We start from the raw sequence: 43,391 nt of genomic DNA on the forward strand, positions 1-43,391 counted from the left end.
CAGCCTTGCGGATCGAGTGAGCGCTCAAAACCCTGCCGGCCCGCACGGACGGCCCCTCTCCCATTCATGGGAGAGGGCTGGGGAGAGGGAGCTTGGGTTCGTTCCACACTGAAACTTCTTCGTTCACACTGATTCCGTCCCTCACCCTAACCCTCTCCCGGAGGGAGAGGGGACTGGTGCGGTGAGCGCCGATCGGGTAGCCCGGGTGCAATCCGGGAAACGTCAATGCCGCCTACGCCCGCCACCCGGGAAAAAGCCCCTCGAAGCCCCGGTTTGTGCAGCATTCCGGGGCGTTTTGTTTCGTATTCAGAACAGCAGGCGACCGACTGCGCGAAGCGGGTAATTTTTGATTGATCTCGGGGTTCCGTGGTCCTAAAGTTCGCGCCCGAACGTCCATGCTGGAAACGATCCATCCGGCTCAAGTACTGACGACGAGAGGTTATCCCCCGGTGCGGGTAATCCTCGGCGACATGCCTTGGGAAGTAGGCGAACCAAAGTGGGGAAACTGATCAGGCGTTCGCGGTTTCATATGTCATGAAACCACTCCACCTTCCTAGAAAATGTTCAGCCATCTGGAGTCCCGCGCATGTCGATCAAGGTCGAGGATTATTTCGCACCCGCCACGTTCCAACGCATGAAGGCGTTCGCCGATCAGCACGAAACCCCGTTCGTGGTGATCGACCTGAAGACCATTTCCGATGCCTACGACCAGCTCGGCAAATGCTTCCCCTTCGCCAAGGTGTATTACGCGGTCAAGGCCAACCCGGCGCTCGAGATCACCGAGCTGCTGCGTGACAAGGGCTCCAACTTCGACATCGCCTCGATCTACGAGCTGGACAAGGTGATGAGCACCGGTGTCGGCCCGGAGCGCATCAGCTACGGCAACACCATCAAGAAAGCCCGTGATATCCGCTACTTCTACGAGAAGGGCGTGCGCCTGTTCGCCACCGATTCCGAGGCCGACCTGCGCAACATCGCCAAGGCCGCCCCGGGTTCGAAGATCTACGTGCGCATCCTCACCGAGGGTTCGACCTCGGCTGACTGGCCGCTGAGCCGCAAGTTCGGCTGCAACCCGGACATGGCGCTGGACCTGCTGATCCTCGCCAAGCAGCTCGGCCTGGTGCCCTATGGCGTGTCCTTCCACGTCGGCTCGCAGCAGCGCGACATCGACGTCTGGGACGCCGCCATCGCCAAGGTCAAGGTGATCTTCGAGCGTCTGAAGAGCGAAGACGGCATCACCCTGCAGATGATCAATATGGGCGGCGGCTTCCCGGCCAACTACATCCAGCGCACCAACGACCTGGAGACCTACGCCGAGGAGATCACCCGTTTCCTCAAGGAAGACTTCGGCGACGATCTGCCGGAAATAATCCTCGAGCCGGGCCGTTCGCTGATCGCCAACGCCGGCGTCCTGGTCAGCGAGGTGGTGCTGGTCGCCCGCAAGTCGCGCACCGCCGTCGAGCGCTGGGTGTACACCGACGTGGGCAAGTTCTCCGGGCTGATCGAAACCATGGATGAAGCCATCAAGTTCCCGATCTGGACCGAGAAGAAGGGCGAGATGGAAGAGGTGGTGATCGCCGGTCCGACCTGCGACAGCGCCGACATCATGTACGAGAACTACAAGTACGGCCTGCCACTCAACCTGGCCAGCGGCGACCGCCTCTACTGGCTGTCCACCGGCGCCTACACCACCAGCTACAGCGCGGTGGAGTTCAACGGCTTCCCGCCGCTGAAGGCCTACTACCTGTAAGCCTTTCCTGCTGACGGCCAACGCCCACCTCGTGTGGGCGTTCGTTTATCTGGCGTCAATATTTCCCCTTGCAAGGCCCGAAAACCGGCCCTTGAGCCCCGCCTGTCGGTGAAAGTTCCCTTGAGAAATATTCTTGTTACAAAAAAACTTCTGTAAGTGATATGTAAAGATTGATTGCGAGTAATTAGCAATTAATATCGCGCCCCGGTCCCAAACAGGAGTGATTCTCGTGAGCAAGAACGATAATAAGCGTGCACCTATCTCACAGCGCCATCTGATCGCTTCGGCGGTGAGCCTGGCCCTGGCGTCCTGGACGAGCGTTGGCATCGCCGCCGAGGCGAGCGACAGCAACAAGAGCTCTGTCCAACTGGGCAACATCTCGGTGAAAGGGCAGGCGGACAGCTACAAGGTCGACCACACGTCCTCGCCGAAGAACACCGCACCGCTGCTGGATACCCCGCAGACCATCAACGTTATCCCCGAAAAGCTCTACAGGGAGCAGGGCGCGCGCAACCTCACCGACGTATTGAAGAACACTCCCGGGATCAGCTTCGAGGCTGGCGAGAACGGTTTCTCCACCAACTCCAACAACTTCAGCCTGCGTGGTTTCGATACCAGCGGCAACATCTTCGTCGACGGCTCCCGTGACAACGGCAGCTACAGCCGCGACGTGTTCAACACCGAGCAGGTCGAAGTGGTCAAGGGCCCGGCCGCCGACAATGGCCGTGGCGGCGCCGGCGGCTACATCAACCTGGTGACCAAGACCCCGGGCCTGAGCGAGTTCGTCAGCGGCGGCGTCAGCTATGGCTTCGACGACTACAATTCCGAGCCCCGCAAGCGCGGCACCCTGGACACCAACCAGGTGCTCAACGAGAGCACCGCGGTGCGTTTCAACCTGATGCTGGAAAACAGCGGCGTGGCCGGTCGCGAGGAAGCCGAGAAGGACAGTTGGGGCCTGGCGCCGTCGGTGGCCTTCGGCCTGAATACGGACACCCGGGCGATCTTCGCCTACGAACACCTGGAGCAGAACGACCGTCCGGACTGGGGCGTGCCTGCCGCCATGGTCCACGGCATGAAGGGCAACAGCCCCTATAGCCCGACCACCTCCGGCGCTGACCGCGACAATTTCTTCGGCCTGACCTCCGACTACGACGACACCACCGCCGATTCCTTCCTGGCGCGCTTCGAGCACGACCTCTCCGATGGCCTGACCATCAGTAACCAGACGCGCTGGTCCCGCGTCGACCGCCAGGCGCGCTTCACCGTGCCGACCGGCTATACCCCGGCCACCCAACTGGTGAATACCCAGACCCAGTTCTACGACCGGGTCAACACCACCCTGACCAACATGACCAACCTCTCCGCCCAGTTCGCCACTGGCTCGATCAAGCACAGCCTGGCGACCGGCCTGGAACTGACCCGCGAGAAGTCGGAGTCCGATCGCTTCGGCACCCAGAACCGCACGCCGACCAGCATCTTCGACCCCAATGAGGATCGCGACGGCCCGATCAACCTGCCGGCCACCCAGACCAGCGACGTCAAGGTCGATACCGTGGCGCTCTACGTCTACGACACCCTGGAGTTCAACGAGCAGTGGCAGCTCACCGGCGGCCTGCGCCTGGAGAACTACAAGGTGCAGATCGACAGCGAGACCGCTGCCGGCGCGCCGATCGACGTCGACGGCTACGACGACACCGAGTTCACCGTGGGCGGCAAGCTGGGCCTGGTCTACAAGCCGGCGAAGAACGGCAGCATCTACGCGGCCTATGGCGTTTCCACCCAGCCGCCGGGTTCCTATCTGTCCGGTTCGGACATCTCGCGTACCGGCGAGAACGCCTTCCCGGGCTTCGTCGAGGGCGCCGATCCGGTGGAGATCCACGGCTACGAGCTCGGCACCAAGTGGGACTTCTTCGACAACCGCCTGTCCACTGCGGCTGCGCTGTTCTACACCGAGAAAAAGGATGTGCCGATCACCGGGGCTGATACTGTCGGCGGGCCGGTCAGCCTGAAAGGCCACGGCAAGCAGATCGTCAAGGGGCTCGAGCTGAGCGCCTCGGGCAAGATCACCGATGCCTGGGATGTCTACGGCGGCATCGTGTTCATGGACAGCGAGCGCAAGCACAGCGCCTACCTGGACCAGGTGCGCAAGAATGCCAACCCGGCCGATTATGGCGATGTCGACCGCACCAGCGGCGACGAGCTGGCCTTCACGCCGAAGATGACCGCCAGCCTGTGGACCACCTACCGCCTGCCGGTCGGCCTGACCCTGGGCGGCGGCCTGCAACACAGCGACTCGTCCTACCTGGGCCGTCCGGACAATGCCAACCGCATCATTCCCAACGGCAAGTACGGCAAGCTGCCCAGCTACACCATCTTCAACGCCATGGCTTCCTACGCGGTCACGGAGAACGTCGACGTGCGCCTGAACATCGAGAACCTGACCGACGAGGAATACGCCACTTCCTCGAACTGGGCGGGCACTCGCGTGTTCCTGGGCAACCCGCGTACCTACCTGGTCAGCGCCGACTTCCGGTTCTGACCGGCGGTCGCTGTCCCAACGCCCCGGCCGCTTCCAGCGGCCGGGGCGTTTTACGCTCTTGTAGGGTGCACACGGCGCACCCTACAAGAGCGTGTGGTCCGGTTTCGGCGATCTTTCCCTGGCCTGGATCAATTCGAACGGGACGCGGCGCTGTCATAGTCCAGCAGCCCTATTTAGAATCATTTGCGACTGACTGGCGGTTCGCCATGGCCACGGAGACGAACGACGATGCTGCTGACAATCCCCGACGTGCTGCCGCCCGAGCAACTGCGCCAATGTCGCGCGGCGCTGGAGCAGGCGGACTGGCAGGATGGCCGGCAGACTGCCGGCCATATCGCGGTGGCCGCCAAGGCCAACCAGCAGCTTGCCCAGAACGACCCGCTGGTCCAGCAGATCGGTGATTTCATCCTCGAATGCCTGGGCCAGTGCCCACGCTTCATCGCCGCGGCCCTGCCGCTCAAGGTGCTGCCGCCGCGCTTCAACCGCTATGCGGAGGGCGGCACCTATGGCAACCATATCGACAATGCCATCTTCAGCGTGCCGGGGACGCCGCACCGGATTCGCGCGGACCTGTCCGCCACCCTGTTCTTCAGCGAGCCGGACGAGTACGAAGGCGGCGAACTGGTGATCGAGGACAGTTACGGCAGCCACCGCGTCAAGCTGCCGGCCGGGCACCTGGTGCTCTACCCGAGCGGCAGCCTGCACCGGGTCGAGCCGGTCACCCGTGGCGCGCGCCTGGCGGCCTTTTTCTGGATACAGAGCCTGGTGCGCGAGGACAACCAGCGCGCCATGCTGCTCGAGCTGGACGACGCCATCCAGGCGCTGACCCGCGAAGTGCCGGACAGCCCCGAGCTGGTCCGCCTGACCGGGGTCTACCACAACCTGCTGCGGCATTGGTCGCATACCTGAGAGCACGCCTCATGCACCAACCCCTGCCCAAGTTGCAGCAGATTCCGCCGTCCATCGCCGCGGTCGCCGACTACGAACCCTTTGCCCGCGAACGCATGAGCGAGCAGGCCTGGGCCTATATCGCCGGCGGTTCGGCGGACGAGTTGACCCTGCGCGACAACTGCGCCGCATTCCAGCGCCTGCGCCTGCGCAGTCGCGTGCTGCGCGACCTGCGTGGCGGCCACACCCGCGTGCGACTGCTCGGCCAGGAGTTCGAACACCCGATCCTCCTGGCCCCGGTGGCCTACCAGAAGCTCGCCCACCCAGAGGGCGAGCTGGCCAGCGCCTTGGGCGCCTCGGCGTTGGGCGCCGGCATGGTGGTCAGTACCCAGGCCAGCGTCGACCTGGAAGAGATCGCCCGGCAGGTGCAGGCGCCGCTGTGGTTCCAGTTGTATATCCAGCCCGATCGCGAATTCACCGCGTCACTGGTGCGGCGTGTCGAAGCCGCTGGCTACCGGGCGCTGGTGCTGACCGTGGACGCAGCGGTCAGCGGCATCCGCAATCGCGAGCAACGCGCCGGCTTCGCCCTGCCCGAGGGCGTCGAGGCGGTCAACCTGCGTGGCATGCGCCAGCTTGCTGGCCAGGCGGATGGCCGCATCCTGCTCGGCACGCCGCTGCTGGAGACGGCACCGACCTGGGAAGACCTGCAATGGCTGCGTTCGCTGACCCGCCTGCCCGTGCTGGTCAAGGGTGTGATGTGCGCCGAGGATGCCCGGCGAGCGGTCGCCGAGGGCGTCGACGGGATCATCGTCTCCAACCACGGCGGTCGTACCCTGGACGGACAGCCGGCGACCATCGAAGTGCTGGCGGAAATCGCCGAGGCGGTGGAGGGGAGGGTGCCGCTGCTCATGGATGGCGGCATCCGCCGTGGCGGCGACATCCTCAAGGCCCTGGCCCTGGGGGCCAGCGCGGTGCTGGTGGGGCGGCCCTACGTGTTCGGCCTGGCCGCCGCCGGCGCGGTAGGAGTGGCCCATGTGCTGCAGATCCTGCGCGCCGAACTGGAAGTGGCAATGGCGCTGACCGGCTGCCGCACCCTGGCGGATATCGAGGCTTCCCTGATCTATCGCGGGATCGCCCCGTAGGAGCGCGCCATGCGCGCGAATCGCGGCCATGGGCCGCTCCTACGAGAGGGGCCCAGGCCGCCGTACCCTGGCGGACATCGAGGCTTCCCTGATCTATCGCGGGATCGCCCCGTAGGAGCGCGCCATGCGCGCGAATCGCGGCCATGGGCCGCTCCTACGAGAGGGACCCAGGCTGCCGTGCCAGCAGCGCCTGGTAACTCTCGTGGTCACTCCCATCCCCCAACTCCGCCGCGCGCCGGTGATAGGCGAGGGCAAGATCGTCCAGGCCCGGCAGGGCCAGCAGCCGGTCGCGACTGGCTCGCAGGAAGTTGAGGTTGCCGCCCGCCAGTGCACGCTCCAGCCAATGGCGGGCCTGCTCCGCTCGGTCTTGCTCGAGCAGGCGTAGGGCATAGCTGAACTGGCCGCGAAAATCGCCCCCTTCCGCCGAGCGCCGGAACCATTCCAGCGCCGCCTGCGGCTCGGGTTCGGCGAGCACCCCCTCATGCAGGTAGCGACCGACCAGGTTCATGGATTTCGCATGACCCAGCTCGGCCGCGCGCAGGTACAGCGCGAACGCCTGGCGATGGTCCTGTGCCACGCCGCGACCGGTGGCCAGCAGGTTGGCCAGGTTGTACATGCCCCAGTCCAGGCCACGTTCGGCGGCCTGCTGGAAGCAGCGCGCCGCCGCTTCCAGGTCGGGTGGGCAGCCCCAACCGTGCTCGTGGCAGCGGCCGAGCATGTTCAGCGCCATCGCATGGCCCTGGCGGGCGGCGATGCCGAACCAGGTGAAGGCCAGGGCCGCGTCCCGGCTGATGCCCTGGCCGTCGAGCAGGATCTGGCCGAGCAGTGCCTGGGCATCGACCTCCCCCTGCCCGGCGGCCTCCAGCAGGAGGCGGGCGATGGTGCGTGGATCGGTATCGGAAAGTGTGGTCATGGATGAGCTTTTGGGACGAGCGTTCAACAGATGCGTTTGAGAATTTTTATCATTTGTATTGCAAATAATAAATTGTTGCAAATAAGATTGCCCGCCATTTTCATTGGGGGGACTGCATGATGCAAAACCAATCCATGGGCCCGAGCGGGCTTTCTCAGAAACAACTCCTTGCTTCCGCCATCGGCCTGGCTCTGGCCGGCCAGGGCGGTTTCGCGCTGGCGGCAGAGACCGGCAACGGTCAACTGGAGCTGGGCAATATCTCGGTGAAGGGCCAGGCGGACGCCGGCTACAAGACCGAGAAGTCGGCCTCGGCCAAGTACTCCGAGCCGCTGCTCGACGTGCCGCAGACCATCACCGTGGTGCCGCCCAAGGTGATCCAGGAGCAGCAGGCACTGAGCCTGCGCCAGGTGCTGTCCAACGTCTCCGGCATCACCTTCAACGCCGGCGAGGGCGGTGGCGGCTCCGGCGACAGCATCAACATCCGTGGCTTCTCCGCCAACAGCAACATCCAGATCGATGGCCTTCGCGACAGCGCGCAGACCAACCGTACCGATACCTTCAACGTCGAGCAGGTGGAGGTCATCAAGGGGCCGAACTCGGTGTTCGGCGGGGCGGGCACCACCGGCGGCAGCATCAACATCATCAGCAAGCAGCCGCAGGACGAGGCCTTCACCCGCCTTGGCGGCAGCATCGGCACCGACAACTACTACCGCCTGACCCTGGACGCCAACCAGCCGCTGGAAGGCGTGGGCGAGAACAGCGCGTTCCGCATCAACCTGATGGGCCACCAGAACGACGTGCCTGACCGCGAAGAGATCGATCGCGAGCGCTGGGGCATCGCACCCTCGCTGCGCCTGGGCTTCAGCGAGTCCACCCGTCTTACGCTGAGCGCCTTCCACCAGACCGACGACAACATGCCGGACTACGGCGTTCCGGCCCGGGATGGCAAGAAGCTCTCCGGCGTCGACCGCGATGCCTACTTCGGCTGGAAGAACCTCGACAAGGAGGAGATCGAGCAGAACTCCTTCACCGCCAACTTCGAGCACGACTTCAACGACAACCTGCGCTTGCAGAACCTGACGCGCTACAGCCACATCTCGCGCGACACCACCATCTCCGCTTCCCACGTCAACGTCGATGGCGTGCCGCCCGGCCGCTATCGTCCGGCGGGGCCGCAGGGCTATGGCCGCGACGCGACCACCGAGATGTGGATCAACCAGACCAACCTGATCAGCAACTTCGAGATCGCCGGGATGCGCCACGACCTGGTGGCGGGCGCGGAAATCTCCCGGGAAACCCTCGACCTGAAGACCTACAACCACGGTCTGGGCAACGCGCTGTATCCGTCCGACGGCTACGACCTGGGCAACCCGCCCGGCTACTGGAGCGGCCCGGTCAACAAGGCGACCAGCGGCTACACCGAGACCGAGCTGACCGACAAGGCGCTGTACCTGTTCGACACCATCGCCCTGCACGAGCAATGGGACCTCAACCTGGGCCTGCGCTACGACAAGTTCGAGGGTGAAGCCGACGGCTATTCGGCGGCCCACGTGAAGACTTCCGACCTGTCGTCCACCGACGAGAAGCTGAGTGGCCGCGTCGGCCTGGTCTACAAGCCGGCGCCGAACGGTCGCATCTACGTGGCCTGGGGCAACTCCTTCAACCCCTCCGCCGAAAGCCTGGCGTCCACTGGCAGCGGCCTGAGCGCGGCGACCGCGGACCTCGACCCGGAGAAGAACGAGACCTGGGAACTGGGCACCAAGTGGGAACTGTTCGGCGGCCGCCTGGAGCTGGATGGCGCCCTGTTCCGTGTCGAGAAGACCGACGCGCGGGAAACCATGGCCGACGGCTCAACCCAACTGGCCGGCAAGCAGCGCGTGCAGGGCGTGGAGCTCGGCGTGACCGGCCACATCACCGAGCAGTGGGACGTGTTCGCCAACTACACCTTCCTCGACAGCGAGACCCTGGAGGCGGCCGACACCCCGGCGGGCATCGCTCGCGAAGGCCAGGCGCTGGGCAATACCCCGCCACGCTCGCTGAACCTGTGGACCACCTACGAACTGCCGGCCGGCTGGACCATCGGCTACGGCGCCCGCTACGTCAGCGAGCGTAACGTGAGCTCCAGCACCCAGGCCAAGCTGGACGACTACTGGCTGCACAACGCGATGGTCGCCTACCGGGTCAACGAGAACCTCGACCTGCAACTCAACGTGAACAACCTGTTCGACAAGGACTACGTCGAGCGGGTGCGCCAGCAGGTCGGCACCGACGCACGTTCCTCGGCCATCGAGTACGGCGACGCGCGTTCGGCGATCCTCTCGGCCACCTACAGCTTCTGATCGTTGCAGCGCTTCACGAACCTCGCCCACCCGGGCGAGGTTTTCGTTTGTGGGGCGGGTAAAGGAAAGGTAAATGGCCATTACCCGGCTACTGGTGAAATTGATTCTCAACTAGAATCCGCCACCTTCCTGTTTCGATATACAAGGCTGGCCTCTGGCAGGCGCTGGCCGTGCAAGGTGGATATCCGTGTTCAAGAAAACCCTGTTCCAGTTGCACTGGTTCTTCGGCATCACGGCCGGCCTAGTGCTCGCCATCATGGGCGTGACCGGCGCGCTCTACAGTTTCGAAGGCGAAATCATGCGCGTGCTGAACCCGGACACCCTGCGCGTGCAGGTGCGCGAGGGCGGCATGCTGGCGCCGGCCGAACTGGTGGCGAAGCTCGAAGCGGCGGCCGACGACAAGGTTTCCGGCCTGTGGGTCGATGGCCGCGGCGACAGCGCCGCGCGGGTGTTCTTCACCCCGCCGCCGGGCGAACGGCGCGGGCCGGTGCGTTTCTTCGATCCCTACACCGGCGAGATGCTCGGCCAGCCCGTTGGCCAGGGCTTCTTCCATTTCGTCCTGCAACTGCACCGCTGGCTGGCCATGGGCGATGTCGGCAAGCAGATCACCGCCGCCAGCACCCTGGCGCTGATCTTCTTCTGCCTGTCCGGGTTGTACCTGCGCTGGCCGCGCAAGGCGCTTAGCTGGCGCACCTGGCTGACCCTCGACTGGGCCAAGAAGGGCCGCAGCTTCAACTGGGACCTGCACGCGGTGGCCGGCACCTGGGCCCTGCTGTTCTACCTCTGCGCGGCGCTGACCGGGTTGTTCTGGTCCTACGACTGGTATCGCGAAGGGCTCAACAAGCTGCTCGCCGATGCGCCGGCCGGCCAGGAGCAGGGCAAGCGTGGCGAAGGCCGCCAGGGCGGGCGCGGCCCGCAGGCGGCGGAAGGACCGCCGCTGGTGGTCGACTACGGCGCCGTGTGGCAGAGCATCCAGCAGACTGCCGGACCGGAGCTGGTCGCCTGGAACCTGCGCCTGCCGCCAGCCGGTGGCCAGCCGGCGACGGTCTTCTACCTGCTCGCCGATGCCGAGCACCCGCGCGCCCTCAATCAGATCCAGCTCGACCCGGTCAGCGGCCAGGTCGTCCGTCACGAGCGCTATGCCGACAAGAGCTTCAAGGCGCAACTGCTGGCCAGCGTCTACGCCCTGCACGTCGGCGAGTACTTCGGTCTGCCGGGGCGCATCCTGATGATGCTGGCCAGCGCCGCGATGCCGCTGTTCTTCATCACCGGCTGGCTGCTCTACCTCGACCGCCGGCGCAAGAAGCGCGCGGCCAGGGCGGCGCGCGGCACCCTCGGCGACAGCGCCGGTGAGGACGCCTGGCTGATCGGCTTCGCCAGCCAGAGCGGCTTTGCCGAGCAACTGGCCTGGCAGACCGCCGGCCAGTTGCAGGCCGCCGGCCTGGCGGTGCGCGTACAGCCCCTGGCTCGACTGGACGAGCAGGGCCTGCGTCAGGCGCAGCGTGCCCTGTTCGTGGTCAGCACCTTCGGCGATGGCGAGGCGCCGGACAGCGCGCGTGGATTCGAGCGCAAGCTGCTCGGCCAGTCGCTCGGCCTGGATCAGCTCAGCTACGCGGTGCTGGCCCTCGGCGATCGCCAGTACGAGCAGTTCTGCGGTTTCGCCCGGCGCCTGCACGACTGGCTCGCCGGCCAGGGCGCGCACAGCCTGTTCGCCCCGGTCGAGGTGGACGGCAGCGATGCCCAGGCCCTGGGCCGCTGGCAGCAGCAACTGGCCGAGCTGACCGGCGCGCAACCGCTGGCGCTGCAAGAGGTGCCGTTCGAGGGCTGGACGCTGGAGCGCCGCGAACTGCTCAACCCGGGCAGCCAGGGCGCGCCGACCTTCCTGCTTGGCCTGACTCCGCTGGAGCCGCGCACCTGGGAGGCTGGCGATATCCTCGAAGTGCTGCCGCGCCACCCGGAAGCGCGAGTTCGCGCCTGGCTGGAGCACCTTGGCCTGGATGAGGCCGAAGCGGTGACGCTCGGTTCCTTGTCCCTGCCGTTGCACGAAGCGCTGGCCGGCCGCCAGTTGCCGGACAGCACGGCCCATCTGGTCGGCCTGCATGCCCAGGCGCTGGTGGACGCCCTGGTGCCCCTGGAGTCGCGCGAATACTCCATCGCCTCGCTGCCCAGCGATGGCGTGCTGGAACTGATCGTGCGCCAGGAGCGGCGTGCCGACGGCAACCTCGGCCTGGGCTCCGGCTGGCTGACCGAATATGCCCGCACGGGCGCCACGCTGGTGGCCCGGCTGCGTCGCAACAGCGGCTTCCACGTGCCGGAGGACGACTGCCCGCTGATCCTGATCGGCAACGGAACCGGCCTCGCCGGCCTGCGCGCACTGCTCAAGGCGCGCATCGTCGCCGGCCAGCAGCGCAACTGGCTGCTGTTCGGCGAGCGCAACCTGGAACACGACTTCTACTGTCGCGCCGAGCTGGAAGCGGCGCTGGCCAGCGGCGACCTCCAGCGTCTGGACGTGGCCTTCTCCCGCGACCAGGCACAGAAGATCTACGTGCAAGACCGCCTCCGCGAGCGGGGCGAGGAACTGCGCCAGTGGATAGCCGAAGACGCGGCCGTCTACGTCTGCGGCAGCCTGGAAGGCATGGCCGGCGGCGTCGATGCGGCGCTGCGCGAACTGCTCGGCGATACCGCCGTGGAACAGTTGACCGAGGAAGGCCGCTACCGGCGCGACGTGTATTGATCCACCAAGGAAGCTCGCCCCACTTGGTGTGGGGCGTTTCTGTAGGGTGCGCCGTGCGCACCGTTTACCTGGCATATACCCTTGGCGTTCTGCTGAAAGCGATGGTATTGGCGGCCGGTTGGTGCGCACGGCGCACCCTACAAAAGCTTTCGCACCTACGTTCCAGCCTGGTTTATGGCCATAATCCTTCCCATGACTAAACGCATTCTTCTCAACTGCGACATGGGCGAGAGTTTCGGCGCCTGGCGGATGGGCGACGACGAGCACGCCATGCCGCTGGTCGACCAGGCCAACCTGGCCTGCGGTTTCCACGCCGCCGATCCGCTGACCATGCAGCGCACCGTCGCCCTGGCGGTGCGGCACGGCGTGAGCATCGGCGCGCACCCGTCCTATCCCGATCTGGCCGGTTTCGGCCGCCGCCACCTGGCCTGCTCGCCGGAGGAGGTCGAGGCCCTGGTGCTCTATCAGCTCGGCGCGCTGGAAGCCTTCTGCCGGGCTGCCGGCAGCCAACTGGCCTACGTCAAGCCGCATGGCGCGCTATACAACGACCTGGTACGCGACGATGCGTTGTTCGACGCGGTGCTGCGAGCCTGCGCCGGCTTCCGCGCCGGTCTGCCGCTGATGGTCCTGGCGCTGGCCGACAACACCCGCGAGCGGCGTCTGGCGGAGAGCGTCGGTGTGCCGCTGCTGTTCGAGGCCTTCGCCGACCGCGCCTACCTCTCCGATGGCCAGTTGGCGCCGCGTCGGCTGGCCGGCGCGGTGCACCACGAGCCGCAGCGCATCCTCGAGCAGGCCCTGGCCATCGCCCGTGGCGAGCCGTTCGCCGATCTCGACGGCCAGCCCCTGCGCCTCGAGGCCGACAGCCTCTGCGTGCATGGCGACAACCCGGAATCCCTGGCCGTGCTGCGTCGCTTGCGGGCCATGCTGGACGCCGCGTGATCGAGATACGTCCCGCTGGCGCCGAGGCGCTGCTGCTGGTCCTGGCCGAGTGTCCCGAGCCGGGGCTGCCGGCGCGTATCGCCGCACTGGCCGATACCTTGCGCCAGCGGTTCGGTGCGCAACTGATCGATCCGGTGCCAGGCTGGAACAGCCTGCTGCTGCACTACGACCTGCTGCGTACCGACCATCACCAACTTGCCGGACAACTGCGTCCGCTGCTCGATGCCTGGCAGCGGCAGCCGGTCGTGGACAATGGCGGGCGTCTGCACGAAATCCCCATCTGGTACGCCGGCGAGGACCTGCCTGAAGTCGCGGCCGCCTGCGGGCTTGGCATCGACGAGGTGATCGCCCTGCACAGCGGCACCCGGTACCAGGTCGGCGCCATCGGCTTCGCGCCGGGCTTCGCCTATCTGGGCGAGCTGGATGCGCGTCTCACCCTGCCGCGTCGCGCCACGCCGCGCACTCGTGTACCGGGCGGCAGCCTGGCCATCGCCGAGCGGCAGACCGCCATCTACCCGCAAGCGTCGCCCGGTGGCTGGCACCTGATCGGCCGCTGTCCGTGGCGGCTGTTCGATGCGCGAGTCGTACCGCCGTGCCCGTTGGCGGTGGGGGACCGGGTGCGTTTCGTGGCCATCGACGAGGATACCTATCGCCGCGAGGGTGGCGAGCCTTGAGTGGCTTCCGGGTGGTCGAGGCGGGGCCGCTGAGCCTGTTGCAGGACGGCGGGCGTCACGGCTGGCAGCACCTCGGCGTATCGTCGTGCGGCCCGCTTGATCCGCACGCCGCGGCCTGGGCCAACCGGCTGCTCGGCAATCCCTGGGGAACGGCATTGCTGGAAATCGCCCTCGGTGGCGTGGTGCTGGAGTGCGTTGGCGATTGTTGGGTGGCCTTGTGTGGCGCCGATCTGCCGATCAGCGTGGATGGCGAATCGAGGCCGAACTGGTCGCGTTTCCTGGTCCGCGCCGGCCAACGCCTTGAACTGGGCTTCGCGCGCAGTGGCCAACGCGCTTACCTGGCGGTGCCCGGTGGCCTGCGGGCGGAACCGGTGCTGGGCAGCGTCGCCTGCCAGGTGCGCGAGGGTCTGGGCGGCCTGCATGGCGACGGCCGCCCCTTGCAGGCCGGCGACCGGCTGGGCGGTGCTGCCGGAGACTTCCTCCGGGCGGCCAGTGTGCCCTGGCCATTCGTGCCGGACTACCGGCAGCCGAAAGCCTTGTGCGTCTTGCCTGCCGACGGTGTGTCGCAGGCGGTGCTGGAGCATTTCATCGGGCGGCCTTGGCGTCTCAGCCCGCAGTCCGACCGCATGGGCGCGCGGCTGCAAGGCGAGCCGATGCATCTGCCGCCGAGCGAGTGGTCGCAAGGGGTGGCGAACGGTGCGATCCAGATCCCGCCGGACGGCCAGCCGATCATTCTCCAGGCCGACCGCCAGACCATGGGCGGCTATCCGGTTCTCGGCTGGCTGCACCCGTTGGATGCCGGGCGATTGGCGCAGACGCCGGCGCATGGCGAGCTGCGTTTCGTCGTTGGCGAGTTGGCGAGGGCGCAGGCGGAGTTACGTGCGTTTTATCGGTTCTTCGGACGTTTGGTTCAAGCGATGTAGTCCGGATTGCATCCGGGCTACCCGATCCGCTCCGCGTGGTGGCAGGCCACCTGCCGGCCTTCCAGCGGGCGCAGTTCGGGGCGCTCGCTGCGGCAACGCTCCGTGGCATGCGGGCAGCGGGTGTGGAAGGCACAGCCGGCGGGTGGGTCGAGCGGGTCGGGGAGTTCGCCGGTGAGGGCGATGCGCGGGCGCTGCGGGTCGGGATGCAGGCTCGGCGTGGCGGCCAGCAGCGCCTGGGTATAGGGATGTAGCGGACGTTCGTAGAGGCGGCTGGTGGCGCCGGTCTCGACCGCCCGGCCGAGGTACATCACCAGCACTTCGTCGGCCAGGTGCCGGACCACCGCCAGGTTGTGGGAGATGAACACGTAGGCGGTGGCGAACTCGGCCTGCAGGTCCTGGAACAGGTTGAGTACCTGGGCCTGGATCGACACGTCGAGCGCCGAGGTCGGTTCGTCGGCGACCAGCACCTTGGGGCGCAGCATCATCGCCCGGGCGATGGCGATGCGCTGGCGCTGGCCGCCGGAGAACATGTGCGGGTAGCGCTGCGCGTGCTCGGCGCGCAGGCCGACCTGTTCGAGCATCGCCAGCACCCGTTCGCGGCGTTCGGCGCGGTTCAGGTCGGTGTTGATCAGCAACGGCTCGGCCAACTGGTCGGCGATCTTCTGCCGTGGGTTGAGCGAGGCGTAGGGGCTCTGGAACACCATCTGCACGTCGCGGCGCAGTTCGCGGCCATGCACGAGCGCGTCGCGGCCGGCGATCTCCAGGCTGCCGCCGTCGGGCTTTTCGATCAGCGTCAACGCGCGGGCCAGGGTCGACTTGCCGCAGCCGGACTCGCCGACCACCGCGAGGGTCTTGCCGGCCGCGAGATCGAAGGACACGCCGTTCAGCGCGCGCACCAGTGCCGGCTTGCGCAGCAGGCCGCGCGACACCTCGTAGTGGCGGGAGAGCTCGCGCGCGCTGAGGACGATGCTCATCGGGCCTCCTGGTTGAGCGGGAAGAAGCAGCGCACCGCGCCCAGGCGGCTCGGCTCCAGGGCCGGGCGCTCGGCGCAGCGCGGTTGCACGTAGGGGCAGCGCGGCGCCAGCAGGCAGCCGGAAGGACGGTCGAAGCGGCCGGGAACGATGCCCGGCAGGCTGCTCAGGCGCGCCTGGCCGGGCTGCGGGATGGCCGCCAGCAGCGCCTCGCTGTAGGGGTGCGCGGGGGCGTCGAACAGCGCCGGCAAGCGGCCCAGCTCGACCGCCTGGCCGGCATACATCACGCAGACCCGCTCGGCGGTTTCGGCGACCACCGCGAGGTCGTGGCTGATCAGCAGCAGGGCCATGCCGCGCTCGCGCTGGAGGTCGAGCAGCAGCGCCATGATCTGCGCCTGGATGGTCACGTCCAGCGCGGTGGTCGGCTCGTCGGCGATCAGCAGGCGCGGCTCCCCGGCGATGGCCATGGCGATCGCCACGCGCTGGGCCATGCCGCCGGACAACTGGTGCGGGTAGGTGTCCAGGCGCCGTGCGGCGGCGGGGATTTCCACCCGTTCGAGCAGTTCGATGGCGCGCTGGCGGGCGGCCTTGCCCTTGAGCCCGAGGTGCTGGCGCAGCACTTCCTCGATCTGGAAGCCCACGGTGTAGCTGGGGTTGAGGGCGCTCGACGGGTCCTGGAAGACCATGGCGATGTCCTTGCCGACGATCCGCCGTCGCTCGCGGGGACCGAGGGCCAGCATGTCCTGGCCGGCGAAACGCAGCGCATCGGCGCCGACCCGGCCGGGCGGGTCGATGAGGCCCATCAGCGCCAGCATGCTCACCGACTTGCCGGAACCGGACTCGCCGACGATGGCCAGCACTTCGCCGGCGTCCAGGGTCAGGTCCAGGCCATCGACCACCGGGGCGCCGCCGAAGCTGACGGTGAGGTTGCGGATGTCGAGCAGGCTCATCGGGATTTTGCCCTGTGCACTGGGTGCTCCCGCTTCCACTCATGGGAGAGGGCGGCACGCTCCGGCATCAGCGTTGCCGGTTTTCCCTCTCCCCCGGCCCCTCTCCCGTGAACGGGAGAGGGGCGGTACTTGCGATCCCGTCCCACCGCCATCGCGGCCGATCGCCTCGCGCCAATCCCTCCCGTAGGAGCGGCCCATGGCCGCGATGCCAGGGCGTGGCCGACGTTTTGCGGCCATGGGCCGCGCCTGCGGTTCATCTTCCCCACCTCACAGGACGTTCTTCAGCTTCGGGTCCAGCGCATCGCGCAGGCCGTCGCCGATCAGGTTGATGGCCAGCACGCTGAGCAGGATGGTCAGGCCGGGCAGGGTGACCACCCACCAGGCGCGCTCGATGTAGTCGCGGGCCGAGGCCAGCATGCTGCCCCATTCGGGCGTCGGCGGCTGTACGCCGAGGCCGAGGAAGCCCAGCGCGGCGGCGTCGAGGATGGCCGCCGAGAAGCTCAGGCTGGCCTGCACGATCAGCGGCGCCAGGCAGTTCGGCAGCACGGTGATGAACATCAGGCGCGGCAGGCGCGCGCCGGCCAGCCGCGCGGCGGTGACGTAGTCGCGCTGCACCTCGCCGAGCACCGCGGCGCGGGTCAGGCGCACGTAGGCGGGCAGCGAGACGATGGCGATGGCGATCACCGTGTTGACCAGCCCCGGACCGAGGATGGCGACGATCGCCACCGCCAGCAGCAGCGCCGGCAGGGCCAGCATCACGTCCATCGCGCGCATGATCGGCGGGCCCAGGCGGCGCGGCGAGAAGCCGGCGACCAGCCCGAGCAGCACCCCCGGCAACAGCGCCAGGACCACCGAGGCGAGGCCGATCAGCAGCGACAGGCGGGCACCGAAGATCAGCCGCGAGAGCAGGTCGCGGCCCAGTTCGTCGGTGCCCAGCGGGAAGCGCCACTGGCCGCCTTCCAGCCAGGCCGGCGGGGTGAGCAGGGCGTCGCGGAACTGCTGGCCGGGGTCGTGCGGCGCCAGCCAGGGAGCGAACAGCGCGCAGGCGAGCACCAGCAGCATGAAGGCCAGCCCGCCGAGGGCACCCTTGTTGCGCGCGAAGGCCTGCCAGAATTCACGCATCGGCGAGGGGTAGGCGAGGGTGGCGGTGGTCATGCGGCGCTCCCGCAGTTGCAGGAGCGAGCTTGCTCGCGATGCTCTTTCGGGGGACAGATCGCGAGCAAGCTCGCTCCTACAGGGGATGGGGCGTTCATCGTGCGTGCCTGATGCGCGGGTTGGCCAGCCCGTAGAGCAGGTCCACGGTGAAGTTGACCAGGATCACCAGCCCGGCGATCAGCAGGATGCCGTTCTGCACCACCGGGTAGTCGCGGGCGGCGATGGACTCGATCAGCCACTTGCCGATCCCCGGCCAGGAGAAGATGGTCTCGGTCAGCACCGCGCCGGAAAGCAGCGCGCCGACTTGCAGGCCGAACACCGTGAGCACCGGGATCAGCGCGTTGCGCAGGCCGTGCACGAACACCACCCGCGCCGGCGACAGGCCCTTGGCCCTGGCGGTGCGGATGTAGTCCTCGCGCAGCACTTCGAGCATCGCCGAGCGGGTCATCCGGGCGATCACCGCCAGCGGGATGGTGCCCAGCACGATGGCCGGCAGGATCAGGTGGCGCAGGGCGTCGAGGAAGGCGCCGTCCTCTTCCGAGAGCAGCGCGTCGACCAGCATGAAGCCGGTGCGCGGTTCGATGTCGTAGAGCAGGTCGATGCGTCCGGATACCGGCGTCCAGCCGAGCCCCACCGAGACGACGATCTGCAACATCAGCCCCCACCAGAAGATCGGCATCGAGTAGCCGGTGAGCGACAGGCCCATCACCCCGTGGTCGAACCAGGAGCCGCGTTTCAGCGCGGCGACCACCCCGGCGAGCAGGCCGAGGACGCCAGCGAACAGCAGGGCGGCGCCGGCCAGTTCCAGGGTGGCGGGAAACAGCGCGGCGAACTCGTTCCAGACGCTTTCCCCGGAGCGGAACGAACGGCCGAGGTCGCCCTGGACGAGTTGGCCGAGGTAGTCGAGATACTGTCGGTACAGCGGCTGGTCGAGGCCCAGGCGCTGCATGGCTTCGGCGTGCGCCTGCGGATCGAGGCGGCGCTCGCCCATCATCACTTCCACCGGGTCGCCGGGGATCAGGCGGATCAGCGCGAAGGTCAGCAGGGTGACGCCGAAGAAGGTCGGCACCAGCAGGCCCAGGCGTCGGAAGAGAAAGGCCAGCATGGGTTCAGTCCAGCTCCACGTGGGTGAAGTTGTTCGAACCCAGCGGGCTGAGCACGAAGCCCTTCACGCCCTGGCGGATGGCGGTGAACTGCTTGGGATGGGCCAGCGGAATCCACGGCGCCTGCTCGTGGAAGATCGCCAGCGCCTGGCGGTACAGCGCGGTGCGCTCCCGCTGGTCGCGGCTCTGCCGGGCCTGGCGCAGCAGCGCGTCGAAGCGTGGGTCGCACCAGCCGGCCTGGTTCTCGCCGGACTCGGCCGCGGCGCAGGACAGGTTGGGGGTGAGGAAGTTGTCCGGGTCGCCGTTGTCGCCGGCCCAGCCCATGAACACCAGGTCGTGCTCGCCCTGCTTGGCGCGCTTGATCAGCTCGCCCCATTCGTAGACGCGGATGTCCGCCTCGATGCCGATGGCCTTGAGGTCGGCCTGTAGCAGTTGCGCGCCGATGCCGGGGTTGGGGTTGGTCGGGCCGCCGCCGGGGCGGGTCCAGATGCTCAGCTTGAGGCCTTCCTTCACCCCGGCTTCCCGCAGCAGCTCGCGGGCGCGCTCGGGATCGTGCGGCCAGGGCTTCAGGTCGGGATTCTGCCCCCACAGCGTCGGCGGATAGGGGACCACCGCCGGGTTGGCGTTGCCTTCGCCGTACTGCGCGCGGATGTAGGCGGCCTTGTCGAAGGCCAGGTTGAGCGCCTGGCGCACGCGCACGTCATCGAGCGGCGGATGGCGGGTGTTGATGCCGATGTAGGCGACCAGCAGCGAGTCCAGTTCCAGCACCTGCAGGCGTGGGTCGTCGCGCAGTTCGGCGATGTCGGTGGGGCGCGGGTAGACGGCGATCTGGCAGTCGCCGGCCTTGAGCTTCTGCAAGCGCACGTTGGGATCGGGGGTGATGGCGAAGATCAGCCGCTTCAGCTTCGGCGCGCCGGCCCAGTAGTCGGGGTTGCCGGCGAAGCGGATCTGCGCGTCCTTGGCGTAGCGCTGGAACACGAAGGGCCCGGTGCCCACCGGCAGGACGTTGAGCTGTGCGGGCTTGCCGTCCGCGAGCAGCTTGCCGGCGTATTCGGCGGAGTAGATCGACGCGAAGCCCATCGCCAGGTTGGCCAGGAAAGGCGCCTCGGGATGCTTGAGGACGAAGCGCACGCGCTGCTCGTCGAGCTTTTCGATGCGCTCGATCAGTGCCGCGATGCCCATCGCCTCGGCGTAGGGAAAGCCGCGCGGCGAGAGCCTGTGCCAGGGATGGGCGGGGTCGAGCTGCCGCTGGAAGCTCCACAGCACGTCGTCGGCGTTGAAGTCGCGGCCCGGCGTGAACCCCTCGACGCTGTGGAACTTCACCCCGCGCCGCAGGTTGAAGGTGTAGCTGAGGCCGTCGTCGCCGATCTCCCAGCTTTCCGCCAGCGCCGGGGTGATCCGCGTGCTGCCGGGAGCGAACTGCACCAGCCGTTCGTAGACTGTCTCGGCCGTGGCGTCGGCGGTGGTCGCGGCGGTGTACTGGACGATGTCGAAGCCTTCCGGGCTGGCCTCGCTGCACATTATCAGGCTGTCCCTGGCGGCGAGCGCCTGGCCGCTGAGCAGCAGTGCGGGAAGCAGGATGAGCAGAGGGCGCAGTCGTCGCGGCATGCGGTTCCGTCCGGGCGGGAAAGGGATGCGGCCATCCTAGGGCGCGGCGGGGTGGTTGGGCAATGCGCAAGCGGCATCGATTGAATCGCCCTTCTTTCATTCAGGGGAGAGGACTCCATAGTCCTCTGCTCGCGAAGCTTTTGTTCGCGAGCAGAGTTCGCTCCTACAAGTAAGGGCATGTGCCGTAATGAGGGTCGATCCGCCCTTAGGGTATCTGCACCTCGATCACCCCATCGGCATTCACCGTCACCTCGCTGCTGCCGGCTTCGATTTCCTGTGCTGCGCCCTTGGCCATCGACATGGCCATCGGTGCGGCGTCCATGCGCTGCATCGGCAGCGGGCGGAAGCCGCCGCTGTTGAGGTTCAGGCTGACCAGCTTGTAGCCCTTGCCGCCGAGGGCCTCGGTGGCCAGTTGCGCGCGCTCCCTGAAGGCGGAGACGGCTTCCTTGAGCAGCGTGTCCTCGCTCTTCTTGCGGCTGGGCTTGGAGATGGCGAAGTTCATGCCGCCCATCTTCAGGTTGCCGAGCAGGTCGGCGGTGAGTTGGGACAGCGCGGCGAAGTCCTGGCTCTCCAGGCGCAGCTCGGCGCGCTCGCGCCAACTGGTGATCTTCTGGCCGTCCTTGTCGTACACCGGGTAGCTGTTGCGGCTGCCGAGCTGCACGGTGATGCCCTTGACCTTGCGCGCCCGATCGACGGCGGCGTTGAGCGACGCGGTGATCTCGGCGGCGAGCTTGGCCGGATCGTCATTCTGCGCCTCGCTGTAGAGCGTCACGTACATCAGGTCGTGGGCGACGTCCTGGCTGACTTCGGCGCGCAGGGCGATCTGGTTGTAGCGGGGCGCTTCCTCGGCGTGCAGCGGCAGGCTGGCCAGGGCGGCGGCGCAAAGGGCGAGGCTGGCGGCGAGTCGGGTGGGAAGAGGCATGGAAAACTCCTTTTTGCGAGATTGCCCGAGCTTAGACGAAGCGATGTGACCGTTCGGGTTAAGGCAGGTTCTGATTTTTTGCAGGACATAGCCTGTTTCACGGATTTTGCCTGCGGCGCTTTGCCGCAGGCGTGCGGTCTGGCAGGAGGCCGTTGGGTATACTCGACCGAATCCTGGAGATCCTATGATCGAACCCACGCAACTGCTGTCCGCCAGCCATCAGAACCTCTGGCGGCTGACCCTGATCCGCATCCTGGTGCTGGCCGCCCAGGCCGCCTCGGTGGGGTTCGCCTACCTGTCCGGGCTGTTGCCGCTGCCCTGGCTGCCGCTGGCCATCACCCTCGGCGTATCGGCGATCCTCTGCACCCTCACCGCCCTGCGCCTGCGTGGCCCCTGGCCGGTCACCGAACTGGAATACGCCGCCCAACTGGCCTGCGACCTGATCATCCACAGCGTGCTGCTGTATTACTCCGGCGGCTCGACCAACCCCTTCGTCTCCTATTACCTGGTGCCGCTGACCATCGCCGCGGCGACGCTCTCCTGGTTCTACACCGTGGTGCTCGCCGGCCTGGCGCTGGCGGCCTACACCCTGCTGCTGGCCTGGTACCACCCGCTGGAGCTGGTGCTGATCGAGCGCGAGAAGCTGCTGATCTACGGCATGTGGCTGAGCTTCGCGCTGGCCGCCGGGCTGATCACCTTCTTCGCCGCGAAGATGGCCGAGGAACTGCGCCGCCAGGAGGAAGCCCGCGCGCGGCGCCGCGAGGAGGACCTGCGTGACCAGCAACTGCTCGCCGTCGCCACCCAGGCCGCTGGCGCCGCCCACGAACTGGGTACGCCGCTGGCGACCATGAGCGTGCTGATCAAGGAGATCCGCCGCGAGCACCGCGACCCGCTGTTGCAGGAAGACCTCGGCGTGTTGCAGGAGCAGGTGCAACTGTGCAAGGACAGCCTGCAGCAACTGGTGCGCGCCGCCGAGGCCGATCGGCGCCAGGCGGTGGTCGAGCAGAGCGCGGTGGCCTGGCTGGAAAGCACCCTGAACCGCTGGCACCTGATGCGCCCGGAAGCCACCTATCGCTACCAGTGCCTGGGCAGCGGCGCGGTGCCGCGCCTGGCGACGCCGGCCGACCTCACCCAGGCGCTGCTCAACCTGCTCAACAACGCCGCCGACGCCTGCCCGGACAAGCTCGACATCCGCCTCGACTGGGACGAGCAGGAACTGGTGCTGAACATTCGCGACCAGGGCGTCGGCGTACCGCTGGCCATCGCCGAGCAGATCGGCAAGCCGTTCATCACCACCAAGGGCGGCAAGGGCTTCGGCCTCGGCCTGTTCCTCAGCCAGGCAAGCGTGACGCGTGCCGGAGGCTCGGTGAAGTTGTATAACCACGAAGAGGGCGGCACGCTTACCGAGCTGCGCCTGCCCCGTCTGTCTTGAGGAAATACGCATGAGCGACGAAAGCAACCTGCCCGAAGGCGAAGAGCAGCCGCACCTGCTGCTGGTCGACGACGACCCCACCTTCACCCGGGTGATGGCGCGGGCGATGACCAGCCGAGGCCTGCGCGTATCGATCGCCGGCTCGGCGGAGGAAGGCCTGGCCCTGGCCGAACAGGACGTGCCCGACTACGCGGTGCTCGACCTGAAGATGGAGGGCGACTCCGGCCTGGTGCTGCTGCCCAAGCTGCTGGCGCTCGACCCGGAGATGCGCGTGGTGATCCTCACCGGCTATTCGAGCATCGCCACCGCGGTGGAGGCGATCAAGCGTGGCGCCGCCAACTACCTGTGCAAGCCGGCCGACGCCGACGACGTGCTGACCGCGCTGGTCTCCGAGCATGTCGACATCGAGAGCCTGGTGCCGGAAAACCCCATGTCGGTGGACCGCCTGCAATGGGAGCACATCCAGCGCGTGCTCGCCGAACACGACGGCAACATCTCCGCGACGGCACGCGCCCTGGGCATGCACCGGCGCACCTTGCAGCGCAAGCTGCAGAAGCGACCGGTACGGCGCTGAGGGTTTGAAAAGGGGAAGCAAGGTTCCTGCATTCTTTCCGGCGTTCACTTACCTGGCCGGCCACACGGACAGAACCCTCTCCCTCCGGGAGAGGGGGCAGAGTGTGGTTGCTGGTGAATATGTTCGTCACTGAACCGGCAAGCCGTTGCCTGCTCCATTGAACTTATCGCCATCTTCGTGACATGCGATGCCTAAGGCTCCCGTACGCTTTCCGACATCCACTTACCCAATAGGCGACGCGGACAGAACCCTCTCCCTCCGGGAGAGGGCAGGGTGAGGGGCGGAGTCTGATGCCGGCGGAAAGGCTATGCCAGACCGAGAGCCCGCTCCCTCGCCCCAACCCTGGCTGCGCGCCCCGCTCCGAAGGGAGAGGGGGCAGACGTGCTTGCCGGGAAGATGTTCGTAACCAGATAGGCAAGTCCGTTGCCTATCCGTCCGATACTGCTCCAGGCCTTGCCAGCCTCTACCAGCTACTCAACTCCGAGCTTCAGCCTCTCCACCATCCACCTCTTCGATCGCCTTCCGCCCACGCGCTCCACGCATGCGGATGTTGATCGCTTCCACCCCCAGTGAGAAGGCCATGGCGAAGTACACGTAGCCCTTGGGTACGTGGATGTCGAAGCTTTCCGCGATCAGCACCGTGCCGACCACGGTCAGGAAGGCCAGGGCGAGCATCTTCAGCGAGGGATGCTTGTCGATGAAGGCGCTGATGGAGCCGGCGGCCAGCATCATCACCAGGACCGCGATGACGATCGCCGCGACCATCACCGGCACGTGCTCGACCATGCCCACGGCGGTGATCACCGAGTCCAGCGAGAAGACGATGTCGATCAGCGCGATCTGCACGATGGTCGCCAGGAAATGCCCGCCGGCGCCACGCGGCGCCTGGCTTTCTTCCTCGTGGCCTTCGAGGCCCTGGTAGATCTCGGTGGCGCTCTTCCAGAGCAGGAACAGGCCGCCGAAGAAGAGAATCAGGTCGCGCCCGGAAATGCCCTGGCCGAACAGATCGAACAGGTCGCGGGTCAGGCCCATGATCCAGGTGATCGACAGCAGCAGGGCGATGCGGGTGAACATCGCCAGGCCCAGGCCGAACAGCCGGGTGCGCGCCTGAAGGTGCGGCGGCATGCGACCGACCAGGATGGCGATCATGATGATGTTGTCGATGCCGAGGACGATCTCCAGGGCGGTCAGGGTCGCCAGCGCGACCCAGATTTCCGGGCTGGTCAGCCATTCCATGTGGTATGTGGTCTCCGAGTGTGAATCAGTGGCTGCCGAACAGCGGGAAGGTGCCCAGCAGCAGGGCGGCGAGCATGATCAGCAGGCAGATCAGCACCGCCCACTTGAGGCTGAAGCGCTGCAGGTCGCCGAACTCGATCCTGGCCAGGCCGACCAGCAGGTAGGTGGACGGCACCAGCGGGCTGAGCAGGTGCACCGGCTGGCCGACGATGGAGGCACGGGCCATTTCCACCGGGCTGATGCCGTAGTGGCTGGCGGCCTCGCTGAGCACCGGCAACACGCCATAGTAGAAGGCGTCGTTGGACATGAAGAAGGTGAAGGGCATGCTCACCAGCGCGGTGACCACCGCCAGGTATGGGCCGAGCGATTCCGGGATCACCGTCAGCAGGCTCTTCGACATGGCGTCGACCATCCCGGTGCCGGACAGGATGCCGGTGAAGATGCCGGCGGCGAAGATCAGTCCGACCACCGCCAGCACGTTGCCGGCATGGGCGGCGATGCGCTCCTTCTGCTGGATCAGGCAGGGATAGTTGACGATCATCGCGGCGCTGAAGGCGATCATGAACAGCACCGGCAGCGGCAGCACGCCCGAGATCAGCGCGACCATCAGGGCCAGGGTCATCAGGCCGTTGACCCACAGCAGGTGCGGGCGGCGCGCCTCCGGGTATTGCGAGACGGTGATCTCGGCATGCGACTGCTCGTGGTCGTCGCCCAGGTGCAGCACGCCGAGACGCGCACGCTCGCGCTTGCCGTAGGCCCAGGCGAGGGCCAGCAGGCCGATGACGCCGACGGCCATGGCCGGGATCATCGGCACGAAGATGTCCGACGGGTCGACGTGCAGGGCGCTGGCGGCACGCGCGGTGGGGCCGCCCCAGGGCGTCATGTTCATGATCCCGCCGGCGAGGATGATCAGCCCGGCCATGATCCGCGGGCTCATGCCGATGCGGCTGTACAGCGGCAGCATGGCGGCGACGCAGATCATGTAGGTGGTGGCGCCGTCGCCGTCCAGGGAGACGATCAGCGCCAGCGCGGCGGTGCCCACCGCGATCTTCAGCGGGTCGCCCTTGACCAGGCGGAGGATCAGCCGCACCGCCGGGTCGAACAGGCCCGAATCGATCATCAGGGCGAAGTAGAGAATGGCGAACATCAGCATCACGCCGGTCGGTGCCAGCTTGGCGATGCCTTCCAGCATCATCGGCCCGATGCCGGCCGCGAAGCCGCCGACTAGGGCGAACAGGATGGGAACGATGATCAGCGCGATCAGCGCCGACAGGCGCTTGGTCATGATCAGGTACATGAAAGTGATGACCATGGCGAAGCCAAGGAAAGTCAGCATGGCGAGTCTCCGGACGAAAGAGGGAACGGTCGCGTGCGGCTCAGCGCGGCGGCAACGGGATGGCGGTCCGGGGACGGCGAGGGGTGTAGCGAGGTGGCATGGTAGGCATAGCGGTCACCATTGTTGTTTTTGTCGATCGGCCCGGCGGACGGGCGCGTAGCGGCCGGTTCGAGCCGGCAGTCGGGCGATGCTAGGCGGGTAGGCTTTCAGCAAGCTTTCGGAGAAAAAGGATCTGACGAACGTTCATGGCGCCGGGCCGATGGGCATGCCGGCCGGCGCTCCGGAGCGCCCCGTTTTCCGGGGAGAGAAGGCGCAAGAGGAACCCGGCGCTGGCGGATGACCGGTATTGACCTGCTATCATCACTGGCTTTTCGCAGTTCAGTGCCCCGCCATGCTCGTCCTTCTCTCCCAGACCCTCGCCCTCACCGCGCCGGTATTCGCGATGCTGTTCCTCGGCATCCTGCTCAAGCGCCTCGGGCAGATCGACGCCGCCTTCGTCGGCACCGCCTCGGCGCTGGTGTTCAACGTCAGCATGCCGGTGATGCTGTTCCTGGCCATCCTGCATGCCGACCTGAAGACCGCGCTGCAACCGGCGGTGCTCGGCTACTTCGTGCTGGCCACGCTGGTCACCTTCCTGATCGCCTGGGGATGGGCCGTCCTTCGCGTGCCGCGTGCCGAGCGCGGGGTCTATGTGCAGGGGGCATTCCGCGGCAACAACGGGATCATCGGGCTGGCACTGGCCACCAGCCTGTACGGCGACTATGGGCTGTCGCTGGGCGGCGTGCTCGGCGGCGTGGTGATCCTTACCTACAACAGCCTGGCGGTGCTGGTGCTGGAGTTCTACAACCCGGCGGGCAAGGTGGGGCCGTGGAGCCTGCTGAAGAGCATCCTGCGCAACCCGCTGATCCTCGGCGTGCTGGCGGCGATTCCGTTCGCCTATTGGGAAGTGCGCCTGCCGGTCTGGCTGAGCACTTCCGGCGAGTACCTGGCGCAACTGACCCTGCCGCTGGCGCTGATCTGCATCGGCGGCACGCTGTCGCTGGACTCGCTGCGCGCCAGCACTGGCCTGGCCATCGGCTCCAGCATGATGAAGCTGGTCTGGCTGCCGATCCTCGCCACCCTCGGCGCCTTCGCCTGCGGCTTCCGTGGCGCCGAGCTGGGCATCCTGTTCCTGTATTTCGCCAGCCCGACCGCGGCGGCCAGCTTCGTCATGGCCAGGGCGGCCGGCGGCAACGCCGAACTGGCGGCGGCGATCATCGTGATCACTACCCTGGGTGCGGCGCTGACCACCAACATCGGCCTGTTCGTGTTGCAGTGGGGCGGATGGATTTAGGAAAAGTACGAAAATGGCCCATGCCCTGGGTGCGTCGTCGGAAACCGGTTCGGAATCCCGCTTCGTGGCCGTAAACTCCGCCGCCCCGCCGATGGGCGGGCTGCCAGAACGATGATTTTTCATGCGTGTCCCAGGCATCCGAGCCGGGTGCCGAACGGGAAGGGCGGCATCCGAATTTGCGGCATGGGCCGCAGTACGGGAAAAAAAATCGGGACGAGTCCGCCATTGGCCACTAGCGCGCAGAACGGTCGTGCCGTGCATGGCAGAGTTCGCCCCTGCTGAACAGCCGGGCGCACTATCGTCCTCCAGGAAATCGAGTATGAAGGTGTTCTCTCCATCCAGTCGGGCATTGACCCGAGGCGCCAACCGGGTCGTCGATCTACGACGTGTCCTGGTGCCCGCGCTGGCGGTCGTGTTGTCGCTGAACCTGGCCGCCTTCGCCGGCGGCTTCTGGCTCGGCCGCGACTCGGGTGCGCCGTCCGCCACGGTGACGCCGGCGAGCGGCACGCCGGCGACGTCGAGCGCGGAAAACCATTTCACCGTCGCCCGGCTCGGGGAACTGGCCGGGCGCGTCAAGTCGCTGGAGTCCGATGCGCAGTCGTTGCACCGGCTGCTGGACGAGCACAAGACGCTCAGCGAGCAGGTGTCGGAGGTCGACCCGACGCTGTTGCCAATGCTCACGGCAGACGAGCATAACGACGCCGATGGCCAGGGTGGCGTGCTGCTGGCGCCGCGCGGTTGCTCCGCCGAGGATTCGCGTGATCGGGACGGTGCCCTGGACGAGCTCCACCGCAGCGAGGCTTCGGCGCGTTGCCTGCGCGCCGCGTTCGACCACATGCTGGAGCGGGTGGCGATGCGCAATGCCGCGCTGATGGCGATTCCGTCGCGCCGGCCGGTGGAGCAGGCCCGGTTGGGCTCGTCGTTCGGCAACCGGCTCGATCCCTTCAACCGGCGCCTGGCCTTCCATTCCGGCGTCGACTTCGCCCTGCCCTCCGGTTCCGCGGTGCTGGCGGCGGCGGGGGGCAAGGTGCGTGCCGCCGGCTGGCAGGGAGGCTACGGCAAGCGCGTCGAGATCGACCACGGCAATGGCCTGGTGACCCGCTATGCGCACCTGTCTCGTTTCGAGGTGCGTGCCGGAGAAGTGGTCACCCCTGGCCAGCGCATCGGCGCAGTGGGCTCCACGGGGCGTTCCACTGGGCCGCACCTGCACTTCGAGGTGCTCAAGGACGGACGTTTCGTCGACCCGCAACGATTCCTCGCCCTGGGCAACCTGGAGCGTGACGGCAGTGCTCTGGCGCACGACTAACAAGCCGTCGACCCGCGACCTGGTTCGCGGCGACCATCGCCTGCAGAGCATCCGGCGCCGGCGGCTCTGGCCGTGGCTGCTGCTTGTCTGCCTGGTGGTCGCGCCGTTCTACCTGTGGATCGAGGAGCGCCAGGACTTGTCCCGGCAACTGGCCGCCCTGCGCGAGGAGAACCGCGACCTCGAGGCCCGCCTGCAACGGAGCGAGTTGTTGCAGCGCGAGGCGCAGGCCACCGAACGGCAACTGGTGCGCCGCAATGCCGATCTCTCGGCGCAGGTCGAGCGCCTGAGCACCGAGCTGGCGTTCTTCCGGCAGCAGAAAGACAACCACTAGTCATCCGGAGTGATACAGGATGTTCCGTAGCAAGAAGTCGGTTTCGCGACCGTCCATCGACAGTTTTTCCAGCCTGATTTCCGACAATCTCTCGGTGGTCGGTGACGTGGAGTTCGCCGAAGGCCTGAAAGTCAGCGGCCGGGTTCGTGGCAACGTGAGCTACAAGCCCGGCACCGCCAGCCTGCTGGCATTGAGTGCCGGCGGCTACATCGAGGGGGACGTGAGCAGCCACGATGCGCTGATCGACGGCACCATCGTCGGCGACCTGCGCGTCGAGCATCTGCTCGAGCTGCACTCCAATGCCCGCGTGCGCGGCAACATCAGCTATCGCCAACTGAGCATGGAGAATGGCGCGGTGGTGGAGGGAAAGCTCAAGTGCCTGGGCGACGAGAAACCGGTGCTGGAGCTGCCGAAGCCAGAGTCGGAGCAGACCCTAAGCTGAGTCGACATGTAGGAGCTCTGCTCGCGAAGCTTTTGAGGCGCCGATATTCGCGAGCAGAGCTCGCTCCTGCAGCTACATGCCGTAAGGTTCCGGGCCGAATATCGATTGGCCCTTCCTAGCCCTGCCAGTCGTCCACCACTTCCTGCGCCGCGCGGAAGGCATCGATGGCCGCCGGCACGCCGGCGTAGACCGCGCAGTGCAGCAGCGCCTCGCGAATCTCCTCCACCGTGCAGCCGTTGTTGAGCGCGCCGCGCACGTGGCCTTTCAGTTCCTGCGGACACTTCAGGGCGGTCAGCGCGGCCAGGGTGATCAGGCTGCGGGTCTTGCGGTCCAGCCCCTCGCGGTTCCAGACGCCACCCCAGGCGTGCTCGTTGACGAACTCCTGCAACGGCCGGCTGAAGTCGGTGGCGTTGTCCAGCGCGCGGTCGACGAAGGCGTCGCCCATCACGGCACGGCGGACCTGTTCGCCGCTGGTCTTCTGTTCGCTCATGGTGTTCTCCCTTGGGTCATCTGAGGCTTTGCACGCGCACCGGGACGACCCCGGCCCCGAGCATGCCGAGCTGTTCGGCGGCCTTGCGCGAGACATCGATGATGCGCCCACGGGCATAGGGGCCGCGATCGTTGATGCGCACGACGACGGATCGATCATTGTTCAGGTTGGTGACCCGCACCCGGGTGCCGAACGGCAGGCTGCGGTGCGCGGCGGTCAATGCGTTCTGGTCGAAGCGTTCGCCGCTGGCGGTCTTCTTGCCATGGTGCTTGGCGCCGTACCAGGAAGCCTTGCCGGTGTTGTCGTAGCTGCCGCTGCCACCGAAGGTGGAGCAACCCACCAGCAGGGCGGCCAGGCTGAGCAGGAGGATCGTTCTGAGCATGCGGGCTCCCAAAAAGGCCGAGAAGAGCGCTGGGGGGTGGAAGGCTGGACGAAAAGGCGGCCTGGCGTTGTAGGGTGTGTCGTGCGCACCGATCCGGGGCCGACATCCATGTTTCCGGCGAAGTACTCTGCTGGCGCCAGGGTAAACGGTGCGCACGGCACACCCTACGTAAAAGCCTCTCCCTCGACCGTCGTCCTCGCGAACGCGGGGACCCAGTAAATGGCATCCCCGCCAATCGCGCGCATGGCGCGCTCCTACAGGTCGGCATCGAGGCTGGAACTGTAGGATCGGCGGGGACGCCCAGTCCCATGGCCGCGAAAAAAGGTTTGACAGCGAAGAGGCCTGACCAGAACGCTGTCCAGCCTCCAGCCTCCAGCCTCCAGCCTCCAGCCTCCAGCCTCCAGCCTCCAGCCTCCAGCCTCCAGCCTTACCCTTCGAGCTTCTTCTTCAGCAATTCGTTCACTTGGCCGGGGTTTGCCTTGCCTTTCGAAGCCTTCATCGCCTGGCCGACGAAGAAGCCGAACATCTTCGCCCGCTTGGCTTCGTCGCTGGCGCGGTACTGTTCGACCTGGGTGGCGTTGGCGGCCAGCACTTCGTCGAGCATCGCCTCGATGGCGCCGGAGTCGGTGACCTGCTTGAGGCCCTTCTTGTCGATGATCTCGTCGGCGCTGGCGCCTTCGCCGGCGGCCAGGGACTCGAAGACCATCTTGGCGATCTTGCCGCTGATGGTGTTGTCCTTGATGCGCAGGATCATGCCGCCCAGTTGCTCGGCGGATACCGGCGACTGGCCGATCTCCAGGCCTTCCTTGTTGAGCAGGCTGGCCAGTTCGACCATCACCCAGTTGGCGGCCAGCTTGGCGTCGCCGCAGACCTTCTGTACCGCCTCGAAGTAGTCGGCCATCTCGCGGCTCGCCGACAGCACGCTGGCGTCGTAGGCGGACAGGCCGAACTCGCTCTGGAAGCGCTCGCGCTTCTGGTTGGGCAGCTCCGGCAGGCTGGTGCGCACTTCGTCGAGGAAGCTGCGCTCGATCACCACCGGCAGCAGGTCGGGGCAGGGGAAGTAGCGGTAGTCGTTGGCCTCTTCCTTGCCACGCATCGAGCGGGTCTCGTCCTTGCCGGGATCGTACAGGCGGGTTTCCTGGATCACCTTGCCGCCATCCTCGATCAGCTCGATCTGCCGCTGGATCTCGTGGTTGATGGCCTTCTCGATGAAGCGGAAGGAGTTGACGTTCTTGATCTCGGCGCGGGTGCCGAACTCGGCCTGGCCCTTGGGGCGCACCGAGACGTTGCAGTCGCAGCGCAGCGAGCCTTCGGCCATGTTGCCGTCGCAGATGCCCAGGTAGCGCACCAGCGCGTGGATCGCCTTGACGTAGGCCACGGCCTCCTTGGCCGAGCGGATGTCCGGCTCGGAGACGATCTCCAGCAGCGGCGTGCCGGCGCGGTTCAGGTCGATGCCGCTCATGCCGTGGAAGTCTTCGTGCAGGCTCTTGCCGGCGTCCTCTTCCAGGTGCGCGCGGGTGATGCCGATGCGCTTGACCGTGCCGTCCTCCAGGGTGATGTCGAGGAAGCCCTTGCCGACGATGGGGTGGTCCATCTGGCTGGTCTGGTAGCCCTTGGGCAGGTCCGGGTAGAAGTAGTTCTTGCGGGCGAAGACGTTGCGCTCGGCGATCTCGGCATCGATGGCCAGGCCGAACTTGCAGGCCATGCGCACCGCTTCCTCATTCAGCACCGGCAGCACGCCGGGCATGCCCAGGTCGACCAGGCTGGCCTGGGTGTTGGGCTCGGCGCCGAAGGTGGTGGCGCTGGCGGAGAAGATCTTCGATTGGGTGCTGAGCTGTGCGTGGATTTCCAGCCCGATCACGGTTTCCCATTGCATGTGCGTCGTCCTCAGAATCCAGCCGGTGCTTGTTTGTGCCAGTCGGTCACCTGTTGGTACTGGTGCGCGACGTTGAGCAGGCGGCCTTCCTGGAAGTAGGGGGCGAGCAGTTGCACGCCGACCGGCAGGCCATCGACGAAGCCGGCGGGCATCGACAGGCCGGGGATGCCGGCGAGGTTGGCGGTGATGGTGTAGATGTCTTCCAGGTACTGGGCGACCGGGTCGTTGTTCTTCTCGCCGAGCTTCCAGGCCGGGTTAGGCGTGGTCGGGCCGAGGATCAGGTCGACCTCGCCGAAGGCGGCGACGAAGTCGTTCTTGATCAGCCGGCGGATCTTCTGCGCCTTCAGGTAATAGGCGTCGTAGTAACCGGCCGACAGCGCGTAGGTGCCGACCATGATGCGCCGTTTCACTTCGGCGCCGAAGCCTTCGGCGCGGGTGCGCTTGTAGAGGTCTTCGAGGTTCTGCGGGTTCTCGCAGCGGTAGCCGAAGCGCACGCCGTCGAAGCGCGACAGGTTGGAGCTGGCTTCGGCGGGTGCGATCACATAGTAGGCGGGAATCGCGTGCTGCATGTTCGGCAGCGAGATGTCCTTGACCGTGGCGCCGAGCTTCTTCAGCTCCTCGACCACCGCCATCACCTTGTCGGCGATGCGTGCATCCAGGCCGGCGCCGAAGTATTCCCTGGGCAGGCCGATGCGCAGGCCGGCCAGCGGCTGGTTCAGTGCCGCCAGGTAGTCGTCCACCGGCTGGTCGACGCAGGTGGAGTCCTTCGCGTCGAAACCGGCCATGCCGCCGAGCAGCAGCGCGCAGTCCTCGGCGGTGCGCGCCAGCGGGCCGCCCTGGTCGAGGCTGGAGGCGTAGGCGATCATGCCCCAGCGGGACACGCGGCCGTAGGTGGGCTTGATGCCGGTGAGGTTGGTGAAGGCCGCCGGCTGGCGGATCGAGCCGCCGGTGTCGGTGCCGGTGGCGGCCGGCAGCAGGCGCGCGGCCACTGCCGCCGCGGAACCGCCGGAGGAGCCGCCCGGTACGCGGGTGAGGTCCCAGGGGTTCTTCACCGCGCCGTAGTGGCTGGATTCGTTGGCCGAGCCCATGGCGAACTCGTCCATGTTCAGCTTGCCGAGGGTGACGGTGCCGGCGGCGGCCAGCTTCTCCACCACGGTGGCGTCATAGGGGGCCTTGAAGCCTTCGAGGATCTTCGAGGCGCAACTGGTCAGCACGCCTTCGGTGCAGAACAGGTCCTTGTGGCCGATCGGCGTGCCGAGCAGGGCGCCGTTCTCGCCGGCGGCGCGGCGCGCGTCGGCGGCCCTGGCCTGTTCGAGGGCCAGTTCCTCGGTGACGGTGATGAAGCTGTTCAACTGCGTGTCGAGCTGCTTGATGCGGGCCAGCAGGGCCTGGTTCAACTCGACGGCGGAAAACTCTTTGGCGGCCAGCGCGCGGCTGATCTCGGCCAGGGTCAGGTGGTGCATGGGAACCCTTTCCTTTTATTCGATGACTTTCGGCACGAGGTACAGGCCGTTTTCCACGGCCGGCGCGATGGCCTGGTAGGCGTCGCGCCGGTCGGTCTCGGTGACCACGTCCGGGCGCAGGCGCTGGGTGGCTTCCAGCGGGTGGGCCAGCGGCTCGATGCCGTCGGTGTCGACGGCCTGCATCTGGTCGATCAGGCCGAGGATGTTGTTGAGGGTCTCGGTGGTACGTGGAAGATCGGCTTCGTCCAGGCCCAGTCGGGCCAGATGGGCGATCTTTTCCACCTCGGAGCGTTCAAGCGCCATAGGAAATCTCCAACGGAAGCGGGCGAAGAACCCATGCCAAGGCTGCTGCGCGTCGGCCAGGCTGTGATGAAAACGGTTTCGAAGTGCTCATTTACTACTCGTAAACTCCGCATCCTCGACCATTTTCGCCTTGCCTGGCTCCAGCGTGCGAGCCTTTGCGGGGACTCTTGGGCGGCGGGCGGGGAACGGAATCCCGCAGGGGGCGGTCATAGGCCGCGATCGTGTGCCGTAAGGCCCGGAAAAGACGGCAATTTAGCACAGCGCGCGGGTTGCCCAAAAGGCCCGTGGTTGTTAGAGTTTGCCGCACTTTTTTCCCTGCGTATTTTCATCCACGCATTCCCCTAGGGTTTCCCCATGTTCAAAAAGCTGCGTGGCATGTTTTCCAGCGATCTATCCATCGACCTGGGAACTGCCAATACCCTGATCTATGTGCGCGAGCGCGGTATCGTCCTCAACGAGCCGTCGGTCGTCGCCATTCGTACCCACGGCAACCAGAAGAGCGTGGTCGCCGTCGGTACCGAAGCCAAGCGCATGCTTGGCCGTACCCCGGGCAACATCGCCGCGATCCGTCCCATGAAGGATGGCGTGATCGCCGACTTCAGCGTCTGCGAGAAGATGCTGCAGTACTTCATCAACAAGGTTCACGAGAACAGCTTCCTGCAGCCTTCGCCGCGCGTGCTGATCTGCGTGCCGTGCAAGTCGACCCAGGTCGAGCGCCGCGCCATCCGCGAATCGGCCCTCGGCGCCGGTGCCCGTGAAGTGTTCCTGATCGAAGAGCCGATGGCGGCCGCCATCGGCGCCGGCCTGCCGGTCGAGGAAGCCCGTGGCTCGATGGTCGTCGACATCGGTGGCGGTACCACCGAGATCGCGCTGATCTCCCTGAACGGCGTGGTCTACGCCGAATCCGTCCGCGTCGGCGGCGACCGCTTCGACGAAGCCATCGTCACCTACGTGCGCCGCAACTACGGCAGCCTGATCGGCGAATCCACCGCCGAGCGCATCAAGCAGGAAATCGGTACCGCCTACCCGGGCGGCGAGATCCGCGAAGTCGACGTGCGTGGCCGCAACCTGGCCGAAGGCGTACCGCGCAGCTTCACCCTCAACTCCAACGAAGTGCTCGAAGCCTTGCAGGAATCCCTGGCGACCATCGTCCAGGCGGTGAAGAGCGCCCTCGAGCAGTCGCCGCCGGAGCTCGCCTCGGACATCGCCGAGCGCGGCCTGGTGCTGACCGGCGGTGGCGCCCTGCTGCGCGACCTGGACAAGCTGCTGGCCCAGGAAACCGGCCTGCCGGTGATCGTCGCCGAGGACCCGCTGACCTGCGTGGCGCGTGGCGGCGGCAAGGCGCTGGAAATGATGGACCGTCACACCATGGACCTGCTGTCGTCGGAATAAGCGGCAAGCCGTAAGCTGCAAGCTGGAGGCAAGGCAACACGCTGCTGTCAGTTTGCCGCTTTCAGCTTGAAGCTCGTGGCTGCGAGGTATTCGCCATCAAACCGCTATTCGCCAAGGGACCCTCGCTCGGTGTGCGCCTGCTGGTGCTGGCCGTGCTGTCGACTGCGCTGATGGTGGTCGATGCGCGTCTCGATGTGCTCAAGCCGATGCGCAGCCAGATGGGCCTGGTGCTCACGCCCTTCTATTGGGTGGCCGACCTGCCGGTGCGCGTCTGGGACGGCATCACCGAGCAGTTCAACAGCCGCAGTGAACTGCTCGCCGAGAACGAGAAGCTCAAGGCCGAAGCCTTGCTGATGCAGCGTCGCCTGCAGAAGCTGGCGGCGCTGACCGAACAGAACGTGCGTCTGCGCGAGTTGCTCAACTCGGCGGCGCTGGTCGACGAGAAGGTGCTGGTCAGCGAACTGATCGGCGTCGACCCCAACCCCTTCACCCACCGCATCATCATCGACAAGGGCAGCCGCGACGGCGTGTTCCTCGGCCAGCCGGTGCTCGACGCGCGCGGCCTGATGGGCCAGGTGGTGGAAGTCATGCCCTACAGCTCGCGGGTGCTGCTGCTCACCGACACCACCCACAGCATCCCGGTGCAGGTCAACCGCAACGGCCTGCGCGCCATCGCCAGCGGCACCGGCAACCCGGAGCGCCTGGAACTGCGCCACGTGGCCGACACCGCCGATATCAAGGAAGGCGATCTGCTGGTCAGCTCCGGGCTGGGCCAGCGCTTCCCGTCCGGTTACCCGGTGGCCACGGTGAAGGAAGTGATCCACGACTCCGGCCAGCCTTTCGCCATCGTCCGCGCGGTGCCGACCGCCGCGCTCAACCGCAGCCGCTACATGCTGCTGGTGTTCTCCGACCCGCGCACTCCGGAGCAGCGGGCCAGCGATTCCGCCGAGGCCCAGGCGCGCGCCGACCAGGAACAGGCCGCCGAAGCGCCTGCCTCCACGCCGCCCGCCGAAGCGCCCCAGGAAGCCCCGGCCGCGCCGTCCGGCACACCGGCTGCCAGCCAGGGAGCTGACCAATGACCGCGCAACGTTCGCGCAACGGCTGGGTGATCTGGCTGAGCCTGGTGCTGGCGCTGCTGCTCAGCATCGCGCCGCTGCCGAAGTTCATGGAGGTCGGCCGGCCGCTGTGGGCCGCTCTGTTCCTGTCCTACTGGGTGCTCTACCTGCCGCACCGGGTGGGCATGACCACCGCCTGGATCCTCGGCCTGTTCCAGGATGTCCTGTACGGCACGCTGTTCGGCCAGAACGCGCTGATCCTCACCCTGATCATTTTCCTCGTCCTCAGCCTGCACCAGCGTTTGCGCATGTTCCCCATGTGGCAACAGAGCCTGGTGCTGCTGGTGGTCTATGGCATCGCTCAACTGGTGCAACTCTGGCTCAACGCGCTGACCGGCAATCGCCCGCCGACCCTGGCTTTCGTCCTCCCGGCGCTGGTCAGTGCGCTACTCTGGCCTTGGGTCGCGGCTATTCTGCGCGGCCTGCAACAGCGCCTGAACGTCAATTGAGCCGGGCGCGCACGGCGCGTCGCGGCTGACAGGGAGAAGTCCGCATGGCCACGCTCTACCTGGCCTCGGGGTCGCCACGCCGGCGCGAACTGCTGGCGCAGATCGGCGTGCCTTTCCGTACCCTCGTCCTCGATCTCGACGAAAGCAGCCTGCCCGGCGAAACGCCGCAGGCCTACGTGGAACGCCTGGCGCGTGCCAAGGCGCGGGCCGGTCTGGCACACTCGAAGGACCCCGAAGCCGTGGTGCTCGGTGCCGACACCGCGGTGGTGCTCGATGGACGCATCCTCGGCAAGCCGCTCGACCGCGCCGATGCCCAGGCCACCCTGGAAGCCCTGTCCGGCCGTGAGCACCAGGTGCTGACCGCCGTGGCGCTGGCCGCCCCCGGGCGCTGCGAGGCGCGGGTGGTGACCAGCCGGGTGGAGTTCCGGCCCCTGTCCGCAGCCGAGATCGCCGCCTACTGGGAGACCGGCGAACCACGGGACAAGGCTGGCAGCTATGGCATCCAGGGGCTGGCAGCGGTGTTCGTCAGCGCTCTGCACGGCAGCTATTCGGCGGTGGTCGGCCTGCCTCTGTGCGAAACTGCGGAAATGTTGGCCGACTTCGGCATCGCCTGCTGGCAGGAAGGGACGACCCCATGAGTGAAGAGATCCTGATCAACATCACGCCGATGGAGTCGCGCGTGGCAGTGGTTGAGAACGGCGTGCTGCAGGAAGTGCACGTCGAGCGCACCCAGCGCCGTGGCATCGTCGGCAACATCTATAAAGGCAAGGTGGCACGGGTGCTGCCGGGCATGCAGGCGGCGTTCGTCGACATCGGCCTGGAGCGCGCCGCCTTCATCCACGCCTCGGAGATTTCCAGTCGCGAAGGCAGCGCGGTGGAATCGATCAGCGCCCTGGTCCACGAGGGCCAGAGCCTGGTGGTGCAGGTGACCAAGGACCCGATCGGCAGCAAGGGCGCGCGACTGACCACCCATCTGTCGATCCCCTCGCGCTACCTGGTGTACATGCCGCGCAGCAGCCATGTCGGCATCTCCCTGCGCATCGAGGACGAGGCCGAGCGCGAGCGCCTCAAGCAGGTGGTGGCCGACTGCGTCGCCGCCGAGGGCATCGAGGAGAGCGGCGGCTTCATCCTGCGCACCGCGGCGGACGGCGCCGGGGCCGACGAAATCCTCGCCGACATCCGCTACCTGCGCCGCCTGTGGGAGCAGATCGCCACGCAGATGAAGAGCGCGACGACCCCCTCGGTGATCTACGAAGACCTCAGCCTGGCCCTGCGCGCCCTGCGCGACCTGGTCACGCCGCGCACCGAGAAGCTGCGCATCGACTCGCGGGAAACCTTCCAGAAGGTCACCCAGTTCGTCGCCGAGCTGATGCCCGAGGTGGCCGACCGCCTCGAACACTATCCGGGCGAGCGGCCGATCTTCGACCTCTATGGCGTCGAGGACGAGATCCAGCGCGCCCTGGAGCGCAAGGTGCCGCTGAAGTCCGGCGGCTACCTGGTGATCGACCCGGCGGAGGCGATGACCACCATCGACGTCAACACCGGCGCCTTCGTCGGTCATCGCACCCTCGAGGAAACCATCTTCAAGACCAACCTCGAGGCGGCCACCGCGATCGCCCGCCAACTGCGCCTGCGCAACCTGGGCGGGATCATCATCATCGACTTCATCGACATGGAAGACGAGGAGCATCAGCGCCAGGTCCTGCGCACGCTGGAGAAGCAGCTCGAGCGCGACCACGCGAAGACCAACATCATCGGCATCACCGAGCTCGGCCTGGTGCAGATGACCCGCAAGCGCACCCGCGAGAGCCTCGAACAGATACTCTGCGAGCCGTGCCCGTCCTGCCAGGGGCGCGGCAAGCTGAAGACCGCCGAGACCATCTGCTACGAAATCTTCCGGGAAATCCTCCGCGAGGCGCGCGCCTACCAGGCCGAGGGTTACCGGGTGCTGGCCAACCAGAAGGTGGTCGACCGCCTGCTCGACGAAGAGTCCGGCAACGTCGCCGATCTGGAAGCCTTCATCGGCCGGACCATCAAGTTCCAGGTGGAAAGCATGTACTCCCAGGAGCAATACGATGTCGTCCTGCTCTGACTGCCTGAGCCCGGCCTGACATGGCACGCCTGGGCGACTGGCTGATCGCGGCGCTGCGCTGGGGCTTCGGCCTGTTCGCCCTGCTGCTGGTCCTGGCCGCGCTCTATGTCAGCCTCGGCCGCGAGCTGGTGCCTTGGGTCGCCGACTACCGCGACGAGGTGGAAAGCCGTGCCCGCACCGCGCTGGGCCTGCCGCTGAGCATCGGCAGCCTGGAGGGACGCTGGGAGGGTTTCTCGCCGCTGATCTACGCCCATGACGTGCTGATCGGCGAGGGTGACGAACGGGTCCGGCTGGACCGGATACAGGTGGTGCCAGACGTGCTCACCAGCCTGCTGGAGCGTGAACCGCGCCTCGCCTCGCTGACCTTGCAGGGCCTGCATCTCAGCCTCAGGCAGGACGCCGACGGCGCCTGGCATCTCGAGGGATTGCCGCAGGGCGAAGGAACGTTCGACCTCAACCGCGCGCTGGAACAGCTCCGGCGTATCCCGAGGCTGTCCCTGCTCGACAGCCAGGTCACCGTCGAGGCGCTGGACGCTGCGCCGTTCAGCTTCACCTACGCCAATCTCAGCCTGCGCAGCGGCACGCGGCAGCGACTGGACGGCCGCCTGACCCTGCCGGACGGCCAGCCGCTGGCCTTCAACCTGCGCGCCCGGCTGGATGGCAAGGATTGGCGCAATTCCAGTGCCGATCTCTACGCCAGCCTGCCGCAGAGCGACTGGGCGTCGTGGTTGCCGGCCAGCCTGACCCGCGACTGGCGAGTGCGGGAATTGCGCGCCGGCGGCGAACTCTGGCTGAAGGTCGACAAGGGCCAGGTGCAGCGCGCCGCCGCGCGCCTGCATGCCCCGCAGATGAGCGGCGCCTATGCCGAACGGCCGCCGGTGACGCTGAACGATCTGTCGCTGAACGCCTACGTCGACCGTGACCGCCAGGGATTGCGCGTGCTGTTCGACTCGCTGGCCGCGAGCCTGGGCGAGACGCGCTGGGGCGAGGTGCGGCTGGCCCTGGAGCAGCGTACGGACGACAAGGCCGGGGAAAGCTGGCGACTGTCCGCCGACCGGCTCGACCTCACGCCATTGTTGCCGGTGGTCCAGGCCCTGGCGCCGCTGCCGGAGAAAGCCGCCGAGTACCTGGCCGGGCTCAACCCGCGCGGTACCCTGCGCAACCTTCAGCTCGACTACCAGCCACAGGCCGAGCCGCTCGAACGCTTGCAGGCGTCGGGTAACCTGGACCGCGTCGGCATCGATCCCTACCACGAGGTCCCCGGCGTCGAGAATGTCAGTGGCAGCTTCTCCGGTGGGTTGTCCCGTGGCGAGTTGCGCGTGCGCAGCGAGGATTTCGCCCTGCACCTGCACAACCTGTTTCCGCAAACCTGGCGCTACCACAAGGCGGCCGGCCGGCTGACCTGGGGCCTGGACGAGGAGTCTTTCACCCTCGCCGTGCCCTACGCGCAGGTCAGCGGCGACGAGGGGCGGATGGCCGCCGATATGTTCCTGCGCCTGATGCGCGCCCCGGATGCCGAGGATTATCTCGACCTGCGCGTCGGCATGCGCGACGGTGATGCCCGCTATACCGAGCAATACTTGCCGACCCTCGCGCCGGCCTTCGGCCCGGAGTTGGCCAACTGGCTGAAGACCGCGATCCGCAGCGGCGCGGTGAGCGAAGGCTATTTCCAGTTCCAGGGCTCGGTGAACAAGAACTCGCCGCCGGCCTCGCACAGTATCAGCCTGTTCTTCGACACCCAGGATGCCGTGCTGGCCTTCCAGCCCGGCTGGCCGGAGCTGAGCGGCGCGCGCGGGCAGGTGTTCATCGAGGACACCAGCGTCCGCGTCGCGCTGGCCGAGGGGCGCCTGCTGAACAGCCGGGTCCATGATGTGCAGGCCCGCGTGCCCATCGAGCCGGGGAAGGTTCCACACCTGCATCTGGACGGTGTGGTGGACAGCAGCGTGGTGGATGCCCTGAAGATTCTCCAGGAGGCGCCGATCGGCACCGACGAGATTTTCGCCGGCTGGTCGGGCTCGGGCGCGGTGGATGGCCGGTTGCTCCTGGACATCCCGCTGCGCAAGGGCCAGGCCCCACAGGTTTCGGTGGACTTCGCCGTGGACGGCGCGCAGCTCAAGCTGAGCAATCCGGCGCTGGAGCTGAGCCAGGTGAAGGGCGCTTTCAACTACGACACCGCCAAGGGGCTCAGCGCCCCGGACATCCGTGCCCAGGCATTCGGCCGCCCCGTGCGTGGCAAGGCCATCGCCGAGCAGCGCGATGGCCGGCCGCGCACGCGCATCGAGGCCAATGGCCAGGTGGCGCTGAAGACCCTGACCGACTGGCTGGCGCTGCAACACAACCTGCCGGCCTCGGGCAACCTGCCGTACAGCCTGGCCCTGATCCTCGATGGAGAGCGCAGCGAACTGCGTGTCGACTCCAGCCTCAAGGGGCTGGCCATCGACCTGCCGGCGCCGTTCGGCAAGGCCGCCGTCGACGAGAGCGCGACCCGGTTCCGCATGAGCCTGCACGGGCCGGAGCGGCGTTATCGGCTGAACTATGCCGGTTTCGCCAAGCTGGACATGGCGATGCCGGACGGCAAGCCCGATGCGTTGCGCGGCGAGCTGCTGCTCGGCACCGGGCTGCCCAGCCTGCCAGGGACGCCTGGGCTGACCGTGCGCGGCCGGCTCGCCGAGCTGGATGCCGACGCCTGGCAGGCCACCGCCAAGCGCTATGCCGCCGCCGACCAGGCCACGTCTCTGCAGATGGTGCGCAGCCTGGACTTGCGCATCGACCGTTTCCAGGGCTTCGGCACGACCCTGGAGAACCTGGCGGCCCGCCTGGTCCGAGCCGACGCCGCCTGGTCACTGACCTTCGACAATCCACAGGCGAAGGGCCGGGCGCTGCTGCCGGACGCCAAGGACGCGCCGATCACGGTCAACCTGGAGCAACTGCGCCTGCCGCCGGCCCCTCCACCGACGGAAGCGAGCCAGGACGGTCCCGATCCCCTGGCCCAGGTCGACCCACGGCAGATTCCAGCGCTGGATATCCGGATCGCCCGCCTGTTGCGCGGCGACGACCTGCTCGGCGCCTTCGCGCTCAAGGTCCGACCGACCGGGCAGGGCGTCGTGTTCGAGGATCTCAACCTGGAGCTCAAGGGCCTGAAGATCGGCGGCAACGCCTGGTGGGAAGGGGCGCCGGGGCAGAGCCGCACGCGCTACACGGGGCGCCTGCAGGGCGACAACCTGGCCGATGTGCTGAGGGCCTGGAACTTCGCGCCCAACGTCACCAGCGAGCGCTTCCGACTCGATGTCGACGGGCAGTGGCCGGGCTCGCCGGCCTGGATGGCGCTCAAGCGCTTCTCCGGCACGCTCGAACCCAGCCTGCGCAGGGGCCAGTTCGTCGAAGTGGAAGGCGGCGCCCAGGCCCTGCGGGTGTTCGGCCTGCTCAACTTCGACTCGATCGGCCGGCGCCTGCGCCTGGACTTCTCCGACCTGCTCGGCAAGGGGCTCAGCTACGATCGGGTCAAGGGCCTGCTGGTGGGGACCGACGGCGTCTACCTCACCCGCCAGCCGCTGACCCTGGAGGGGCCGTCGAGCAACCTGGAGCTGGACGGCAGCATGGATATGGTCAGGGACCAGATCAGCGCCCGGCTGCAGGTGAGCCTGCCGCTGACCAACAACCTGCCGCTGGCCGCGCTGATCGTCGGAGCGCCGGCGATCGGCGGCGCGCTGTTCGTGGTCGACAAGCTGCTCGGCGACAGGGTGTCGCGCTTCGCCAGCGTGCAGTACGACGTCCGCGGACCGCTCAAGTCCCCGCAGATCACCCTGGCCAAGCCGTTCGAGAAAGGGCGCTGAGAAAAGCCGGGGAGAGCGCTGGAGGCTGGAAGGCTGGACGAAAAGGCGGCCCGGCTTTTGTAGGGGGCGCCGCGCGCACCGTTTACCCTGGCGCGGCAGGGTGGTTCACCGGAAACGTAGGTGTCGGCCCCGGATCGGTGCGCACGGCGCACCCTGCGTGTTTATTGGATTCCCGCGTTAGCGGCGGCCCAATAAACAGCCACGTAGCCCGGATTGCATCCGGGCTACTCGTTCGCTGTTGTAGGAGCCAGCTTGCTGGCGATGCTTTGGCGTTGCCGGTGATCGCGCGCATGGCGCGCTCCTACGGGGCGGCATCGATGTTGACCTGTAGGAGCAGCGGGGACGCCCAGTTCCATGGCCGCGAAAAAAGGTTTGACAGCGAAGAGGCCTGACCAGAACGCTGTCCAGCCTCCAGCCTCCAGCCTCCAGCCTCCAGCCTCCAGCCTCCAGCCTCCA

The 43,391-nt window shown here is 67.1% G+C and carries 35 protein-coding genes; 21 read left to right on the forward strand and 14 right to left on the reverse strand.

Features of this window, described 5'->3' with window-relative positions; all coding sequences use genetic code 11:
- Positions 1-586 precede the first annotated feature (586 nt).
- The 4 genes from PSEWESI4_RS11290 (at position 587) to PSEWESI4_RS11305 (ending at position 6,319) form a co-directional block, all read left to right on the forward strand.
- A complete protein-coding gene (locus tag PSEWESI4_RS11290) occupies positions 587-1,750 on the forward strand; it encodes a type III PLP-dependent enzyme (RefSeq protein WP_187671301.1) in 1,164 nt (387 codons plus the stop codon).
- Positions 1,751-1,979: 229 nt separating this feature from the next.
- On the forward strand, positions 1,980-4,289 hold the full coding sequence (locus tag PSEWESI4_RS11295; protein ID WP_187671302.1) for a TonB-dependent receptor: 2,310 nt from the start codon (positions 1,980-1,982) through the stop codon (positions 4,287-4,289).
- 228 nt (positions 4,290-4,517) lie between these two features.
- Positions 4,518-5,198, forward strand: coding sequence for a Fe2+-dependent dioxygenase (locus PSEWESI4_RS11300; RefSeq protein WP_187671303.1), 681 nt, complete (start codon positions 4,518-4,520; stop codon positions 5,196-5,198).
- Positions 5,199-5,209: 11 nt separating this feature from the next.
- The gene (locus PSEWESI4_RS11305; protein WP_187671304.1) at positions 5,210-6,319 is read left to right on the forward strand and encodes an alpha-hydroxy acid oxidase; all 1,110 of its coding nucleotides are present in this window, start codon (positions 5,210-5,212) and stop codon (positions 6,317-6,319) included.
- Positions 6,320-6,473: 154 nt separating this feature from the next.
- On the opposite strand, the gene PSEWESI4_RS11310 is transcribed toward PSEWESI4_RS11305, so the two are convergent.
- Positions 6,474-7,232: a tetratricopeptide repeat protein gene (locus PSEWESI4_RS11310; protein ID WP_187671305.1), complete on the reverse strand. Its 759-nt coding sequence runs from the start codon at positions 7,230-7,232 to the stop codon at positions 6,474-6,476.
- Positions 7,233-7,351: 119 nt separating this feature from the next.
- On the opposite strand from PSEWESI4_RS11310, the gene PSEWESI4_RS11315 reads away from it, so the two are divergent.
- From PSEWESI4_RS11315 to PSEWESI4_RS11335, 5 genes are all read left to right on the forward strand, one after another.
- Positions 7,352-9,571 (forward strand): TonB-dependent receptor, encoded by a 2,220-nt coding sequence (locus PSEWESI4_RS11315; RefSeq protein ID WP_187671306.1) that lies wholly within the window; start codon positions 7,352-7,354, stop codon positions 9,569-9,571.
- A gap of 187 nt (positions 9,572-9,758) precedes the next feature.
- Entirely contained in the window at positions 9,759-12,305 is a 2,547-nt protein-coding gene (locus PSEWESI4_RS11320; protein WP_187671307.1) for a sulfite reductase flavoprotein subunit alpha, read from the forward strand.
- Positions 12,306-12,497: 192 nt separating this feature from the next.
- Positions 12,498-13,244, forward strand: a complete 747-nt coding sequence (locus PSEWESI4_RS11325; protein WP_187671308.1) for a 5-oxoprolinase subunit PxpA — start codon at positions 12,498-12,500, stop codon at positions 13,242-13,244.
- Entirely contained in the window at positions 13,241-13,918 is a 678-nt protein-coding gene (pxpB, locus tag PSEWESI4_RS11330; protein WP_187671309.1) for a 5-oxoprolinase subunit PxpB, read from the forward strand. The genes PSEWESI4_RS11325 and pxpB overlap by 4 nt, the downstream gene beginning before the upstream one ends.
- A complete protein-coding gene (locus PSEWESI4_RS11335; protein WP_187671310.1) occupies positions 13,915-14,841 on the forward strand; it encodes a 5-oxoprolinase subunit C family protein in 927 nt (308 codons plus the stop codon). The genes pxpB and PSEWESI4_RS11335 overlap by 4 nt, the downstream gene beginning before the upstream one ends.
- A gap of 17 nt (positions 14,842-14,858) precedes the next feature.
- Here the strand turns inward: PSEWESI4_RS11335 and PSEWESI4_RS11340 are convergent, their stop codons facing one another.
- The 6 genes from PSEWESI4_RS11340 to PSEWESI4_RS11365 all read right to left on the reverse strand — a co-directional run bounded on the left by PSEWESI4_RS11340 (position 14,859) and on the right by PSEWESI4_RS11365 (position 21,550).
- Positions 14,859-15,815: a peptide ABC transporter ATP-binding protein gene (locus PSEWESI4_RS11340; RefSeq protein ID WP_187671311.1), complete on the reverse strand. Its 957-nt coding sequence runs from the start codon at positions 15,813-15,815 to the stop codon at positions 14,859-14,861.
- Positions 15,812-16,762, reverse strand: coding sequence for an ABC transporter ATP-binding protein (locus tag PSEWESI4_RS11345; protein WP_187671312.1), 951 nt, complete (start codon positions 16,760-16,762; stop codon positions 15,812-15,814). Before PSEWESI4_RS11345 ends, PSEWESI4_RS11340 begins: the two co-directional genes overlap by 4 nt.
- Before the next feature lie 267 nt (positions 16,763-17,029).
- Positions 17,030-17,917, reverse strand: a complete 888-nt coding sequence (locus tag PSEWESI4_RS11350) for an ABC transporter permease subunit (RefSeq protein ID WP_187671313.1) — start codon at positions 17,915-17,917, stop codon at positions 17,030-17,032.
- Positions 17,918-18,011: 94 nt separating this feature from the next.
- Positions 18,012-19,022 carry an ABC transporter permease subunit gene (locus PSEWESI4_RS11355; protein WP_187671314.1) on the reverse strand — a complete coding sequence of 337 codons (1,011 nt, stop codon included), beginning with the start codon at positions 19,020-19,022 and terminating at the stop codon, positions 18,012-18,014.
- A 4-nt stretch (positions 19,023-19,026) separates the two neighbouring features.
- Positions 19,027-20,628 (reverse strand): ABC transporter substrate-binding protein, encoded by a 1,602-nt coding sequence (locus PSEWESI4_RS11360; RefSeq protein WP_187671315.1) that lies wholly within the window; start codon positions 20,626-20,628, stop codon positions 19,027-19,029.
- Between the two features lie 205 nt (positions 20,629-20,833).
- Positions 20,834-21,550, reverse strand: a complete 717-nt coding sequence (locus tag PSEWESI4_RS11365) for an SIMPL domain-containing protein (protein WP_187671316.1) — start codon at positions 21,548-21,550, stop codon at positions 20,834-20,836.
- A gap of 184 nt (positions 21,551-21,734) precedes the next feature.
- On the opposite strand from PSEWESI4_RS11365, the gene PSEWESI4_RS11370 reads away from it, so the two are divergent.
- The gene (locus tag PSEWESI4_RS11370; RefSeq protein WP_187671317.1) at positions 21,735-22,982 is read left to right on the forward strand and encodes an ATP-binding protein; all 1,248 of its coding nucleotides are present in this window, start codon (positions 21,735-21,737) and stop codon (positions 22,980-22,982) included.
- Between the two features lie 10 nt (positions 22,983-22,992).
- A complete protein-coding gene (locus PSEWESI4_RS11375) occupies positions 22,993-23,556 on the forward strand; it encodes a response regulator transcription factor (RefSeq protein ID WP_187671318.1) in 564 nt (187 codons plus the stop codon).
- A 474-nt stretch (positions 23,557-24,030) separates the two neighbouring features.
- Here PSEWESI4_RS11375 and PSEWESI4_RS11380 read toward each other — a convergent pair whose 3' ends face one another.
- A complete protein-coding gene (locus tag PSEWESI4_RS11380; RefSeq protein WP_187671319.1) occupies positions 24,031-24,792 on the reverse strand; it encodes a TerC family protein in 762 nt (253 codons plus the stop codon).
- Positions 24,793-24,817: 25 nt separating this feature from the next.
- Positions 24,818-26,128, reverse strand: coding sequence for a CitMHS family transporter (locus PSEWESI4_RS11385; RefSeq protein WP_187671320.1), 1,311 nt, complete (start codon positions 26,126-26,128; stop codon positions 24,818-24,820).
- A 391-nt stretch (positions 26,129-26,519) separates the two neighbouring features.
- On the opposite strand from PSEWESI4_RS11385, the gene PSEWESI4_RS11390 reads away from it, so the two are divergent.
- The 4 genes from PSEWESI4_RS11390 to PSEWESI4_RS11405 all read left to right on the forward strand — a co-directional run bounded on the left by PSEWESI4_RS11390 (position 26,520) and on the right by PSEWESI4_RS11405 (position 29,540).
- Positions 26,520-27,461 carry an AEC family transporter gene (locus tag PSEWESI4_RS11390; RefSeq protein ID WP_187671321.1) on the forward strand — a complete coding sequence of 314 codons (942 nt, stop codon included), beginning with the start codon at positions 26,520-26,522 and terminating at the stop codon, positions 27,459-27,461.
- A 319-nt stretch (positions 27,462-27,780) separates the two neighbouring features.
- Positions 27,781-28,767 carry a M23 family metallopeptidase gene (locus tag PSEWESI4_RS11395; protein ID WP_187671322.1) on the forward strand — a complete coding sequence of 329 codons (987 nt, stop codon included), beginning with the start codon at positions 27,781-27,783 and terminating at the stop codon, positions 28,765-28,767.
- Positions 28,748-29,098, forward strand: coding sequence for a hypothetical protein (locus PSEWESI4_RS11400; RefSeq protein ID WP_187671323.1), 351 nt, complete (start codon positions 28,748-28,750; stop codon positions 29,096-29,098). Before PSEWESI4_RS11395 ends, PSEWESI4_RS11400 begins: the two co-directional genes overlap by 20 nt.
- A gap of 19 nt (positions 29,099-29,117) precedes the next feature.
- Positions 29,118-29,540, forward strand: a complete 423-nt coding sequence (locus PSEWESI4_RS11405; protein ID WP_187671324.1) for a bactofilin family protein — start codon at positions 29,118-29,120, stop codon at positions 29,538-29,540.
- Positions 29,541-29,655: 115 nt separating this feature from the next.
- On the opposite strand, the gene PSEWESI4_RS11410 is transcribed toward PSEWESI4_RS11405, so the two are convergent.
- The 5 genes from PSEWESI4_RS11410 to gatC all read right to left on the reverse strand — a co-directional run bounded on the left by PSEWESI4_RS11410 (position 29,656) and on the right by gatC (position 34,054).
- Positions 29,656-30,030: a carboxymuconolactone decarboxylase family protein gene (locus tag PSEWESI4_RS11410; RefSeq protein WP_187671325.1), complete on the reverse strand. Its 375-nt coding sequence runs from the start codon at positions 30,028-30,030 to the stop codon at positions 29,656-29,658.
- A 16-nt stretch (positions 30,031-30,046) separates the two neighbouring features.
- Positions 30,047-30,412 (reverse strand): septal ring lytic transglycosylase RlpA family protein, encoded by a 366-nt coding sequence (locus tag PSEWESI4_RS11415; RefSeq protein ID WP_187671326.1) that lies wholly within the window; start codon positions 30,410-30,412, stop codon positions 30,047-30,049.
- Between the two features lie 427 nt (positions 30,413-30,839).
- On the reverse strand, positions 30,840-32,288 hold the full coding sequence (gene gatB, locus PSEWESI4_RS11420; RefSeq protein WP_187671327.1) for an Asp-tRNA(Asn)/Glu-tRNA(Gln) amidotransferase subunit GatB: 1,449 nt from the start codon (positions 32,286-32,288) through the stop codon (positions 30,840-30,842).
- Between the two features lie 11 nt (positions 32,289-32,299).
- Positions 32,300-33,751, reverse strand: a complete 1,452-nt coding sequence (gene gatA / locus PSEWESI4_RS11425; protein ID WP_187671328.1) for an Asp-tRNA(Asn)/Glu-tRNA(Gln) amidotransferase subunit GatA — start codon at positions 33,749-33,751, stop codon at positions 32,300-32,302.
- A gap of 15 nt (positions 33,752-33,766) precedes the next feature.
- Entirely contained in the window at positions 33,767-34,054 is a 288-nt protein-coding gene (gene gatC, locus PSEWESI4_RS11430; RefSeq protein WP_187671329.1) for an Asp-tRNA(Asn)/Glu-tRNA(Gln) amidotransferase subunit GatC, read from the reverse strand.
- A gap of 354 nt (positions 34,055-34,408) precedes the next feature.
- Here gatC and mreB point away from each other — a divergent pair, with 354 nt between their 5' ends.
- The 6 genes from mreB to PSEWESI4_RS11460 all read left to right on the forward strand — a co-directional run bounded on the left by mreB (position 34,409) and on the right by PSEWESI4_RS11460 (position 42,935).
- Positions 34,409-35,446, forward strand: a complete 1,038-nt coding sequence (gene mreB, locus PSEWESI4_RS11435) for a rod shape-determining protein MreB (protein ID WP_187671330.1) — start codon at positions 34,409-34,411, stop codon at positions 35,444-35,446.
- A gap of 95 nt (positions 35,447-35,541) precedes the next feature.
- Positions 35,542-36,525, forward strand: a complete 984-nt coding sequence (mreC, locus tag PSEWESI4_RS11440; RefSeq protein WP_187671339.1) for a rod shape-determining protein MreC — start codon at positions 35,542-35,544, stop codon at positions 36,523-36,525.
- On the forward strand, positions 36,522-37,010 hold the full coding sequence (gene mreD / locus PSEWESI4_RS11445; protein ID WP_187671331.1) for a rod shape-determining protein MreD: 489 nt from the start codon (positions 36,522-36,524) through the stop codon (positions 37,008-37,010). Before mreC ends, mreD begins: the two co-directional genes overlap by 4 nt.
- Positions 37,011-37,054: 44 nt before the next feature.
- Positions 37,055-37,648, forward strand: a complete 594-nt coding sequence (locus PSEWESI4_RS11450) for a Maf family protein (protein WP_187671332.1) — start codon at positions 37,055-37,057, stop codon at positions 37,646-37,648.
- Positions 37,645-39,102 carry a ribonuclease G gene (gene rng / locus PSEWESI4_RS11455; protein WP_187671333.1) on the forward strand — a complete coding sequence of 486 codons (1,458 nt, stop codon included), beginning with the start codon at positions 37,645-37,647 and terminating at the stop codon, positions 39,100-39,102. The genes PSEWESI4_RS11450 and rng overlap by 4 nt, the downstream gene beginning before the upstream one ends.
- 20 nt (positions 39,103-39,122) lie before the next feature.
- Positions 39,123-42,935: a YhdP family protein gene (locus PSEWESI4_RS11460; protein ID WP_187671334.1), complete on the forward strand. Its 3,813-nt coding sequence runs from the start codon at positions 39,123-39,125 to the stop codon at positions 42,933-42,935.
- The last annotated feature ends 456 nt before the right edge of the window (positions 42,936-43,391 follow it).

The organism is Zestomonas carbonaria (assembly GCF_904061905.1).
In the GTDB taxonomy this organism is placed as follows: domain Bacteria; phylum Pseudomonadota; class Gammaproteobacteria; order Pseudomonadales; family Pseudomonadaceae; genus Aquipseudomonas; species Aquipseudomonas carbonaria.

Excerpts from the sequence above, each read along its gene's own strand:
- PSEWESI4_RS11290 (WP_187671301.1), top strand. The coding sequence starts at position 587 with ATGTCGATCAAGGTCGAGGATTATTTCGCACCCGCCACGTTCCAACGC.
- PSEWESI4_RS11300 (WP_187671303.1), top strand. The coding sequence starts at position 4,518 with ATGCTGCTGACAATCCCCGACGTGCTGCCGCCCGAGCAACTGCGCCAA.
- PSEWESI4_RS11305 (WP_187671304.1), top strand. The coding sequence starts at position 5,210 with ATGCACCAACCCCTGCCCAAGTTGCAGCAGATTCCGCCGTCCATCGCC.
- PSEWESI4_RS11310 (WP_187671305.1), bottom strand. The coding sequence starts at position 7,232 with ATGACCACACTTTCCGATACCGATCCACGCACCATCGCCCGCCTCCTG.
- PSEWESI4_RS11315 (WP_187671306.1), top strand. The coding sequence starts at position 7,352 with ATGCAAAACCAATCCATGGGCCCGAGCGGGCTTTCTCAGAAACAACTC.
- PSEWESI4_RS11325 (WP_187671308.1), top strand. The coding sequence starts at position 12,498 with ATGACTAAACGCATTCTTCTCAACTGCGACATGGGCGAGAGTTTCGGC.
- PSEWESI4_RS11340 (WP_187671311.1), bottom strand. The coding sequence starts at position 15,815 with ATGAGCATCGTCCTCAGCGCGCGCGAGCTCTCCCGCCACTACGAGGTG.
- PSEWESI4_RS11345 (WP_187671312.1), bottom strand. The coding sequence starts at position 16,762 with ATGAGCCTGCTCGACATCCGCAACCTCACCGTCAGCTTCGGCGGCGCC.
- PSEWESI4_RS11350 (WP_187671313.1), bottom strand. The coding sequence starts at position 17,917 with ATGACCACCGCCACCCTCGCCTACCCCTCGCCGATGCGTGAATTCTGG.
- PSEWESI4_RS11355 (WP_187671314.1), bottom strand. The coding sequence starts at position 19,022 with ATGCTGGCCTTTCTCTTCCGACGCCTGGGCCTGCTGGTGCCGACCTTC.
- PSEWESI4_RS11360 (WP_187671315.1), bottom strand. The coding sequence starts at position 20,628 with ATGCCGCGACGACTGCGCCCTCTGCTCATCCTGCTTCCCGCACTGCTG.
- PSEWESI4_RS11365 (WP_187671316.1), bottom strand. The coding sequence starts at position 21,550 with ATGCCTCTTCCCACCCGACTCGCCGCCAGCCTCGCCCTTTGCGCCGCC.
- PSEWESI4_RS11370 (WP_187671317.1), top strand. The coding sequence starts at position 21,735 with ATGATCGAACCCACGCAACTGCTGTCCGCCAGCCATCAGAACCTCTGG.
- PSEWESI4_RS11375 (WP_187671318.1), top strand. The coding sequence starts at position 22,993 with ATGAGCGACGAAAGCAACCTGCCCGAAGGCGAAGAGCAGCCGCACCTG.
- PSEWESI4_RS11380 (WP_187671319.1), bottom strand. The coding sequence starts at position 24,792 with ATGGAATGGCTGACCAGCCCGGAAATCTGGGTCGCGCTGGCGACCCTG.
- PSEWESI4_RS11385 (WP_187671320.1), bottom strand. The coding sequence starts at position 26,128 with ATGCTGACTTTCCTTGGCTTCGCCATGGTCATCACTTTCATGTACCTG.
- PSEWESI4_RS11390 (WP_187671321.1), top strand. The coding sequence starts at position 26,520 with ATGCTCGTCCTTCTCTCCCAGACCCTCGCCCTCACCGCGCCGGTATTC.
- PSEWESI4_RS11395 (WP_187671322.1), top strand. The coding sequence starts at position 27,781 with ATGAAGGTGTTCTCTCCATCCAGTCGGGCATTGACCCGAGGCGCCAAC.
- PSEWESI4_RS11405 (WP_187671324.1), top strand. The coding sequence starts at position 29,118 with ATGTTCCGTAGCAAGAAGTCGGTTTCGCGACCGTCCATCGACAGTTTT.
- PSEWESI4_RS11410 (WP_187671325.1), bottom strand. The coding sequence starts at position 30,030 with ATGAGCGAACAGAAGACCAGCGGCGAACAGGTCCGCCGTGCCGTGATG.
- PSEWESI4_RS11415 (WP_187671326.1), bottom strand. The coding sequence starts at position 30,412 with ATGCTCAGAACGATCCTCCTGCTCAGCCTGGCCGCCCTGCTGGTGGGT.
- gatB (WP_187671327.1), bottom strand. The coding sequence starts at position 32,288 with ATGCAATGGGAAACCGTGATCGGGCTGGAAATCCACGCACAGCTCAGC.
- gatA (WP_187671328.1), bottom strand. The coding sequence starts at position 33,751 with ATGCACCACCTGACCCTGGCCGAGATCAGCCGCGCGCTGGCCGCCAAA.
- gatC (WP_187671329.1), bottom strand. The coding sequence starts at position 34,054 with ATGGCGCTTGAACGCTCCGAGGTGGAAAAGATCGCCCATCTGGCCCGA.
- mreB (WP_187671330.1), top strand. The coding sequence starts at position 34,409 with ATGTTCAAAAAGCTGCGTGGCATGTTTTCCAGCGATCTATCCATCGAC.
- mreD (WP_187671331.1), top strand. The coding sequence starts at position 36,522 with ATGACCGCGCAACGTTCGCGCAACGGCTGGGTGATCTGGCTGAGCCTG.
- PSEWESI4_RS11450 (WP_187671332.1), top strand. The coding sequence starts at position 37,055 with ATGGCCACGCTCTACCTGGCCTCGGGGTCGCCACGCCGGCGCGAACTG.
- rng (WP_187671333.1), top strand. The coding sequence starts at position 37,645 with ATGAGTGAAGAGATCCTGATCAACATCACGCCGATGGAGTCGCGCGTG.
- PSEWESI4_RS11460 (WP_187671334.1), top strand. The coding sequence starts at position 39,123 with ATGGCACGCCTGGGCGACTGGCTGATCGCGGCGCTGCGCTGGGGCTTC.